The 57,671-nt window shown below is 42.1% G+C and carries 53 protein-coding genes, 4 pseudogenes and 1 riboswitch (2 of these 58 only partly in view); of the genes and pseudogenes, 41 read left to right on the forward strand and 16 right to left on the reverse strand.

Translation table 11 applies throughout. The features are described 5' to 3' along the window. From mmuP to ACYH0O_RS06360, 3 genes are all read left to right on the forward strand, one after another. Positions 1-523, forward strand: partial view of an S-methylmethionine permease gene (gene mmuP / locus ACYH0O_RS06350; RefSeq protein WP_482631656.1) — the 3' end only. Its footprint begins 890 nt before the window's first position; only the last 523 of its 1,413 coding nucleotides appear in the window; the start codon falls outside the window, past its left edge; its stop codon occupies positions 521-523. Continuing rightward, a complete protein-coding gene (gene mmuM / locus ACYH0O_RS06355; protein WP_482631657.1) occupies positions 492-1,442 on the forward strand; it encodes a homocysteine S-methyltransferase in 951 nt (316 codons plus the stop codon). The genes mmuP and mmuM overlap by 32 nt, the downstream gene beginning before the upstream one ends. Positions 1,443-1,812: 370 nt before the next feature. Continuing rightward, the gene (locus ACYH0O_RS06360; protein ID WP_482631658.1) at positions 1,813-3,306 is read left to right on the forward strand and encodes an amidase family protein; all 1,494 of its coding nucleotides are present in this window, start codon (positions 1,813-1,815) and stop codon (positions 3,304-3,306) included. Positions 3,307-3,371: 65 nt separating this feature from the next. On the opposite strand, the gene ACYH0O_RS06365 is transcribed toward ACYH0O_RS06360, so the two are convergent. After that, entirely contained in the window at positions 3,372-4,310 is a 939-nt protein-coding gene (locus ACYH0O_RS06365; RefSeq protein WP_482631659.1) for a Gfo/Idh/MocA family protein, read from the reverse strand. A 153-nt stretch (positions 4,311-4,463) separates the two neighbouring features. Further along, a riboswitch (purine riboswitch) is annotated at positions 4,464-4,567 on the forward strand. A 170-nt stretch (positions 4,568-4,737) separates the two neighbouring features. Between ACYH0O_RS06365 and ACYH0O_RS06370 the strand changes: the two genes are divergently transcribed. From ACYH0O_RS06370 to ACYH0O_RS06395, 6 genes are all read left to right on the forward strand, one after another. After that, positions 4,738-5,607, forward strand: coding sequence for a 5'-methylthioadenosine/S-adenosylhomocysteine nucleosidase (locus ACYH0O_RS06370; RefSeq protein ID WP_482631660.1), 870 nt, complete (start codon positions 4,738-4,740; stop codon positions 5,605-5,607). 61 nt (positions 5,608-5,668) lie between these two features. Beyond that, positions 5,669-6,655, forward strand: coding sequence for a TRM11 family SAM-dependent methyltransferase (locus ACYH0O_RS06375; RefSeq protein WP_482631661.1), 987 nt, complete (start codon positions 5,669-5,671; stop codon positions 6,653-6,655). Between the two features lie 195 nt (positions 6,656-6,850). After that, complete coding sequence (locus ACYH0O_RS06380) at positions 6,851-7,684, forward strand: aldo/keto reductase (protein WP_482631662.1); 834 nt, start codon at positions 6,851-6,853, stop codon at positions 7,682-7,684. A gap of 353 nt (positions 7,685-8,037) precedes the next feature. Further along, entirely contained in the window at positions 8,038-9,069 is a 1,032-nt protein-coding gene (desA, locus tag ACYH0O_RS06385; RefSeq protein ID WP_482631663.1) for a Delta(5) desaturase DesA, read from the forward strand. A 79-nt stretch (positions 9,070-9,148) separates the two neighbouring features. Next, on the forward strand, positions 9,149-9,640 hold the full coding sequence (locus tag ACYH0O_RS06390) for a response regulator (protein WP_482631664.1): 492 nt from the start codon (positions 9,149-9,151) through the stop codon (positions 9,638-9,640). A 300-nt stretch (positions 9,641-9,940) separates the two neighbouring features. Continuing rightward, positions 9,941-10,315, forward strand: a complete 375-nt coding sequence (locus ACYH0O_RS06395) for a DUF2500 domain-containing protein (RefSeq protein ID WP_482631665.1) — start codon at positions 9,941-9,943, stop codon at positions 10,313-10,315. Between the two features lie 46 nt (positions 10,316-10,361). Here ACYH0O_RS06395 and rluF read toward each other — a convergent pair whose 3' ends face one another. Continuing rightward, the gene (gene rluF / locus ACYH0O_RS06400) at positions 10,362-11,069 is read right to left on the reverse strand and encodes a 23S rRNA pseudouridine(2604) synthase RluF (RefSeq protein ID WP_482631666.1); all 708 of its coding nucleotides are present in this window, start codon (positions 11,067-11,069) and stop codon (positions 10,362-10,364) included. Positions 11,070-11,266: 197 nt separating this feature from the next. Here rluF and ACYH0O_RS06405 point away from each other — a divergent pair, with 197 nt between their 5' ends. From ACYH0O_RS06405 to ACYH0O_RS06415, 3 genes are all read left to right on the forward strand, one after another. Then, complete coding sequence (locus ACYH0O_RS06405; protein WP_482631667.1) at positions 11,267-12,040, forward strand: MerR family transcriptional regulator; 774 nt, start codon at positions 11,267-11,269, stop codon at positions 12,038-12,040. Positions 12,041-12,125: 85 nt separating this feature from the next. After that, positions 12,126-12,275 (forward strand): DUF3934 family protein, encoded by a 150-nt coding sequence (locus ACYH0O_RS06410; RefSeq protein ID WP_082051258.1) that lies wholly within the window; start codon positions 12,126-12,128, stop codon positions 12,273-12,275. Positions 12,276-12,524: 249 nt separating this feature from the next. Continuing rightward, a complete protein-coding gene (locus tag ACYH0O_RS06415; RefSeq protein WP_060671790.1) occupies positions 12,525-12,725 on the forward strand; it encodes a cold-shock protein in 201 nt (66 codons plus the stop codon). 95 nt (positions 12,726-12,820) lie between these two features. Here the strand turns inward: ACYH0O_RS06415 and ACYH0O_RS06420 are convergent, their stop codons facing one another. Continuing rightward, complete coding sequence (locus tag ACYH0O_RS06420; protein ID WP_149157396.1) at positions 12,821-13,066, reverse strand: hypothetical protein; 246 nt, start codon at positions 13,064-13,066, stop codon at positions 12,821-12,823. A 285-nt stretch (positions 13,067-13,351) separates the two neighbouring features. On the opposite strand from ACYH0O_RS06420, the gene ACYH0O_RS06425 reads away from it, so the two are divergent. The 9 genes and pseudogenes from ACYH0O_RS06425 to ACYH0O_RS06465 form a co-directional block, all read left to right on the forward strand. Further along, positions 13,352-13,552 carry a cold-shock protein gene (locus tag ACYH0O_RS06425; protein ID WP_064094055.1) on the forward strand — a complete coding sequence of 67 codons (201 nt, stop codon included), beginning with the start codon at positions 13,352-13,354 and terminating at the stop codon, positions 13,550-13,552. Between the two features lie 433 nt (positions 13,553-13,985). Next, a complete protein-coding gene (locus ACYH0O_RS06430; protein ID WP_482631668.1) occupies positions 13,986-15,431 on the forward strand; it encodes a DEAD/DEAH box helicase in 1,446 nt (481 codons plus the stop codon). A gap of 128 nt (positions 15,432-15,559) precedes the next feature. Further along, positions 15,560-16,426, forward strand: a complete 867-nt coding sequence (locus ACYH0O_RS06435) for an AraC family transcriptional regulator (protein WP_482631669.1) — start codon at positions 15,560-15,562, stop codon at positions 16,424-16,426. A gap of 513 nt (positions 16,427-16,939) precedes the next feature. Then, the gene (locus ACYH0O_RS06440; protein WP_482631670.1) at positions 16,940-17,956 is read left to right on the forward strand and encodes a LacI family DNA-binding transcriptional regulator; all 1,017 of its coding nucleotides are present in this window, start codon (positions 16,940-16,942) and stop codon (positions 17,954-17,956) included. A gap of 144 nt (positions 17,957-18,100) precedes the next feature. Beyond that, entirely contained in the window at positions 18,101-20,209 is a 2,109-nt protein-coding gene (locus tag ACYH0O_RS06445) for an amylo-alpha-1,6-glucosidase (protein ID WP_482631671.1), read from the forward strand. 54 nt (positions 20,210-20,263) lie between these two features. Beyond that, the gene (locus ACYH0O_RS06450) at positions 20,264-21,514 is read left to right on the forward strand and encodes an ABC transporter substrate-binding protein (RefSeq protein WP_482631672.1); all 1,251 of its coding nucleotides are present in this window, start codon (positions 20,264-20,266) and stop codon (positions 21,512-21,514) included. A gap of 153 nt (positions 21,515-21,667) precedes the next feature. Continuing rightward, positions 21,668-22,567 carry a carbohydrate ABC transporter permease gene (locus tag ACYH0O_RS06455; RefSeq protein ID WP_482631673.1) on the forward strand — a complete coding sequence of 300 codons (900 nt, stop codon included), beginning with the start codon at positions 21,668-21,670 and terminating at the stop codon, positions 22,565-22,567. Between the two features lie 13 nt (positions 22,568-22,580). After that, the gene (locus ACYH0O_RS06460) at positions 22,581-23,411 is read left to right on the forward strand and encodes a carbohydrate ABC transporter permease (RefSeq protein WP_149157402.1); all 831 of its coding nucleotides are present in this window, start codon (positions 22,581-22,583) and stop codon (positions 23,409-23,411) included. A 260-nt stretch (positions 23,412-23,671) separates the two neighbouring features. Further along, a pseudogene (locus tag ACYH0O_RS06465) lies at positions 23,672-23,915 on the forward strand (hypothetical protein); the annotation flags it as partial. A gap of 26 nt (positions 23,916-23,941) precedes the next feature. Here the strand turns inward: ACYH0O_RS06465 and ACYH0O_RS06470 are convergent. Beyond that, positions 23,942-24,376 carry a hypothetical protein gene (locus ACYH0O_RS06470; RefSeq protein WP_482631674.1) on the reverse strand — a complete coding sequence of 145 codons (435 nt, stop codon included), beginning with the start codon at positions 24,374-24,376 and terminating at the stop codon, positions 23,942-23,944. Positions 24,377-24,671: 295 nt separating this feature from the next. On the opposite strand from ACYH0O_RS06470, the gene ACYH0O_RS06475 reads away from it, so the two are divergent. From ACYH0O_RS06475 to ACYH0O_RS06490, 4 genes are read left to right on the forward strand one after another with little or no spacing between them, the layout of a single operon-like run. After that, on the forward strand, positions 24,672-25,202 hold the full coding sequence (locus ACYH0O_RS06475) for a sigma-70 family RNA polymerase sigma factor (RefSeq protein WP_482632514.1): 531 nt from the start codon (positions 24,672-24,674) through the stop codon (positions 25,200-25,202). Continuing rightward, positions 25,199-25,645: an anti-sigma factor gene (locus tag ACYH0O_RS06480; protein ID WP_482631675.1), complete on the forward strand. Its 447-nt coding sequence runs from the start codon at positions 25,199-25,201 to the stop codon at positions 25,643-25,645. The genes ACYH0O_RS06475 and ACYH0O_RS06480 overlap by 4 nt, the downstream gene beginning before the upstream one ends. A gap of 1 nt (position 25,646) precedes the next feature. After that, positions 25,647-26,741 carry a hypothetical protein gene (locus tag ACYH0O_RS06485; protein ID WP_482631676.1) on the forward strand — a complete coding sequence of 365 codons (1,095 nt, stop codon included), beginning with the start codon at positions 25,647-25,649 and terminating at the stop codon, positions 26,739-26,741. Further along, positions 26,738-27,673, forward strand: a complete 936-nt coding sequence (locus ACYH0O_RS06490) for a hypothetical protein (protein ID WP_482631677.1) — start codon at positions 26,738-26,740, stop codon at positions 27,671-27,673. The genes ACYH0O_RS06485 and ACYH0O_RS06490 overlap by 4 nt, the downstream gene beginning before the upstream one ends. A 112-nt stretch (positions 27,674-27,785) precedes the next feature. Here ACYH0O_RS06490 and ACYH0O_RS06495 read toward each other — a convergent pair whose 3' ends face one another. Beyond that, the gene (locus tag ACYH0O_RS06495; RefSeq protein ID WP_482631678.1) at positions 27,786-28,805 is read right to left on the reverse strand and encodes a DUF3231 family protein; all 1,020 of its coding nucleotides are present in this window, start codon (positions 28,803-28,805) and stop codon (positions 27,786-27,788) included. 153 nt (positions 28,806-28,958) lie between these two features. On the opposite strand from ACYH0O_RS06495, the gene ACYH0O_RS06500 reads away from it, so the two are divergent. The 5 genes from ACYH0O_RS06500 to ACYH0O_RS06520 all read left to right on the forward strand — a co-directional run bounded on the left by ACYH0O_RS06500 (position 28,959) and on the right by ACYH0O_RS06520 (position 34,197). Beyond that, positions 28,959-29,810 (forward strand): CBO0543 family protein, encoded by an 852-nt coding sequence (locus ACYH0O_RS06500; protein ID WP_482631679.1) that lies wholly within the window; start codon positions 28,959-28,961, stop codon positions 29,808-29,810. Positions 29,811-30,284: 474 nt separating this feature from the next. Next, entirely contained in the window at positions 30,285-31,550 is a 1,266-nt protein-coding gene (gene hflX / locus ACYH0O_RS06505) for a GTPase HflX (protein WP_482631680.1), read from the forward strand. Positions 31,551-31,925: 375 nt separating this feature from the next. Then, entirely contained in the window at positions 31,926-32,210 is a 285-nt protein-coding gene (locus ACYH0O_RS06510; protein WP_427598706.1) for a thiamine-binding protein, read from the forward strand. Positions 32,211-32,440: 230 nt separating this feature from the next. After that, complete coding sequence (locus tag ACYH0O_RS06515; RefSeq protein ID WP_482631681.1) at positions 32,441-33,544, forward strand: PLL family lectin; 1,104 nt, start codon at positions 32,441-32,443, stop codon at positions 33,542-33,544. A 125-nt stretch (positions 33,545-33,669) separates the two neighbouring features. Beyond that, positions 33,670-34,197, forward strand: coding sequence for a GNAT family N-acetyltransferase (locus tag ACYH0O_RS06520; protein ID WP_482631682.1), 528 nt, complete (start codon positions 33,670-33,672; stop codon positions 34,195-34,197). 571 nt (positions 34,198-34,768) lie between these two features. Here ACYH0O_RS06520 and ACYH0O_RS06525 read toward each other — a convergent pair. The 3 genes from ACYH0O_RS06525 to ACYH0O_RS06535 all read right to left on the reverse strand — a co-directional run bounded on the left by ACYH0O_RS06525 (position 34,769) and on the right by ACYH0O_RS06535 (position 37,965). Next, on the reverse strand, positions 34,769-36,187 hold the full coding sequence (locus tag ACYH0O_RS06525) for an alanine/glycine:cation symporter family protein (RefSeq protein WP_482631683.1): 1,419 nt from the start codon (positions 36,185-36,187) through the stop codon (positions 34,769-34,771). 287 nt (positions 36,188-36,474) lie between these two features. Beyond that, complete coding sequence (locus tag ACYH0O_RS06530; protein ID WP_482631684.1) at positions 36,475-37,578, reverse strand: DUF1648 domain-containing protein; 1,104 nt, start codon at positions 37,576-37,578, stop codon at positions 36,475-36,477. Positions 37,579-37,581: 3 nt separating this feature from the next. Further along, on the reverse strand, positions 37,582-37,965 hold the full coding sequence (locus ACYH0O_RS06535) for a GntR family transcriptional regulator (RefSeq protein WP_482631685.1): 384 nt from the start codon (positions 37,963-37,965) through the stop codon (positions 37,582-37,584). Positions 37,966-38,218: 253 nt separating this feature from the next. On the opposite strand from ACYH0O_RS06535, the gene ACYH0O_RS06540 reads away from it, so the two are divergent. The 6 genes and pseudogenes from ACYH0O_RS06540 to ACYH0O_RS06565 all read left to right on the forward strand — a co-directional run bounded on the left by ACYH0O_RS06540 (position 38,219) and on the right by ACYH0O_RS06565 (position 44,992). Beyond that, a complete protein-coding gene (locus tag ACYH0O_RS06540; protein WP_482631686.1) occupies positions 38,219-38,728 on the forward strand; it encodes a GNAT family N-acetyltransferase in 510 nt (169 codons plus the stop codon). 166 nt (positions 38,729-38,894) lie between these two features. Next, a complete protein-coding gene (locus tag ACYH0O_RS06545) occupies positions 38,895-40,595 on the forward strand; it encodes a transglutaminase domain-containing protein (protein WP_482631687.1) in 1,701 nt (566 codons plus the stop codon). A gap of 162 nt (positions 40,596-40,757) precedes the next feature. Beyond that, positions 40,758-42,989 carry a sensor domain-containing protein gene (locus ACYH0O_RS06550; protein WP_482631688.1) on the forward strand — a complete coding sequence of 744 codons (2,232 nt, stop codon included), beginning with the start codon at positions 40,758-40,760 and terminating at the stop codon, positions 42,987-42,989. Positions 42,990-43,126: 137 nt separating this feature from the next. Beyond that, positions 43,127-43,468 carry a zinc ribbon domain-containing protein YjdM gene (locus ACYH0O_RS06555; protein ID WP_482631689.1) on the forward strand — a complete coding sequence of 114 codons (342 nt, stop codon included), beginning with the start codon at positions 43,127-43,129 and terminating at the stop codon, positions 43,466-43,468. Between the two features lie 156 nt (positions 43,469-43,624). Beyond that, positions 43,625-44,125: pseudogene (locus ACYH0O_RS06560) on the forward strand (DUF402 domain-containing protein); the annotation flags it as partial. A gap of 150 nt (positions 44,126-44,275) precedes the next feature. Further along, complete coding sequence (locus ACYH0O_RS06565) at positions 44,276-44,992, forward strand: sulfite exporter TauE/SafE family protein (protein WP_482631690.1); 717 nt, start codon at positions 44,276-44,278, stop codon at positions 44,990-44,992. 70 nt (positions 44,993-45,062) lie between these two features. Here ACYH0O_RS06565 and ACYH0O_RS06570 read toward each other — a convergent pair. Further along, a pseudogene (locus ACYH0O_RS06570) lies at positions 45,063-45,416 on the reverse strand (DUF488 domain-containing protein). A gap of 232 nt (positions 45,417-45,648) precedes the next feature. On the opposite strand from ACYH0O_RS06570, the pseudogene ACYH0O_RS06575 reads away from it, so the two are divergent. Both ACYH0O_RS06575 and ACYH0O_RS06580 read left to right on the forward strand, forming a co-directional pair. Beyond that, a pseudogene (locus tag ACYH0O_RS06575) lies at positions 45,649-45,822 on the forward strand (Lrp/AsnC family transcriptional regulator); the annotation flags it as partial. 10 nt (positions 45,823-45,832) lie between these two features. Next, positions 45,833-46,453 (forward strand): LysE family translocator, encoded by a 621-nt coding sequence (locus ACYH0O_RS06580; RefSeq protein WP_482631691.1) that lies wholly within the window; start codon positions 45,833-45,835, stop codon positions 46,451-46,453. Positions 46,454-46,529: 76 nt separating this feature from the next. Here ACYH0O_RS06580 and ACYH0O_RS06585 read toward each other — a convergent pair whose 3' ends face one another. Continuing rightward, the gene (locus ACYH0O_RS06585) at positions 46,530-46,772 is read right to left on the reverse strand and encodes a winged helix-turn-helix transcriptional regulator (protein WP_482631692.1); all 243 of its coding nucleotides are present in this window, start codon (positions 46,770-46,772) and stop codon (positions 46,530-46,532) included. Between the two features lie 115 nt (positions 46,773-46,887). Between ACYH0O_RS06585 and ACYH0O_RS06590 the strand changes: the two genes are divergently transcribed. Further along, entirely contained in the window at positions 46,888-47,352 is a 465-nt protein-coding gene (locus ACYH0O_RS06590) for a GNAT family N-acetyltransferase (RefSeq protein ID WP_482631693.1), read from the forward strand. Positions 47,353-47,408: 56 nt separating this feature from the next. Here ACYH0O_RS06590 and brnQ read toward each other — a convergent pair whose 3' ends face one another. Next, complete coding sequence (brnQ, locus tag ACYH0O_RS06595) at positions 47,409-48,734, reverse strand: branched-chain amino acid transport system II carrier protein (protein ID WP_482631694.1); 1,326 nt, start codon at positions 48,732-48,734, stop codon at positions 47,409-47,411. A gap of 302 nt (positions 48,735-49,036) precedes the next feature. Between brnQ and ACYH0O_RS06600 the strand changes: the two genes are divergently transcribed. Continuing rightward, complete coding sequence (locus ACYH0O_RS06600; RefSeq protein WP_482631695.1) at positions 49,037-49,321, forward strand: DNA-binding protein; 285 nt, start codon at positions 49,037-49,039, stop codon at positions 49,319-49,321. A 57-nt stretch (positions 49,322-49,378) separates the two neighbouring features. Here the strand turns inward: ACYH0O_RS06600 and ACYH0O_RS06605 are convergent, their stop codons facing one another. The 5 genes from ACYH0O_RS06605 to ACYH0O_RS06625 all read right to left on the reverse strand — a co-directional run bounded on the left by ACYH0O_RS06605 (position 49,379) and on the right by ACYH0O_RS06625 (position 56,129). After that, on the reverse strand, positions 49,379-50,797 hold the full coding sequence (locus tag ACYH0O_RS06605; RefSeq protein ID WP_482631696.1) for an NAD-dependent succinate-semialdehyde dehydrogenase: 1,419 nt from the start codon (positions 50,795-50,797) through the stop codon (positions 49,379-49,381). Between the two features lie 21 nt (positions 50,798-50,818). Next, the gene (locus tag ACYH0O_RS06610; protein ID WP_482631697.1) at positions 50,819-52,207 is read right to left on the reverse strand and encodes a hypothetical protein; all 1,389 of its coding nucleotides are present in this window, start codon (positions 52,205-52,207) and stop codon (positions 50,819-50,821) included. Positions 52,208-52,258: 51 nt separating this feature from the next. Further along, the gene (locus tag ACYH0O_RS06615) at positions 52,259-53,407 is read right to left on the reverse strand and encodes an iron-containing alcohol dehydrogenase (protein WP_482631698.1); all 1,149 of its coding nucleotides are present in this window, start codon (positions 53,405-53,407) and stop codon (positions 52,259-52,261) included. A 162-nt stretch (positions 53,408-53,569) separates the two neighbouring features. Beyond that, a complete protein-coding gene (locus ACYH0O_RS06620) occupies positions 53,570-55,162 on the reverse strand; it encodes a sigma 54-interacting transcriptional regulator (RefSeq protein WP_482631699.1) in 1,593 nt (530 codons plus the stop codon). Positions 55,163-55,361: 199 nt separating this feature from the next. Then, positions 55,362-56,129 carry a DeoR/GlpR family DNA-binding transcription regulator gene (locus ACYH0O_RS06625; RefSeq protein ID WP_482632515.1) on the reverse strand — a complete coding sequence of 256 codons (768 nt, stop codon included), beginning with the start codon at positions 56,127-56,129 and terminating at the stop codon, positions 55,362-55,364. Positions 56,130-56,502: 373 nt separating this feature from the next. On the opposite strand from ACYH0O_RS06625, the gene ACYH0O_RS06630 reads away from it, so the two are divergent. Beyond that, positions 56,503-57,671, forward strand: the 5' portion of a protein-coding gene (locus tag ACYH0O_RS06630; protein WP_482631700.1) for a metallophosphoesterase family protein. 37 nt of this gene lie beyond the right edge of the window; only the first 1,169 of its 1,206 coding nucleotides appear in the window; it begins with the start codon at positions 56,503-56,505; the stop codon falls past the right edge of the window.

Below are 57,671 nucleotides of genomic sequence, written 5' to 3' on the forward strand. Positions count from 1 at the left end.
TTTATCAGCGGCAAACTCCGGTCTGTATGCTTCTTCCAGAATGCTATGGTCACTGGCTGATAAGCAAATGATCTCACCGGTTTTTGCCAAATTGACAGATCGGGGAATCCCTCTCAATGCGATAGTTTGCAGCATGCTTGGAGGGGGGCTGGCCTTGCTTTCAAGCATCATTGCACCGGGGACGGTCTACATCGTATTGATTTCTGTCTCAGGTCTTGCTGTAGTGATCGTGTGGATGAGCATTAGTGCAGCCCAATTTCTATTTCGTAGACAGTACATAAGGGAAGGAAACGATGTGAAAGACCTTGCTTATCGAACGCCGCTATATCCACTCGTTCCCATTGCGTCATTCCTGCTTTGTCTCGCTTCCTGTATCGGCATTGCCTTTGAGCCCACTCAGAGGATAGCCCTTTATTGCGGAATCCCGTTTATCGCCATTTGTTATGGAAGCTATTATCTCACACAATACGTTAAGAAAAGAGGAAAAGGTTATGTCGAATCAACTGAAGCTAAATCCCATTGATGCTATTTTACAAAAACATTCCCCATTTATTTTAGATGGAGCATTAGCCACAGAGCTGGAATCCCATGGCTGTGATTTAAACGATCCCCTTTGGTCTGCCCGTGTACTCCTTGAAAATCCGGAATCGATTGAAAAGGTTCATGCCGATTATTTCCGTGCAGGAGCTGATTGTGCGATTACAGCCAGCTACCAGGCAACGGTGGATGGTTTTCGAAAGCGCGGAATAGAGAAACCCGAAGCGCTGGAATTAATCAAGAAAACGGTTACTCTTGCCAAACAGGCTAGGGATAACTTTTGGAAGGAAGAGATGGAAAATTCGAATCGGCCGAAACCAATCGTTGCAGGGTCTGTAGGACCTTACGGGGCATACCTTGCTGACGGCTCTGAATACGATGGTAATTATGGAGTATGTGATCAACATTTAGCAGATTTCCATTTTCCAAGAATCGAGGCATTAGTGGAGGCAGGTGCTGATTTGCTGGCGTTCGAAACCATCCCGTCCTTACAGGAAGCAAGGGTGCTAGCTTCTCTTTTGAAAGCATTTCCGGATACCTGTGCCTGGCTGTCTTTTTCATTAAAGGATGGTGATTCGATAAGTGATGGAACGGGGATTGAGGAGTGCGCGCGCGAGTTCATTGATGATGAACAAATCGCTGCGATTGGTGTGAATTGTACACCGATGCCTGCGGCGAATAAAGCGATTAGCGTACTAAGCAGAAACACTGACAAACCAATCATCCTGTACCCGAACTCAGGTGAGACTTACAATGCAGAGACTAAAACGTGGCATGGGGAGGAAGGGGGGTGCTCGTTTGATGAGCAATCAGAAATTTGGTACGAGGCAGGTGCCCGTATCATTGGTGGTTGCTGCCGAACAAATCCGGGTCATATTGAGGCGTTGGCGAAGAGATGGAGATAGACAATAGCACTTACATAGAAAAGCCCAAGTGATAGAATCACTTGAGCTTTTGTATTATTATCGCCACTATCATTTAATAGAAAACGTCTCTTTTATCAGCAAGTCTTCAGGTGATTTCCCGATTTGATCTTGATGGAAGTAATCTGAGACCATTGTCATACCTTGATCTAAAGCGAGGTTTTTGAGTCTTTTACACCAGTATCCATCGGCAGATAAACTCTAATAAAGACGCCGCCCTCAATCATAGGTGCTACTGTATTGGGTGACTACCGTATTTTTTTGTCAACAGTGTTATTGATTTCTATTAAAAAAAGGATATTTTCCCATTATGTAGAAAGTCATAGATACATAATCAATAGGGGTGAGCAGGATGCAAGGTTTTCATTATAAAAACTACGACGGTTTAGGGCTCGCAGAATTAGTGAAGAAAAAAGAAGTTCATCCTAAAGAATTGGTTGAAGAGGCCATTAAAAAAACAGAAGCCCACAACCCGAAGTTGAACGCAGTGATTCATAAAATGTATGAACAGGCGAGGGAGGTTGCAGACAAAGAACTTACTGGAGCATTCGCGGGTGTACCGATGCTATTGAAAAATATCACTCAGGAAATAGAAGGGGAGCCTATGACAGCAGGTTCAAGATCACTTCGAACCTACCGAGCGAAGAAAGATGCAGAGTACACCAGGAGATTGCGGGAAGCAGGTGTGGTTATTCTCGGGCAAACGAATGTGCCTGAATTTGCTTTAGTGGCTGTTACTGAACCTTCACATCACGGTGCGACAAGAAATCCGTGGAACTTGGATTATACGCCTGGAGGTTCAAGTGGCGGTTCAGCTGCTGCGGTAGCATCCGGTATTGTTCCGATTGCGGGTGCCAACGATGGTGGGGGATCTATCAGAATCCCGGCTGCTTATTGCGGGTTATTTGGTTTGAAGCCAACAAGGGGAAGAACACCTGTTGGTCCAACCTACGGAAGAACATGGCAAGGGGCCTCTGTTGAGCATGTTTTAACCCGATCGGTCAGGGATAGCGCTGCCATGCTGGATGAATTAAGAACATATGAGAAGTCTGCGGCATTCTATGCCCCACCATTTGAAGGGAGATACATGGAAGCGTCGCAAACTCCATTAGGCAAGAAAGTAAGGATTGCCTATTCCATAGCTTCTCCCATAGGTACTGAAGTTCATCCCGAGTGCGAAAAGGCTGTTGTGAAAGCTGCTAAATTACTAGAGTCCATGGGTCATTTTGTGGAGGAAAGAGAGGTGCCGGTGGATGGACATAAGATCGCGAGAAGTTTTTTAACCATGTATTTTGGTGAAACCGCTGCTTTGTTAACTTCGTTAGAAGAAGTGCTGGGACGAAAAGCTACCTACGCTGATGTGGAACCCTCCACCTGGATCCTGGGTTTGATTGGAAAGGCCACTCCCGCTGAAGAATTTATCCTTAGTATTAGGGAGTGGGACAAAGCAACTTATCAAATGGAAACATTTCATGAAACGTATGATTTCTACCTTACTCCTACAGCAGCTTTTCCACCAGCCAAGATAGGAGAACTGGAACCGACCCAATCAGAGAAATTCTTGATCAGTTCAATAGGGAAATTGGGACTTAGAAGACTGTTGAAAAAGATAGGAATCGTTGATCAGATAGCACAGAAAAACCTGATGCGTACCCCTTTTACACAGTTGGCCAATTTAACAGGACAGCCGGCCATGTCACTTCCGATACATCAAACTTCTGAAGGGCTGCCGGTCGGAGTCCAGGTGATGGCAGCAAAAGGCAGAGAGGATTTGCTGTTGCAATTGGCTGGAGAGATTGAGAAGTCTGAGCATTGGTTGCAAATAGAGAAAAACCCTTTGTTTTAGAAAAGGGGAAGGGGGGACAGGGGCATTCCATATCCCAACATCCCCTTTCCCCTCTGTCTGTCCTACTATTCAATCATCCCGACGATCCTCTCACAAATCTCATGGGTAACAAGTGAATCCTCAATCGATGGGTCAGGGGTTGTACCATTTTCCACACACTCTATGAAATGATCCACTAAATCATAAAACCCACGCTTATATAAGGTAGGCTCCCAATCTCCAAATGAAGAAAGGCGGACTTCTTTATTATGATAATGAGTCGTTTCAACGAGACTGTTGACGACATATTTATGATGGCCTGCGGAGTACTCGATGATTTCTTCCGTCACACCGCCGTCCCGGTTCATGATCCCTACTGAGGTGCACTCCTCGCCGATGAGCTGGACGACTAAATGGTGGAGCATATCATCTTTTTTTAGATACTGAACCTTTACATCCTGGACCTCAGTGTCCATTAAGAATCGCAGAGTATCTACAACGTGGATGAAATCTTCTACGACGAACCTGGTGACGTAATCAGGTAAAGCGTATCTGTTTTTTTGCATAAGAAGGAAGCTCGGTTTGCCTTGTTCTTTAAGTTCTCTCACTTTTGGTATGAATCGTCTGTTAAAACCGACCATGGCGATTTTGTCCCTTTCTTTTGCGAGCTGGACGATTCTTTCGGTTTCGTGAAAGTTCAAGGAAATCGGCTTGTCTATGTAAACGCTGATGCCATTCTCGAGTAGTTTTTCCGTTATTTCAAAGTGGGCTTCAGTAGCCGTACTTACAAATGCTGCGTCAATATTGGTAGCAATCAGTTCTTCAACACTCTGAACCTGTTCCTTGATCCGGTATTTAGTTGCAAGAGCATTAAGGGTTTCGGGATTCCTTGTGCAAAGCACGAGTTCGATTCCTTCTTTTTCAGAGAGAACTGGCAGGTAGGCTTTCTTGGCGATATCCCCCAGTCCAATAAGTCCGATTTTCATGTTTTTCACCCCATTGTTTTTTGTGTAACGTTCTTTCATTATATTATTCTCTATTTATATATCAAATCAAAGAGTGATCAAGATGCTGGTTATGTTGGGAGGGGTCGCATAAACACGAACATTAAAATAAAATATTTGAATAAAATTCGTATTTTGGTTGATTATCGAAAGGGAGTTTGTTATATTAATACTGTACTAATTACATATTGTACTCGTATATCCTCGGTAATATGGTCTGAGTGTTTCTACCTGGTTCCCATTATAAGAACTGGACTACGAGTTGAAGTATTCGGTTTTACGGCTTTTTTGCCGTTGCCATTTTGTGATGGACATTCTTTAATATCACGTATACTTTAACTTCGAAGGTCTGGAAAGTAGAAACCACTCTACATGTTCTAGATCTTTTTCTTTTGGGCAAAACAGCGAGATATCACCATCAAGAAAAAACGAAAAAGGAGAGATTGTGATGAAAAAGAAACTGGCTTTATTTGTATCATTATCAGTATTAGCACTATCCTTATTTACTGGATGCAGTTCCACTTCACAGACTGCAGCTAAGGAAGAAGAGGCAGAGAGACCCATTCTGATTCAAGGTCCAATGCCAATTGAAGCTGAAAAGTTTGCAGGAAAATTAGAAAATGTGAAAGAAGAAAAATCGGGATCATTTGTTTTTTACATAGGAACGCTTGATGATTATCCTGTCATCGTTGCCAAAACCGGTAAAGGTATGGAAAACACGGCAGCGGCTACTGCGGTAGCCATTGAGAAATACGATCCGATCGCCATCATCAACCAAGGAACATCAGGTGGTCATGACCCTGAATTGCATGTATTTGATATCGTATTAGGAGAAAGAACCGTTAACCTGGGTTCATTGAAAACAGCTGATAAAGCTGATAAAGAAGGAATTGATCCAACTGTCTGGAAGCCGATGGACTTAATGGCTTCTGAAGGCAGTGCAGGGGAAGATCCAAATGCTGAGAAAATCCGATACTACGATGGTGACGAGGACTTACTTGAAGCTGCCAAAGCAGTAAAGGATACATACACCGATGGAAAGATCGTCGAAGGTACCATCGGTTCTGCCGACGTATGGAATAATGAAGTGGACCGCATTCAATGGTTCCATGAGAAATACGGTACTTCTGTAGAGGAAATGGAAGGGGCTGCAGCAGCACAGATTGCAGGTGCTTATGATGTAGCATTCCTGGGAATCCGTGTACTGTCCAATAACAAGACAAATGGTGGAGCATACAACCCTGAAACCGCATCTGCGAACCAGGAGTATGTCTATGAAGTGGTGAAGGAATATATAACCATGATGGAAACTAAATAAAGTTGCTGGCCTGACCCCGGGTGCATGAATGCATTAGCATGCCGGGGGCAGGTCCTTTTTTATGTTACAATGGTCTAATGCAACACAACATTTTTATCATCACACGGAGTTGATCGTAATAGAAACCAAAAAATATATCTATCATTATTCTTGGGAACCGAACGAAGAATCCCTATGTGCCTTGGAAAGAAGAGTGTTATTTGGAAAGAGCTCTGAATCTAGCATTCTGGAAAGTTCAGTGAAAATAGATCCCAGCAGAAGTCCTTTTATTCGGGAGAGAATCGAGATTATCTGCGAGGGCGATGAGTTTCAAGAATTACTTGAAGAAATAGAAGAATTGGAAGCACTTGATGGGTTCAAAGTAGTTTTTGTTCAAAATCTTGATGTGGATAGAGTAGGCTTCAAAAAGCTTCGCAAGATCGAAAAAGAAGTAGGATTGCATCTAAAGGGTGAAGCCGAGTTAGTCGATCCAGACATTTGGTTCGGGGTGATGAAGACCAAAGATCGCTGGGTGTTTGGCAAGTATGTGCGAAATGAAGCGGTTTGGCTGCACCATGTGAAAAAGCCACATAGCTATTCGACGGCACTCAGTACTCGTGTGGCAAGAGCCGTCGTGAATATCGCAGCACCGAATCCTGAAGGGATCAAAATGATCGATCCGTGTTGCGGGATAGGGACGGTCCTTGTCGAGGCACTATCCATGGGAATCGATATCGTCGGCAGTGACCGCAATCCATTGATCCTCGATGGAGTGAAAGAGAATATCGCTCATTTTGGATACAAAGGGGATGTCTCTTTAAAGGATATTAACGACGTAACGGATCACTATGATGTAGCTGTAATCGACCTTCCCTACAATCTATGTTCGGTGATAACAGATGAAGAGCAGCTTGAAATGCTCCGCAGTGCAAGACGATTTGCAGAGAAGGTCGTGATTGTTACCTTGGAAGATGTGGACGCGAATATTGAAAAAGCTGGCTTCGAGATTGTGGATCGTTGTGAAGTGAGTAAAGGAAGATTTGTCCGGCAGATCCTGGTCTGCATATGATAAAGAATTGAGAGTGTGGAGGATTGTTTCCATGCTCTTTTTTTTTATGGGAACCCAGCTAGTCCCTTTTCAGGTACTTTGAAGTGCCTATCCCACAAAAAAGTACCTACTTTTCAACCTCTCTTCCATCGTTCATACTATATCCATGTTCTCCTCGTGGGGACAATTCATTTTATGAAAAAGGAGAGTATAGGTATGAACGTCAAATCTATCATTTTAAATAATAATATAAAAATGCCGGAACTGGGTTATGGGGTTTTCCGTGTGGATGACGGCCCTAAGCTTGCACGAGCAGTACAGTCAGCGATCAAAATGGGGTATCGCAGTATCGATACAGCAGCGATTTATGGGAATGAAGAGAGTGTCGGGAAGGGCATCAATGAAGCGATTGAAGCTGGACTTGTGACACGGGAGGAACTGTTTGTCACTTCAAAAGTTTGGAATGACGGCCTTTCCTACGATGAAACGATCGCGGCTTACGAAGAAAGCTTAAGGAAAATGGGACTCGACTATCTGGATCTTTATCTGATTCACTGGCCTGGGAAAGATAAGTACATGAAGTCCTGGAAAGCTCTTGAATCCCTTTATAAGGATGGCAGGATCAAAGCAATCGGTGTGAGCAACTTCCAAGTTCATCACTTGGAACATTTACTCGAGGGTGCTGAAATCACTCCGGTTATTAACCAGATTGAATTGCATCCCAAGCTGACTCAAACGGAAGTGAGAGATTTCTGCCGGAAGCATAATATTCAAGTTGAAGCCTGGTCTCCACTTATGAATGCAGAGCTATTAAGCAATGAAACCATTAAAGGGATTGCTCAGTCCCATGGTAAATCACCCGCCCAAGTGATACTGCGCTGGGATCTCCAACATGGAGTCATCACAATTCCAAAGTCTATGACGGAGTCCAGAATTCAAGAAAACATTTCGATATATGATTTTGAATTAACTTCTGAACAAATGGAGCAATTAGATGCATTAAATGAAGACTTCCGCAGTGGCCCAGACCCTGATGAATTTGATTTTTAATGAGTGAATAGTACAAAAGAGGATGACCTAAAGAAAACTTTGGGCCATCCTCTTTATTTTATCTGTAGGTTATACAAGAGACTTTTTGTTATATTGAAGAACTTTTTTATTAAACCTCTCTAAAAAATCCCCCAAACCAGAATATTTTTCTAATCTCAAAAAATAATAAAACCAATTGGAATCGTGAAAAAATATTGTGAATCCAGTAATATCAAGGATTTGAGCAATTGAGGGATCATGACAAATTCTCCCTTATGACATTTGTCATACCCAGCATATGACACCTACTACTAACACGATGATATCGCTTATCCTATAATGAATCCAACGCCTTAAATGAAGGGAATTATGACATGACAAATATAAAAACGTTGAAAAAAGAAGTTGCTCCTTATGAAAAGTCAACAACAAAGGAAAGTGTATGGCAGATCATCAACACGCTGGGGCCATTCTTTCTATTATGGTTTCTTGCGTATCAAAGCCTTTCAGTATCGTACTGGCTGGCACTCATTCCAATCGTGATTGCTGCAGGGTTCCTTACACGAATCTTCATTATCTTTCATGATTGTACCCATTTCTCTTTCTTTAAAAGCCGTCGTGTAAACCGAATCGTCGGAACAGTTATGGGTGTGTTGACGCTATTCCCGTTCGACCAGTGGGGACATGATCATGCCGTCCATCACGCGACAAGCGGGAACTTGGATAAGCGTGGAACAGGTGACATCTGGACGCTGACGATTGATGAATATTTAGCAGCACCTCTTAAGATTCGTTTAGCGTATCGCTTTTACCGCAATCCGTTCGTTATGTTTGTATTAGGACCGATTTATGTATTCCTTCTTAAAAATAGATTTAACCGTAAAAATGCACGTAAGAAAGAACGTAATAACACGTATTTAGTGAACGTGATCATCGTGGCCCTTATCGCACTTCTATGTGTAACACTGGGCTGGCAGGAATTCCTCCTTGTACAGGGATCCATCTTCATGGTTTCAGGATCGATCGGTATTTGGTTGTTCTACGTTCAGCATACGTTTGAAGACTCGTATTTCGAAGAAGACAAAGAATGGCAATATGTGTTGGCAGCTGTTGAAGGAAGCTCCTTCTACAAGCTTCCAAAAATCATGCAGTTCCTTACAGGTAACATCGGTTATCACCATATTCACCATCTAAGTCCAAGAGTACCGAACTACAAACTCGAAGAAGCACATAAAAACTCAGAACCATTACAAAAAGTACCAACCATCTCACTTTTAACAAGCTTAAAATCATTACGTTTCAAGCTTTGGGATGAAGAAAACAAAACGTTTGTAAGTTTCAGAGGTATTAAGTCTCTGGATAAGTCAAAATCAAAAATTTCAACTGAAGCCAAACCTGAATTATAATCCTGACCGACTCTCCTTATGAACGTTTCATATAAGGGGAGTCTTTACATGATAAGGCCTTTAAAAGGAGTGAACCTACATGATTCGAATCGTCATTGCAGAGGATCAGGAATTATTACGTGGAACCCTGACCTCCATCCTCAACCTGGAAGAAGACATGGAAGTAGTCGGCCAGGTAAAGGATGGGCAAGAAGCACTCGCCCTTGTCCACCAATTGAAACCAGACCTCTTTATCATGGATATTGAAATGCTTGAGAGGGACGGACCTCTAGAAGCTATGAAGACAGTGGGGTGTCATCTACTCGTTTTGACGACATTTCCGAAAAAAGGATATTTAGAGCGGGCTCAACAATTCGATGCAGGTGGGTACTTATTAAAGGACAGTCCAAGTGAAGAACTGACTTACTCGATTCGCAGTATAGTGGAGGGGAAGCGGGTTTATTCTCCGAAGTTAACCGAAGAGGATGAGGAGTTTCAGGAGCCTGGTTCATACCACATTCCTCACCCACCAGGCCCGGTGAAGAACTATTTTACAATGATTATAGATAAGATGAAGTCACCAACAGGGTGAGTTTGAGGGGTCTGTCCCCCATGCGGTTTACGCATAGGGGGCAGACCCCTTTTTCAATAATGCCGAGTACATGTTGTGACCTTTACGTGATGGGTTTCATTTTAGGGGTATGGAGATAGGGGGAACGGATCCCCTCCAGTTAATACTCAAAGTTCAAATGGCAACAGCATGACCCTCTTAGCAAAGAGGGTCATGCTATTTTCTGTGTGCGAAAATCCACGAATAAGAAGAAGATTGAATAACATATATAAGAAAGAGTAGATGTTAAAATAGTGAAAAAATCCAAAAGGAGGGTTTTGTATGTCACCAGGTGGCGATATGATGTTTCAAATTGTCCCGGTTTTTATAGGGATCGTTTTTGTCATCGTGATTTCGTTCATTCTGTTCTCTGTTATTAAAGGAGTGGGGGAATGGAGTAAGAATAATCAGTCACCTACTTTAAACGTCCGAGCAAAAGTCCTTGCAAAAAGAAGGACGGCAGTAAGAGGTGGGGGAGAAACAAGAGCCTATAGCCAATACTTTGTCACCTTCGAAGTGGAAAGTGGGGACAGGATGGAGTTAAAAGTAAAAGATAATGAGTTTGGGATGCTTGTGGAAGGAGATCAGGGTGAATTGACCTTCCAGGGCTCCCGTTATCTTGGATTCGTCCGTCACTTTCAGGAAATTCACATGTAAAAAAGGACCCTCCATACGCATTGGTATAGAGGGTCCATCCGGATGATTACCATTCCTTCGGTTCATAATCCAAATCCTGAAACAATCGCGTCTTCTCTTTCTTAGAAAGGTCACGCCATTGTCCTACAGGCAGGTTCCCAAGTTGAATATTCATGATGCGCGTGCGCTGCAGTCGGTAGACCTCATATCCAAGGGTCTCACACATGCGGCGGATCTGTCGATTCAATCCTTGAGTCAACGTGATTTGAAACACGTATTTTGACACCTGCTCAACTTTACAAGGCAGAGTTTTCGTTCCAAGAATCTTAACACCCTCTGACATCTGTTTTAAGAAATCCTCTGAAACCGGGCGGTCAACAGTGACAATATATTCTTTTTCGTGCTGATTTTCCGCACGGAGAATTTCGTTGACGATATCTCCATCGTTCGTCAGAAGAATCAAGCCATCTGAATCTTTGTCCAGTCGTCCAATATTGAAAATTCGTAACGGATGATTGACAAGATCTACAATATTCCCCTTGACGCCCTTTTCAGTTGTACTCGTAATCCCAACAGGTTTATTTAGTGCAATATACACATTATTTCTTGCTACTCTGACAGGAGCTCCGCTAACCTTCACATCATCCCCGGGATTCACTTGATCGCCAATCTTCGCGATCTTCCCGTTGATGGTCACTCTTCCTTCAGTAATCAATTTATCTGCACCGCGCCTGGATGCCTTTCCAGCCTCGCTTATATACTTATTTATACGCATGCTCAACACAACCTTAAACTGATAATTAATAATCTAAGAATATCGGACTGGCACTTTATTTTCAAGGGATTCCCCTAAATAGATCCCGTCCAGGTGGGCTATCCTATGAAAGAAAAAAATGCGAACTTTTTTCAAATACCCCCTTTACATTTACGCAGCGTCAACCTGTAAAGTAAGAATTGTCAGGAGGTGACATCATGGAATATACCGTCAAGAAACTTGGAGAGATTGCTGGGGTGAGCACGAGGACCCTGCGCTATTATGATGAAATTGAGCTTCTGAAGCCGGCCAGGAACAGTTCGTCAGGATACCGGATATACGGGCAGAAGGAAGTCGACCGCCTGCAGCAGATCCTCTTTTACAAAGAACTGGGTGTTGGCCTGGACGATATCAAGGATATTCTTGATGATCCTGCCTTTGACGCAACCCATGCCTTACGGGAACACCGGGACACCTTAATGGACAAACGCGCGCAGCTTGATCAATTGATTGCAAATGTAGATAAAACATTACGTGTAAAGGAAGGGAGAATCACCATGTCGGATAAAGAAAAGTTCGAAGGGTTCAAGGAGAAATTGGTGGGAGAAAATGAGAAAAAGTACGGGAAAGAAGTGCGGGGAAAATACGGTGACAAGGCAGTGGACGAATCCAACGCCAGAGTCATGAACATGTCTCAGGAAGACCATGAAAAGGTCACTGCACTTGAGCAGGAAATTAAACAAACCTTAGGGGATGCCTTTCAAACTGGTAATCCCGCAGGCGACGATGCCCAGAAAGCGGCTGACCTCCATAGGCAGTGGATCTCGTTCTACTGGGGGCATTACAGTAAAGAAGCCCATGCAGGCCTTGCAAAGATGTACGTGGATGATGAACGGTTCAAGGCTTATTATGACACTGAACAAGAGGGAATGGCCGAGTTCTTGAGGGATGCGATTCACATCTATACAGGTCAGAAAAAAGAAGTGGAATAAACAAGAAGTACTCTCCACCACTGATAAGTGTTATGATATGGAGACAAACGTGTAAGAACGAACCTTATCATAACGGAGTGAAAAAATGAGTAAACCAAAGAAAAAGAGCGGAACGGGCCAAGGCACAGGAAAGAAAGGCTGGAATCGCTGGCAGGCCGGAGCGAATAAGAAGAAGAGCAACAAGCCTTATACAAGTAAAGGCGTGAAGCATGGGAGTAAGCAGGAAGATAAGTAGTCATATGTAAGTCCATTTCCTTTCGGGGAAGTGGACTTTTTATATAGGAAGTTAAAGGAGTTCAGGAGTGAGTATTAAACAAACTTATAAAAACATTTGCTATTTTTACGATTTCCTGTTATTCTAAAAAAGAATTATTTTTGTTCGGTCTGTAAGGAATGAAAGTATTTAAACTTTTCGCCTTTGATATCTAATTGAGCAATAATAGTAATAAATCGTGGATTCGATTCCACACAGGAGGAAACACACATGCAAGAAGGTACAGTAAAATGGTTTAACGCAGAAAAAGGTTTCGGTTTCATCGAAATCGAAGGTGGAGAAGATGTATTCGTACATTTCTCAGCTATCCAAGGCGAAGGATTTAAATCTTTAGACGAAGGTCAAAAAGTTACATTTGACACTGAGCAAGGTCAACGTGGACTTCAAGCGACTAACGTAAACAAAGCGTAATAGCTTTATGATGAAGGACTCTCCCGTAGAGTCCTTTTTTATTTGTCAAAAAAAAGGAGGTGCCTGTCGTATAAGTAGCAGGCAACCCTTCGCAATTATGTTAACGCATACTTGATGATTCCTTGAATGTAAACAGATGTTTCATTCTGAGCACATTCCCTGATTTTGATTTTTCCTTCTTTTTCTAACTCATTGGCCAGATTTTCAATGGTTTGCGCTTCTTCATTTGACGTCATAGGAATTTCAATTGAAAAGAAGTTTCCGCGGCTGGCTTGATTTAAACTTTTTAATAATCCAATTTTATTCATTGGGTCATCCCCTTTATCTCTTACTTTCGACACGAGGATGGTTTTCTCCTCTACTGATGGAGAGTTTAAGGGTAACTATTCAAAGGTTATTTTAAAATGAGCCGTTTGAGTTAATGGATGAAAAAGTGGGAAGATCATTGTTTTGTGAAGAATATAGGAATAGATTTGCTTTTTCTCAGATTATCTGTTATTCTAAGTAAGAATTATTTTTGTTCGGTCTGTAAGGAAAGAAAGTATTTAAACTTTTCGCCTTTGATATCTAATTGAGCAACGATAGTAATAAATCGTGGATTCAAGTCCACACAGGAGGAAACAATTATGCAACAAGGTACAGTAAAATGGTTTAACGCAGAAAAAGGTTTCGGTTTCATCGAAATCGAAGGTGGAGAAGATGTATTCGTACATTTCTCAGCTATCCAAGGCGAAGGATTTAAATCTTTAGACGAAGGTCAAAAAGTTACATTTGACACTGAGCAAGGTCAACGTGGACTTCAAGCGACTAACGTAAACAAAGCGTAATAGCTTTTGATGAAGGGACTCTCTCGGAGGGTCCTTTTTTTATTGTTGGGGAATAGATATTAGTGGGATTATTAGGGAGGCTGAACGATCCGCCTCCGCTTTTGGTGACATCCAGCTCCAGCGGCTAGCCCCTCGAGGTCATAAGCTAAATTGGCCAAGAAGGCAAAGTGCGCCTTCCCGGCCAATTCATCTTATGCTTGTCGGGGCTGAACAAGCCGCCTCCGCTTTTGAATATAAAAAGGGACCGACAGCGTTCGTCGGTCCCGGAGACAACATGTTACAAGTTAAAAATGGTTAGGTAAAGCATAACACACTATTGGTGGAATACCTAAAGATATTTGAAAAGAATTTGCAGGGGGTATTTTTCCATTGAATAGAATCGACACTTTCCTATGAGAATAAGACTAAATGAAGGAATAAATGAGGTATTGAAATGAGTATAAAGCAATTTAAGGATTATAAGCTTAGTGATGATATTGTAAGGGCTCTATCCGATTTAGGCTATCAGGCTCCAACTGAGGTTCAGTCCAAGGTACTTCCATTGGCTCTGGAGAAGAAGGATCTTGTTGTGCGTTCACAAACAGGAAGCGGTAAGACAGCCTCTTTCGGGATTCCGATTTGTGAGATGGTAGAATGGGAAGAAAATAAGCCTCAGGCACTAGTCCTGACACCAACCCGTGAACTCGCGGTTCAAGTGAAAGAAGACATCACAAACATCGGACGCTATAAGCGAATCAAAGCGGCTGCAGTGTACGGGAAATCTCCTTTTCATCGACAAAAGCTTGAGCTTAAGCAGAAAAATCATGTCGTAGTCGGCACTCCCGGTCGTGTTCTCGATCATATTGAAAAAGGAACATTTCCACTGGATAAGCTTAAGTACCTTGTAATCGACGAAGCCGATGAGATGCTGAACATGGGATTTATCGAACAGGTGGAAGCGATTATTCAGGAGTTGCCAACAGACCGGGTAACGTTGACATTCTCTGCTACATTACCGGAGGATGTCGAAGCACTCTGCCATAAATATATGAAGAAACCTGTTCATATTGAAATTAAGGCAACGGGCATTACAACAGATAAGATTGATCATTCCATGATCGAAGTGAAAGAGGATGACAAGCTGACTCTTCTGAAAAACGTGACAACCGTTGAGAATCCCGATAGCTGCATCATTTTTTGCCGAACAAAAGAAAATGTGGATACATTATGTAATGAGTTGGACCGATCAGGGTATCCTGTTGATAAAATTCATGGCGGTATGATTCAGGAAGCGCGCTTTGAAGTGATGGACGATTTTAAAAGAGGGGAATTCAGGTATCTTATTGCAACCGATGTGGCGGCGCGTGGGATTGATATCGAAAATATTACCCACGTCATCAATTATGATATTCCCATGGAGAAAGAAAGTTATGTTCACCGCACAGGAAGAACGGGCCGCGCAGGTTCTGCAGGAAAGGCGATCACCTTCTGCACTCCGTATGAAGATAAATTCCTTGCCGAGATTGAAGACTATATCGGATTTACGATTCCAAAGCTGCAGTCGCCGTCACAAGATACAGTGGCAAAATCAAAGGCGGATTTTGAACGGAAATTAAACACGGAACCAGATTTTAAATCAGACAAGAGTGAGCAATTGAACAGAGACATCATGAAGCTCTACTTCAATGGCGGAAAGAAAAAGAAAATCAGAGCAGTCGATTTCGTCGGAACAATTGCGAAAATCGAAGGAGTGAGCGCTGATGACATCGGCATCATCACCATTCAGGAAAACCTTTCCTATGTGGAGATTTTGAATGGTAAAGGGCCACTGGTATTGCAATCGATGAAGAAAACCACAGTTAAGGGTAAGATGCTGAAGGTTCATGAAGCGAGAAAATAATGAAGTTGGTGGGCCTTCTCTAAAGAGGAGGCCACTTTTATAAAGATCAAATCCTGCAAATTGGTGCACGATAAGTCGGGTTGCTTTAATTCTATCTTGCTATTCTATTGATGAAGGGGGTAGTGGAAATGGATTCATTGAAGAATATGAATGACGCTTTACGGTACATCGAAGAGAACTTGACTGAAGAAATCAATTTTGAAAAAGTGGCTCAGCGTGCGTATTGTTCAGAGTATCACTTTAAACGGATGTTTTCGTTCCTTGCGGGGATTCCCTTATCGGAATACATCAGGCGCCGCCGTTTGACCCTTGCAGCTCTTGAACTGCAAAACAGCGACGTAAAGGTAATCGATATTGCCATGAAATATGGATATTCTTCACCCGATTCCTTTACGAGAGTGTTCCAAAAAATGCATGGCGTCACTCCGTCACAAGTGAGCGGCCATTCACTCAAAGCATTTCCACCTATGACCTTCCAGTTATCCATCAGAGGAGGCAATGAAATGAATTATCGAATCGTAAAGAAAGAACCGTTTTCCATTGTAGGTATCATGAAACGGGTGCCAATCATCTTTAATGGGGTGAATCCTGAAATTGCAGACATGTGGCAAAGCTTGGACGAGGACATGATCAAGAGATTTAAGAGCATGTCAAATGTAGAACCACAAGGATTGATTAGTGCATCCGTCAATTTTTCTGAAGGCAGGATGGAGGAAAAGGGGGAGCTCGATCATTATATAGGGGCTGCAACAACAGAGGAGTGTCCAGATGGTTTATCGAAACTTGAAGTTCCCGATCTGACATGGGCTGTATTCGAAGCGGTCGGACCATTTCCGGACACTTTGCAACAAGTGTGGGGGCGGATCTACTCTGAATGGTTCCCGTCTTCAAGCTATGAACAAGCAGAGGGGCCAGAGATGTTGTGGAATGAGAATAAGGACGTTGGATCGGATAAGTTTAGGAGTGAAATATGGATACCGGTTAGGAAAAAGTAAGGGATAAAGCAGCGAATTCATTAGGATTCGCTGTTTTTTTAGGATGTAGGATTCATATAGGGGGATTTTGAGAAATTGGTTGAGTAGATAGTTTAAAAGGATAGGATTCTTAAAGGAATGAGTGGTTTATCAGCGAAATATTGATTTTATCAGCGATATTTTCAATATATCAGCGAAATTCGGATTATATCAGCGAAATCTTAAATTTATCAGCGAACCCAGACATTTAAAGATAGGCATAACCAGGGTTCTGTTTTCAGTAACCACGTTCTGATTTGATCTGAGGTCTATTTATCGGAGAAATTTTCAATATAACGGCGAAATCCAGGATTTAGCGGCGAATGAAGCATTAAACAGAGGCGAGTACCAAGGACCAACCAGCTATAAGTGGGACACGGTGGCTGTACCCATGTCCCATCTAAATAACGTTATTGAAAAATAATGTTGTAATCGTTTTCAATATGTTGTATTATTCAGTTAAAGGAAATCCGAAACGTTTTGGGAGATGTGCAAGTGACTACAATAAAAGATATAGCAAGAGTAGCTGGGGTATCCGTTACGACGGTGTCAAGAGCGTTAAATGGATATTCTGATGTCAACGAAGACACGAGAAGGAAGATTGCAGAAGTTGCCAAGGAGTTAAATTATAGTCCGAATTCGATTGCCCGAAGTCTGGTCATGAAGAAGTCGAAAACGATTGGATTACTAGTTTCCGGATTTACGAAGGAAAGTGTGAAGGATAATTTCATCGTGGAAGTGCTGGCAGGGATTAATGAGTTTGTTTCAGGTGCTGACTACGATCTTGTTTTATTCAACACCAATTCTTCAAAGCAACGTGAAAAGACGTATACTCAACTTTGCAGAGAAAGAAGAGTGGACGGGGTCATTATCCAGGGAATTCGAACCGATGATCCTTATTTACATGAAGTCGTCGAAAGTGATATTCCTTGTGTTTTAATTGATATTCCCCTTGAGTCCGGGAATGTGAGTCATGTGACGACGGATAATGTATTAGGAGCTGGAACAGCCGTTCAACATTTACTCGACAATGGACACAAGAACATTGGGATGATTAATGGACATGAGTTCGCGTTTGTTAGTCAGCAGAGATTGGAAGGGTATAAAAACGCTTTGCAAGGAGCACAGGTCGACCTCAATACCAACTACATCGTAAATGGAGAGTTCACAGAAGAAAGTGGAAAGAAAGCGGCTAACTCATTGTTAACCTCATATCCTGAAATCACAGCAATATTTTGCGCGAGCGATTTAATGGCCATCGGAGCGATGAGTGCAGCGAAAGACTTGAAGTTACAGGTGCCAGAAAAACTTTCGATTGTCGGGTATGATGATATACTGCTTGCTTCCTATGTTAGTCCCAAGCTGACAACCATCCAACAAAATAAGTTTCAGCTCGGGTATGAAGGGGCAAGATTATTGCTGGAATTGTTATCAAATCAGTCCAAGACCCATCGAATGGTGTTGGAGACAAAGTTAATCAAAAGAGAAAGTACGAATCATAGAAATGAATAAATGTTGGTGAAAATCTAAATGCCAACTTTTATTTAGGGGATAATCCGAAACGTTTTGGGATATTTTTTTACCTTATTTCCAAAACGTTTCGGGACACAGCAGAATAGTAAAAACAATAGTGTTTTGAAAGTAGGAGGAACCAATATGAACTACAGAGTGATTAAAGAAAACAACTTATTTCTTCTTACAGATGAGCAAGGAGATATCATTTCAGATCATAGTTATGGACTTGGTTTATACAAGAATGACACGCGATACCTTAGCAAGTTGAATGTGAAAATCAATAATGAAAAACCGATTCTATTACATTCGGATGGATCCGAAAACTATATGTCTACGATTCTTTCGACAAATCCCCACCAAGAAGAGGATGGCAATCTTATTCTGTGGAGAGAATCCGTTGAGATTGAACGTAAGCGCTTTATTTATGATGATGTGTTATATGAAACGATTAAAACAAAAAACTATTACCCAAAGCCGGTCTCGTTTGGGTTGAATATAGAAGTCGATGTGGACTTCAACGATATGTTTATCGTACGCGGGTTCCAAACTGGAAACGTAGGAAAGAGAACAGGTCAGAAAGTTGAAGATCAATCCCTCACCTTCCGATATGAAGGAGCAGACGATATCAATCGTTCGACAAAGATTCAGTGGGATGCCAAAGCGAAAAACGTTAAGGAAAATGGGGAGATTACCTTCCAGGTTGAGCTTCAGCACGAGGAAGAACAGTCCATTACATTTATGATCGTGCCACTGGAAAATATAGAAACCAGAGATGACATTTTACCTGTCGAAGAGGCTCTTCAAAAATTAAAAGTTTCTTATGATGAATGGTCAGCTCAGTTAACGAAAGTAGAAACGGATTGTCAGCCACTACAACGCCTGGTGGACAGAGGATTATCAGATCTTAGAGTGTTATTGACTGACACTGGATACGGAAAGTTTCCTGTAGCTGGTCTGCCTTGGTTCGGGGTTCCATTCGGTAGAGACAGTCTGATTGCGGCCCTGCAAATGATTGCTTTCCAACCCCGGGTTGCAAAAGGTACCCTGTTCACCATGGCTAGTGAGCAAGGGACGAAGGTAGATCCTTGGAGAGACGAACAGCCGGGCAAAATCATGCATGAAATTCGATACGGAGAGCTTGCGAATACGAATCAGATTCCGTTCACGCCTTATTACGGAACGATTGATGCAACCCCGTTATTCCTTGTACTTTTAACAGAGTATGTGAAATGGACGGGTGACTTCGATACATTCCGAAAGCTTTCAGATAACGTGAAGAGAGCGCTTGAGTGGATTGACAAATATGGAGATCGTGATGGTGATCTATTCGTTGAGTACCATCAGGAATCATCCAAGGGAATCGCCAACCAAGGCTGGAAGGATTCCGGGGACTCCATCGTTCATCGAAATGGGGATTACGCTGATACACCGATTGCCTTAGTAGAGGTCCAAGGCTATGTGTACCAGGCGAAACATGGACTGGCTGCTGTTTATGAAGCAATTGGGAATAATGAAATGGCTTCTAGATTAAAAGCAGAAGCGAAAAATCTACAAGAACGATTTGAACAGGATTTTTGGATGGACGACCAGGGATTTTACGCCATTGCCCTTGATCAAAACAAAGAAAAGGTTGGTACGATAACATCTAATCCAGGACATGTTTTATATTCAGAAATGATGACAGGGAACCGTGCTGAAAAAGTAAGTCAAACGTTAACGAATGACAAAATGTTTTCAGGATATGGGATTCGTACGATGGGGAAAGGCGAAGCTGGTTATAACCCGATGAGCTATCACGATGGAAGCATCTGGCCCCATGATAACAGCATGACTCTACTGGGATTAAGTAAATTAGGATTTACTGAAGAATCGAAGAAGGTGATGAATGGACTGATTGATGCATCCCGCCACTTCGAGTACGACCGCTTGCCTGAATTGTTCTGCGGGTATGATTCTGCAATTGGGAAGGCTGTAAAGTATCCGGTCGCTTGTTCTCCACAGGCATGGGCAGCGGGGACACCACTCGTATTTATTCAATCACTATTAGGATTGTTTCCAAACAGCCTAACAAAAGAAATACATCTCAATCCAATCTTACTTGATGAAATGAACATATTGACCGTTCACGATATTACGATTGGTGATGGAGTGCTGTCTCTATCCTTAACGCGAAAAGGAGACAAGGTAGAAACCACCATTTTAGAAAACTCAACAGGCTACGATCTTGTGAAAGAAAAGCAGACAGTGTAATCACATCCAGGAATAACAATCCTATTTTAAAAAATCAAAAAAGGGGTTATGAAAATGGCGAAGAAGAAATGGATCGCGAGTCTAGGTATTACGACGATGTTAGTGGGGACGGTTCTGGCAGGGTGCAGTGGATCAGACGAGAAGACGAGTTCAAATGGAGCAGATGGTGAGAAAGTCGAGATCACTCTTGCCGGCTGGGGAGGAAATCCTTCTGAACAGAAGCTTTTGACTCAAACGATCGCTGATTTTGAAGAAAAACATCCTAATATTGACGTAAAGCACGAAGTCATTTCTGAGCAGTATATGGACGTATTGAAAACACGTTTGATTGGTGGAGAAGGTCCTGACGTTTTCTATTTGGATGCACTGGAAGCTCCGGCCCTGATTGAAACGGGGGTTGTTGAGCCATTGGATGATTACGTAACGGAAGATTTCGATGTGAAAGATTTCGAGAAACCGATGCTTGAAGCGTTCCAAGTTGATGGGAAGACATATGGTTTTCCGAAAGACTATTCTACTCTAGCCTTATTCTATAATAAGAAGATGTTTGAAGAAGCAGGAGTGGAAGTTCCGAAAACATGGGATGAACTCCGTGAAGTATCAAAAGCTCTGACGAAAGATGGCGTTTATGGATTTGGTGTAGCTCCGGAACTCGCCCGCCTTTATCACATTGCTCAGGCAACAGGTGGGGAAGTCGTGAAGGATGATCAAGCGAACTTTGCTTCAGATAAAGTGGTCAATGCTCTTCAGCCGATCATCGACCAGCATATCGAAGACAAAACCTCTGCACAGGCTTCAGAAGTTGGAGCGAACTGGGGAGGAGAAATGTTTGGTCAAGGGAAAGCAGCCATGGTCATCGAAGGAAACTGGGCGATTCCATTCTTAGCGGATACGTTCCCGGATGTTGAATACGGAACGGCTGAATTACCGACTATCAATGGAGAAAAAGGGACAATGGCCTACACGGTTGGTTATGTAATGAATTCGGCATCGGAAAAGAAGGAAGCTTCATGGGAGCTGATTTCGTATCTGACGGGTAAAGAAGGAATGGAAACATGGACGTCTAAAGGATTTGCGCTTCCGACACGTAAGTCAGTAGCTGGAAAATTAGGGTATGACAAAGATGAATTACGCGGAGCACTGGTAGCCGGAGCACCATATGCAACGGTCTGGGCGGAAGGAAAGAACCTGCCGATCATCATGAATAACTTTAACAACCAATTTATTGCTGCCTTCCTGGGTGACCGACCATTGGATGAAGCACTGAAAGAAGCAGAAGAACAAGCGAATAGCGAAATTCAATAATCTTTTTAAAGGTACCTGACACTCATGATTGTGTCAGGTACAGCTTTACCATTGACTGTATTCTTTCTTTTGAGGTCTTGGATGCGGACCTGGGCGGAAAGAATACAGGTAATAGCTCTGAAGATTTTAGACAGATAGAGGGTAGGGATGAGAATGAACAAACAATCTTCTAAGAAGAGATTACAGGATGCAGGACAAGGATACTTATTTATGTCTCCCACGCTATTTGTATTAGCGGTGTTTATTATTGGACCGATTCTTTATGCCATCTTTTTATCCTTTCATAAGGTTCAACTCCTTGGAGACATGAGTTTTGAATTTGTTGCTTTTGAAAACTTTGCGAGGATCTTGGAAGACAACCGAGCCATTATCGCATTGAAAAACACGGCAAAGTACGTACTGATTGTGGTACCTACACAGACCTTTCTGGCATTGGTTCTGGCTGCAACGTTAAACGCAGGATTAAAGGGTGAGAAGCTTTTCAGGATTGTCTATTTCCTACCGACCTTAACATCTTCAGCCGTATTAACGCTGATCTTTATGTGGATGTATAACAAAGAAGGGCTGATCAACAACCTATTAGAAAAAGTGGGCTTGCCGACTTATAACTTCTTAGGTGATCCTGACATTGCCCTGAATGCGATTATGTTGATGAACATTTGGGCAACGGCACCGTTTTTCATGGTCATCTATCTTGCAGCCCTTCAAGATATTCCGGACTCGTTATACGAAGCGGCTGAACTTGACGGAGCAAACGCGATCCAGAAGTTCTTCTATGTGACCGTTCCGTTTTTGCGACCGGTTACGTCCTTTGTCGTGATCATGGGGGTTATAGGAACGTTCCAGCTATTTGATCAATCATATATTTTCTCAGGTGGATCAGGTGGGCCGAATAACTCGACGTTAACAGTTGTCCTCCTAATCTATCAATATGCCTTTAAATCATTGGGGACCATGGGATATGCAGCCGCACTTGCCTTCGCGCTTGCTATAATCATCCTGGTGGCGACCTTGATTCAACGTAAATTCTCTAAAGAAGAATCACTCTATTAAGGAGGATGGAAGTATGAATTCGAAGAAAAAGACGTTCAGTAAACGTCTTCTATACATTGTCCTGATAGGCTATGCGATCACAACTCTGATTCCATTCTTATGGGCACTCTCCTCTTCTTTTAAAACATTAGAAGAAATCATTAGCGGAACTATGAATTTCATACCGAAGAATTTCACTTTGGATAATTATAAACAGATATTCATTGAACAGGAGCTATTTCCAAGATGGTTATTCAATAGTTTATTCATCGCAGTAATCGGGACAGCATTGAATATCATCTTTAACTCCATGTCTGGATACGCCTTGGCGCGCTTAAGCTTTCCTGGGAAAAAGGCATTATTCATCATGATCCTGGCTGTCCTGATGATTCCCGCTCAAGTTACGATGATCCCGAACTATTTAATTTTAAAAGAAATCGGCTGGCTTAACTCGTATCAAGGGATGATCGTACCGGCCATGATCAATGCAACCTTCATCTTCATGATGAGACAGTTCTTCATCAATTTCCCGAAAGAACTGGAAGAGGCTGCTCAGATCGATGGCCTAAGCCGTTTCGGAATCTTCTTCAAGGTGGTATTACCATTAGCAAAACCAGCATTGGCCGCACAAGCAATCTTTGTCTTCATGGGATTCTGGAACAACTTCATGACCCCATTGATTGTCATGACCGATACAGAAATGTATACACTGCCATTAGGATTGAACACCTTTAAAGGCCAATACGTCAGCTACTGGAACTACATCATGGCGGCATCCATGGTCTTTACACTGCCGGTACTCCTTCTGTATGCATTCTTTAATCGCTACTTTATTAAAGGAATATCTTTCACTGGCGGGAAATAGTAATTGGAGGGCTTCTCTTTTAGGGAGCTCTCTTTTTTTAAATCAAAAGAGTGAAGGGTATGAAAAAAATAGGGGTGAAGCAGGAATCTTTAGGGGTTTGCTGCTTTGGTTTTAGGTTATGGTGTTGGGAGTCAAATTGGTGGTGTGTGGGGGTTCATTTTGTCGTTAGAGATGGATTTATCAGCGAAATAATGATTTTATCAGGGATATTTTCAATATATCAGCGAAATCTCAAATTTATCAGCGAACGAGGGATGTCAATAGAGTATCGACTGCTGCCGATGAATCACAGTATCATTTCTGAATTGTTTACAAGGGAACAAGCAGAAGCCCACGACAAATTGGTGAAGGAGCATCTCTATTGTCCAGACGGAGTCCGATTGATGAACCGCCCTGCAAACTACGAAGGTGGAGTAAGCACACATTTCAAACGAGCATAACAAGCAGCCAATTTGGGGCAGAGAAATCGGTCTTCAATATGTTCACGCTCATATTCGCTTTGTTTGTATGACTCTGGTAAAAGCAAGACCCTAATCGTTTCCCAGGGTCTCTTCTTTGTTCCGGAAAAGCTTTTGATAGAAATACTTAATCAGTAGAATGATAGCTGCGAATCCAATGTAGATGAAGAAAAAAACAATGTATCCCCACAAACCAACGATGGCATCAATGAATTCCATCTGTCCCCGATTAGTGATTGCCTGCTGTATTTCGATTGCAAAGACCAACACAACCATGAAGGTCAATGTATAGAAGAAAGCCAGTGCGGTGATCCCGAACTTAAGCTTCGATAAAATCTTAGACACAAAATATACAAAAAAGAACACGGTAATTCCGATAATGCCCATAATCCAAAAATGCAGATCTTTATCCGTAAGGGTGAAACCGAGATCACTCGCCAACACAATAAACATGTCGTGGAGGTTATTGATGATCTCCACTATTAACGTAATGCCTTCTTTCATCATATCCACTCACTTTTTTATGAAGATAAGTACTTTACGAGTATATCAGGAATGTGGATTTCGTGTTAGGTGGTAAATAAGGGTGATTTTCTGGATTGACGAGATTGATATAAATTAAGATTCTTTTCAATATTAAACGTGATATTGGATAAAGTGTGGCGAGCCATGATCAGCCCACGAATTCAATCAAATGTACCAGGCATCACCTTCAAGAAAAAAATTTTCAAAAAAACTGTAGGGATTCATCATTTTCTTTCGTCTATTATAATGAGACCACAAGAAAGGGGGAGAGAGGTTGGTGGATCCGCTAATTGAAAAGGCGAAAAATGGTAGTGAGCATGCGTTTCGGATGTTGGTCGAAATGTATAAGCAGTATGTTTTTAAATGCATTTACGGCGTTCTGAGGAACCAAAAAGATACAGAAGATGCATCACAGGAAGCGTGGATGAAGATTTATACCTCTCTCCCTCAGTACGAGCATCAAGGGTTCAAGACATGGATGACGAGAATTGCAGTGAACCATGCCATTGATTGTAAGCGAAGACAGGCAAGACAGAGGGAAGATCTGGTCGATGAGCTCCCCCTGAAAGAGTCCCGGGATGCTGTAGAAAGACGATTACTAAAAAAAGAACAAAAGCAGCTCGTGTTGAGGCATTTAGAAGAAGTTCCCGAATCTTACAGAGAAGTGATTGAAGGATTCTACATAAAAGAAAAGTCCTATCAGCAGCTTGCAAATGAACAGCATGTGCAGGTGAAGACGATTGAAACAAAGCTATACCGGGCAAGACTTTGGATGCGGAAGCACTGGAAGGAGGAGGATTTCATATGAGTCATATTGCATTGGAAGAGTGGAAGAATTACGCCAGAGATGAAATGGATGATAATAAGCGAAGCGAATACGAGGAGCATCTATACAGTTGCGATCAATGCATGAGTCTTTATATGGAAGCAATCGAAATGGTTCAAGACGAGCTTCCTTCCATTGAAGGTCCGTCCCTCTATACAGATGAGGTGATGGAGCGAATTCCGGTTGAGATGAGTCCAGTGGTGAAGAAAGTGAAGAAACATTGGTATGAGGAAAAGGTGTTTCATTATGTGCTGGCTACGGCGATGACGCTGATTTTGATGGCATCTGGTATTTTTGGTGAACTTGTAAAGATCACGACTGAATTTGAAAGAAACCAGCAACCTTCATTTACAGAAAATATTTTAAATAAAACAACGGCTTTATTGGATAGTGTTGAAAAAATTGAAGAACAGGAGGCAGAGTAAGATGGATAAAAAGAAGAATCCAATCATTGCGTTTTTGTTGGCTTTTATACCCGGTGTGGGATTGATGTATTTAGGGAAGGTTTTTAGAGGGGTATTGTTTTTACTCGTATTGATGGCGTCCTTTCCCGTTGCATTTGTGGGCGCGCAAGTGTTGAACTGGGATGGTTTTGCTTTTATCACCATTGGGTTTGCGTTCTTATTATATCTCATCAGTATCGTTAATACGGCACTTGTGGCATCAAGAATGTTGAAAGCGGGCGAAGCATCACGAGAACCGGTGTTAGAAAGTGAATCAGGACAGCTGAGCACCGAACGCTTCTATACCATCATCCTTTCCATGATACCAGGGCTCGGTCATTTCCAACTGGGATTGATGAACCGTGGTGTCACATTTCTGGCAACGTTCCTCGGAGTAGCTGCGATGATTCTGTTTGTAACAGCGATGACGGGGAGAGGGGAGTTTATGGTGTTCTTGATCGTTCTACCTGTCGTATGGGTATACAACTTCTTCGATACGATGCAACTGTTGAATAAAAAGCAGGCAGGTGAAGTGCTGACGGATCGGTCTGTATTGGAAGACCTGGAAGCCCAGCATGAAGGTGGGAGAAAGAGTAAGGCATTCGCCACATTTTTATCGATGTTTCCTGGAGCGGGGCATCTGTACCTCGGCTATCAAAAAAGGGGGATACAGCTCATGGCTGCATTCTTGTTCTCGATCTATATATTAGATGTTCTTCGATTGGGAATCTTTCTTTTCCTGGTGCCTATCATATGGTTCTATAGCTTCTTTGATGGTCTGCAACGGGCGACAAAGCACGGAAAAGAACCCTTTGAGGACACACCGATTGTATCCTACCTGATCAATCAGCAAAAATGGGTGGGTATCGGGTTGATGCTTCTTGGTGTGTATTACCTGGCAACGAACATAATGATGCCGTTATCTCTACCAATTTTAGAGACGTATGGCATCGATCCGTATCATATGATGAATAGCTATATCCAGCCGGGAATTGTGTGCCTTCTTCTAATAGGGGGAGGAATTAAATTGGTTGCCGGAAGTAAAAAGGTCCATTCGAAAGAGGGGGTATCAGAATGAGAACATGGCGAGTCGGATCTATATCAATGGGGGCATCCCTGCTTTTTTTAGGCATCTTTTTACTGCTATCGCAAATTATAAAATGGGATTCAGCGTATGTGTTAGCAGGTTGGTGGCCGGTACTCCTGATTGTGTTAGGGGCGGAAATCTTAGTGTACTTATTTTTATCAAAGCAGGAGAAGCCAATATTAAAATATGATTTTCTAAGTATAATATTTGTGGCTGTCATAGGAACGGTGGGAATCGGATTTACAGTGCTGCAGGCGACAGGATTGACAGAGGAGTTGCAAACGTTCTTTGATTCTGAAGTGAGAACAGCGGACCTACCTTCGTTTAACTATCAGGTAGGTGAGGAGGTGAAGCGGATCGTCGTTGATTCAAGTCATCATCCGTTAACGGTTGAAACAGTTACGGATAAAGAAGTGAGTGTGTTTGGTACGTATCGTTCTTCCTTTGCAGAAGGGAAACCATTACTTGGGAATCCGGAAGATTATCTGATGACGACACAAAAAGGTGATACGCTGTATATCACATTGAAAAGTCTTCCTGACTACAATGGCTGGATGCAATCAGGGCAGGAGATGGATGCGACACTCGCCATCCCGGCATCCAAGTCTCTCGAAATCTCGAGTGACTACAGTGAAGTCACATTAAAACCGAGAACCCTTTCGAGCTCCTGGGAAGTATCAAGCTCAGCGAGGGTCAACCTGGTTCTTGCCTCAAATGAAGACCTGACCATCAATGCCGATAACGTTGGGGACATCCAAGGGGAGGACGTAAAATGGCGATATACAGAACCAACGAGTGCATCCGATAAAGATGTAATCGAAGAAGGAATCCCAAACAAATCCGCTACCCTTAAACTAGGAAGCGGACAACACCCCATCACCATCTCCCATTCCGATCAAGTAAATGTATCGATTAAGAACTGAGGGACGGACCTCCAAATCTTCCATCATTCCGCTTGTAAATCAATTGGAATAGAGTTGATTTGGAGTTTTTTTCTTTAGTAGGGTAACGTGGTGAGGGACGGACCTCACCTCATCACTTATCTTTCGCCAACTTCTTTCGATCAGCAGATTGAGGTGGTTCTTCCAGCCAGCCGTTATTGATCAAGATGTCCGCACCACTTTTGCCTAATTCCGCCACCTCGAGTATAAGTCTAAAATAATTCGATACCAAGTCAGCTCTCATACTTGCCGCTGCAGCCGTACCATAGTTCCCCATCCCGGCATTGCTTATCAGAGTGGTGTGGAACATCATCAGTTTATCTGAGAAAGCAGGGGTGGTTGAAGCTTTTACATTGGTATCCCAAGACATGGGAGCCTGCATATCATTATTGATGAGAGCATCACTGAATATATTGAGGTGCTTTTGTGCAATTTCCTGCGTCCTGGTCATGAATTTTCTTACTTCTTTTGATTGCGCCATTTGTGCGAAGCTTGTGGCAATCATGCTCCCGAGTAAATTGGTTTCCGTGTTAAGGAATAGATGTGATATTTCAATGGCATTCAGAGGCCGTCTATTGACAAATGGATTCAGGCTGGAACTCATATATGATTTTTCCTTAATAAACTCAACTTTTTCAGGATAATCAATATATGGGGGCCTTATTAAAATGCCTTTTTCTTTTCCAGTCTCCGTTGCTTTTTTGTAGAGGTCACTAGAAAATTGAAGGGCTTGTTGGAAGAACTCAAGAATGTCTTCTCGTACAGTAAGGGAAACTGCCCCGCTATAGGTAATCATCCCAACCTTCGCCATCTGCCGGAGATACATTAAGAAAAAGGTATCGCCATAAATGGCAGGGGCATCTGGGAACACGTCCTTTTCCTTTGAGAATCCAAAAGGGATAGGGATTTGTTCCTCTTTGAATATGGATGAGATGAAGTCAATATGATGTTCAGATTTTTCTTGAGCTAAACGTAGAATGGATGCCGTATCAGGGTCCTGATTTTTTGCAAGGAAATATTCAAATACACACAGAGCTAAAGTGTCACTTTGATATGTGGACCAAAGAATGGCCAGTTCAGCTGAGGTTAAATCTGTTTTGGGATGATGTGACATGGATAAGCCTCCTTCTGTTCAGTGAATGTATTTATTAGTATGGATTTGTCTTAAAATAATTATTTATGGTTACGTGTATTCATGGTTTTTAGAATACAATCCCATGATTTATGTAAATAATGAAGACATCTAAGAATAGCTAGGATGATGTATATGCTATTGATGTGGATAACAATCTTTGTCCTGAATGGTTTCGTCTATATGGTAAGAAAAAGGCTTCGGATCATCGAGATGTACGTTACTTCTTTGTTTTCTATATATTTAGCTTTATTTGCAGATTCCATTTTGGGTGGAATGTTCAAGTTATATTCCTATTTCGAAGCAGGGGTGGACTGGATTGATTTTGTAGGTGCGATTGGCATTTACCCAGCGATTAATATCCTGTTTTTAGCTTTTTTTCCTGCAAAGAAGAATTTAATCATCAAGGGGATGTACATACTGGGGTGGACACTATTTGCATTATGTTATGAGTTTGTGGCCGCTCACTATTCTACCTTCTTTCAATACAGTGGCTGGAGATTGATATACTCCGTTCCTATTTATCCAATCTTGTATATGATCTTGTTATATAACTTTCGATTCGTTGATAAATTGCTTGGTGTAAAGAAGACGTTCTTTCATTTGACGCCTCTGGAATGGTATGGAAGCCTATTCTTTATCTTATATATGAATTTGTTTATAGACGCGGTATTGAAGGGGAGATATGAGCTTTATTACTATGTTGTGAAAGACGTACATCCGTTTGATTTCTTTTATCGGTTGATATTATTATGTGTTCCACTTTTGATTTTTCTGAGCAGGCAAGCGAATTACCCCACTCTATGGAGATACCTTATTTGGATTGCGGTCTTGAGTGTGATTCAACAATGCACAGCAGCACTCAATCTCTTTCACACCAACAACTGGAACATTTCACTCTCCATTGCCCAATTTGCGATCATCCTCCTTCTAATTTGGCTGAACCTGTTGCTTCTCCGGCATATGAAGCGAGGGACGGACCACTAAATACGCAATTCCGATATGGATTTGGCTAATTGGAGGTCCGTCCCTCAAACCATATCTTCCCATCCTCGGCTGTTTGTGGTAAGATGATAATAATTTATGAGAAATGGAGGTTTTCCTTTTGATTTTAATCAGACTACGCATCCGCAATTTGAACGCTTAATTGAATAAGTTCAAAGGCTCTGCCTGTGTGCAGGGTAAATGGGATCGGTCTGACTATTTTTAAAGGAATTCTTCATTTGACGTTGAATGGAGGGAAGGGAGACTAAATAGCTCCTCTTTCTTGTCTTCTTAAAAAATAGAATTGAATACTTGCCGAGTGGTGCCATATGGTGTGTTTTCTTGGGAAAACGCAAGGGGAAAATGCGGTCTTCTTCATGTGCCACCGGTTTATTCAAATCCATTTACGAAAAACACAGGCAGAAGCCTGTGTTTTTTTTCTGTACTACACACTAAAAGATAGGAAGTGACGAAGGAATGGAAGAACGTTTAAAAGCAATCGCCATAGGCGTTAATACAAAGGATAAGAATAATGACTTCGAATATTCGATGCTTGAGTTAAATGGATTGGCAGAAGCGAGGCATATTGATGTTGTCGGTGAACTGACTCAAAACCTGCCCCGGCCGAATCATGTTCATTATATAGGTAAGGGGAAGATTGAAGAGCTACTGCCACTCATTGAAGAGTGGAAAGCAGAGGTGCTCATTTCGAATGATGAGCTCTCTCCTTCGCAAATTCGTGTACTGGAAGAGAAGCTCGATATTCGGGTAATGGACCGGACCATGTTGATTCTCGATATTTTCGCTGAACGAGCGAAGACCCGTGAAGCCCAATTGCAGGTAGAGGTAGCTCAGCTGCAATACATGCTGCCGCGTCTTATAGGACGCCGTGAGTCACTGGGGCGCCAAGGTGGCGGCTCAGGACTTGCGAACCGTGGTGCGGGTGAAACGAAGCTCGAGCTTGATCGACGTAAGATTGAAGAGAAAATCACTGCGTTGAATAAAGAGCTGGATTCCCTCGTCGACCTGCGAACCACACAACGTAAGCAGCGTCGAAAGAGTGAAATCCCGGTCGTATCCCTTGTCGGATATACAAATGCCGGGAAGTCAACGACAATGAACGCATTCGTTGAAAAATTCCATCCAAACGAGAACAAACAAGTATTTGAAAAGGATATGCTGTTCGCGACTCTTGAAACATCGGTGAGAAACATCACCTTACCGGACAAAAAGGCATTTCTCCTGACAGATACGGTTGGATTCGTTAACAAACTGCCCCATCAGCTGGTTAAGGCGTTCCGTTCTACTCTTGAAGAAGTCGTCGAAGCGGATCTCATCGTTCATGTGGTGGACTATTCGGATCCCCATTATGAGAAATTGATGAAGGTGACTGACAAAACGCTTGAAGACATTGGAGTAGGCGACATCCCGGTTATCTATGCCTTTAATAAGGCAGAGTTGGTAGAAGGAGAGGTTCCTAGAATCGAAAAGGATCGAATTTATTTATCGGCTAAAAATAGAATAGGAATGGACGAATTACTGGATGTAGTGAAGAGCTATATTTTTAAAGATTACAAAAAGTGTAAGATGCTTATTCCATACGATAAAGGCCATTTGATTTCTTATTTCAATGAACAAGCGAATGTAGTGGGAACAGAGTATGAAGAATCCGGGACGAAAATGATCCTTGAGTGTAAGGTAAGTGACTTTGAAAAATATCAACAGTTTGTCATTCATGAATAAATAGGAAAAACAGGACCTTTTCTAATCAAAAGGTCCTGTTATTATTTTAAATACTATAGTAAGTACCTTCCGATAAGTCTTTCGGAACTAGGGGGAAGGTGAGTATTTCGATGCATCTCCTGAACCTTTTAGACCTATTTAAGAAAAGTTTATCCCCATAAAGGAAAGGGTAGAATGGCAAATAATTTACAAAGGAGGGTCCTGTAACTATGAAAACCAACTATACAAAGACGTCTTTAACAAGGAATCTATGCTCCGGTTTCTTATTCGGGATGGGGATTGTGAGAGGTTCAAGTACGTCCGATAAAACTCTACATGTTTATCTGCTTCTGGAGGAGGTAAATATATAGAATAAGTCGAGAAAGGAGCATGTAGATGCCAACATTAACAGTAGGATTTCAAACCATGCCAAACGGAAAAGACGTGGATACACATGGAGTTATCCCAAAAATGATCGAAGTGGTAAAAGAATCAGGATTAACATACGAAGTGGGGCCAATGGAAACGGTGGTCGAAGGTGATTATGATAAAATTATGAGCGTCATTAAAGAGACACAGGAAGTAGGGATACAACACGGAGCTACCGAGGTTTTCACAAATATAAAAATGCATTATAAATCGGACGGAGTATCAATCGCAGACAAAAAGAAGGATGTTTGAAAACCACTTCCAATTATAAAGAGTGTGATTATTAGCACCTATGTTAGAGGTGCTAATTTTTTTATAGTAAAGAATGGATATTCCTTTCATTAGCATTTCTTCCAGTAACCGAGTTTTAAAGGTTTTATATTTTATAAAAATGTATAAGAAAAGGTTATTCATTGACAAGAATTGTACTTGCTCCTCTATCTGGGCCCCTGCATAAAGTAAATGCAGAGGAGGGATGCAGTATGTTTTTTCCACGACGATATCCTGTGATACCGTGTGATATTCAACAAGAATGCTATCCACATTGGCCAGAAGTCAGAAACCAATATGTAGATGGTCTTTTACCACATACTTATCAACAGTATTATCCAGGCTACGAACAACAACGTGAGTTCACGTATTATCCACAACAGCTGAACTATTATGATTCTTATCAAGGATTCTATGAACAACCTGTCTACGAAGATCCATTTGATTGGCGGGCGAGCTGGCGGGAATGGGAAGACCTTGGTGCACCACCGCGGGGGATGAAGGGGTCACCAGCCGCTGCTTCCTGGCAGGCGAACCGTTTGGATACGTTTGTTCGAGGTGAGAACGATAGAATGTATCACAAATGGTGGAATGGTTCCCGCTGGAGTAATTGGGAGGATCTCGGTGCGCCAAGGAGAGGTTTAAGGAGTTCCCCGGCTGCCGTGTCATGGGGACCGAACCGTATTGATACGTTTGTCAGAGGGAATCGGGATACACTTTGGCATAAGTGGTGGGATGGCTCGGGATGGAATGAATGGGAAGACCTTGGGGGACCACCACGTGGATTCAAGGGCGACCCTGCCGTTGCATCGTGGCAAGCCAACCGACTTGATGTATTCGTTCAAGGAGATGACAACAATCTTTGGCATAAATGGTGGGACGGAAGACGATGGAGTCAATGGGAGAATCTTGGAGCACCAAGAGGCGGCCTTAGAGATTCACCAGGTGCTGTATCCTGGGGGCCGAATCGAATCGATTGCTTCGTAAGAGGAAACAATGACCGGATGTGGCATAAGTGGTGGAATGGATCCCGTTGGAGTAACTGGGAGGACTTGGGCTCACCGCCTAGAGGATTCGAAGGCGCTCCCGCAGCATCATCATGGGCTCCGAACCGGATCGATACCTTTGTTCGTGGAGACAACAACAATATGTGGCACAAATGGTGGAATGGTTCCCGCTGGAGTAACTGGGAAGACCTTGGAGCACCAAGAGGAGGCGTTCGTTCTTCTCCGGGAGCTGTGTCTTGGGGCCGTAACCGGGTAGATGCCTTTGTAAGAGGCAGAAATGATCATATGTGGCATAAGTGGTATGCGTGATAGTTGGAACCATCCCTGTGCGTAAATAGGGATGGTTTTTTATCTTAAATGAAGGAATTGGCAAAGCTTATGTCCAAATGATGGGTAAGTGGGTACTATACCAAATGGGGAAAGGAGAAAAGACCATGCGTTTTATACTCGATGAAGAAGTTTATGAAATCACGCAGGCGAAAAATGAGGATCTAAGAAAGGTTTTGAATCTGTTAGTGAATGCAGCCACCTGGTTAAAGACAAAAAGGACGAAGCAATGGAGTTACTATCTGACTGATTTAGATGGAAACGAAGAAGAGGTCCTCCATTCAATCGAAAACGGGGCGACCTATCTGGTTAAAAAAGAAGGTCAACCCATTTCCACTCTAACCCTTGAAAAAAACCCAAGTGGATGGGATTTGGACCTTTGGGGAGAAAATGCGCGAGATGATGTTGTGTATTTACATCGATTGGTCGTACATAGAAACCATGCAGGAAAAGGCATAGGTGCTGCTTTGCTGGATTGGGTCGAAAAAGAGGCACAAGAAGCAGGTAAAAAAATCATCCGCTTTGATTGCATCGCGAGTAATGAAGGATTGAACCACTATTACCAAAAACGATATCCATTAAAAGAAGTTGTCGATATCCACGGACGACACAGTAAATATGAAATCATACTATAAATAACGCTCTTTTCGTAAACTTTGTTGCTTTTGACAAAGAGAGTAGTGGTTGATTTCCGCTCCAGGTGCTCGCTTTCCGCGGGGCGTGAGTTGAGCCTCCTCGGGCTATGCCCTGCGGGGTCTCAACTTTCCCGCTATTCCCGCAGGAGTCGAGCACCTTCCGCTCCAATCAACTTTCAAAGTGTGACTTTCTTACTATAAACTAATATAAATATCATACACGTTTAAGATACAACATTTTTAAAAGTTTACAGTCGATTTTAGCTTGTATAGTGAAATACTGTTTCTTTCAATTGTTATTTGGCATAAATAAGCTCTGTCAAGAAAGCTCTTAAAGATGGTGAGAGGAACCACGGAGACTCCTGCGAAAGTACGGTCGTGCCGAGACCCTGTTCGGTAAACTGAGAAGATTCCATCGAACGCTAACTGCAAGTGAAGCAGTTCCCATGACTATCCCGCACAAACTGGTTGACAGGGCCCTGGCAGATTCTATGTTAGAAAACAACAATCTTTGGGAAAAGAGCTTTAAATATAAAACCCGGCATGATCATAAATCACGCCGGGTTTCTTTTTAACTGGCTTTCTTCCTTGGTCGGGCTTGCATCATGGGCATGTACTCATTGAAGTAATGATTTGTTTCACGAACGATGACCTTATAAAGTAAAATAAGGGCGATCAAGTTTGGAATCATCATCAGGGCGTTAGACATATCAGCAAATGCCCATACGAGCTCCAGGTTTGCAACGGCACCAAGTCCGGTTGCTAAAATGTAAATGAGTCGGTAGGAGTTAGCAAATCGATAATTCGTCAAATACTCGAAGCATTTCTCTCCGTACATATACCAGCCGACGATCGTAGAGAATCCGAAGAAGATGACGGAGAACGATACGATATATTCTCCGACTACCCCGAGGGCGTGTCCAAATGCCGCACTAGTCAGTGCTCCGCCGTCAAGGCTTGGTGCATGCTCTACACCCGATATCGCTCCGCCTGTCGGATCCCAGAAACCTGTGATCAGCAGGACAAGACCCGTCATCGTACAGACTATGATTGTCACAATGAACGTACCCGTCATAGCGACAAGTGCCTGTTTAACCGGATGATCGGTTTTCGCATTACCTGCAATCAATGCAGCCGTACCAAGTCCGGCCTCATTGGAGAAAATTCCACGTGATACACCGCTTCGAATCGCTTCACTGATAATGATTCCAGTGAAACCTCCAGCGGCAGCTACAGGATTGAATGCATAATAGAAAATCATTTCAAATGCCGGAATGATCATATCATAATTCAGTACGATGATGATCATTGAGCCACCAATGTACAGGAATGCCATGATCGGTACAAAGAAGGAAGCGACGGTACTGATACGTTGAATCCCTCCAAAGATGATCAAACCTGTCAAGACAGCCAAAACGATACCTGTTACGACATTGTTAATTTGAAAGCTTGATGTCATAACGTCTGCAATCGTATTGGACTGTACACTATTTCCGATTCCAAGGGCAGCAAATGCGCCGAATATAGCGAAGGCAACAGCAAGCCATTTCCACTTGCTTCCGAGACCTTTTTCTACGTAATACATCGGCCCGCCGGAGTACTCACCATTTTTATTTTTTACACGGTACTTCATGGCAAGAAGCGCTTCTGCGTATTTCGTCGCCATTCCGAGAAGGCCGACAACCCACATCCAGAAGATGGCCCCGGGTCCACCAATCGTCAATGCCGTTGCAACCCCGGCAATGTTTCCGTTACCGATTGTCGCTGACAAAGCAGTCATCAACGTTTTGAAGTTACTGATATCCCCTTCCGATTTGTCAGCAGAAGAAGATGGTTCTTCTTTTGTAAAAGCAAGTTTAAATGCATACAATAGCTTTCGGAACTGCAGCCCTTTAAGCATAAACGTTAAGAAAAGGCCTGTCCCAAATAACAGTACTAAGCTTGGTGTCCCCCATAAAAATGAATTAATCTTGTCTAGCACATCTAACATAGAATCCTCCTTGTCATCTCATGTTGTAAACGTTTTCTTTGTGAGTTTCCATCTACTATTTATATAGTATTCCAAACAATCTGTCCATAATAAAAGTCGAATTTCCAGAGATTGAGCCTTTTTTAGTAGTAGGAGTAGTTGGAGGGACGGACCTCGGATAAGGTCAAAGGGAAAGGTGTCCCAAGTGTTACTGAAGGGTGGAAATCGCGTAAAAAAAGGGACGGGCCCACTTCAGCTGAACGTTGATGTTTCTTTATCACTCAGTTTGAGAGGTCCGTCCCTCACGGTTATATCAGTGTAATGATTACTATCAAGAGCAGCGGTCCGACCAGGATGAGGTATCCCATGGGTCTGGCGAAGTTCAGGGTCCAGCCTACTCCGAAGCGTTTTTCGACGAAGATGGAGGGGTCTTCAGGGTTGAAGTAGAAGAGCCCCCCTTTCCAGTATTGATCGTCATCTGCATTGATCACTTCTCCAGTGCCTTCTTCAATGGTTTCTAAGTCCAAGTCTGAATCCTTTTTACCCACCTTGATGGCCATAAGGACCGTCCCTATCAAGACGAGTGCAGAGAAGGCCAGTGGTATGGAGATGATCAGCAGGTCGCTGACGCTATTTTCATACAGGGTGGTGAACTGCAGAAATGTAAATAGCATGCTAATCAGAATGGAGATGAAGAATAAGAGCCAGCTTGTGTACTTGCGCAGACGGAGCTGTCGGATACGTGATGCCTTTATATTTCCTGCACTCAGTTTAATCCCGGAATTCCTTGTGAGCTCATTGATCCCGAGGAACATTGCATTCATCACCAGTAATACAAGTGGCAGGGTCAAAGCAGACAGGTAGGTTTTGGTCGTAAATGAATCCGGTTTGCCATCGGGTCCCCAGTGAGTAGGGATCTGATCCGGCAGGCTATTGTAATTCACCAATGTAAACACCATTAAACCGGCAGTGATCACCATGGGTACTACATATACTATCCAGGGTAGCATTTCATCTCTCGTTCTTAGGTTCAACTCTGATATCTTCACCTGTTTGCGATCCCTGAACCATTGCTTTTCCCGTTTCAGTGTTGTCACTTTCATATGAAAATAGAAGTAAAGGGACATCGAAATAAATAGGATGACAAAAGGCAGTATTAAGCCTGCTAAGATGAGGTGATTTTCTATTGGTGTAATGATTGTTGACCAAATAATATAGATAGTTAAAACGAAAATTGAAATGAAGGACGTGAGGATTGCGTAGAGTTTTTTATATTGTCGCAGCTTTTCGTTCCTTATCTCATCAACGGGTACAGTCACACCAAACACCACCGTCCGTTTGACAATGAAAGGTATGGCGATTTGAAGCGCCACTAGAAACCCAACCGTGACGAAAATGAGCGTCATTTCCATTTGTTACTCCCCCTTAACCTTTAACATAATAGATGCAACTAATTCTTGAACTTCTTTTTCACTCATGCCTATCACCATTGATTCCACTACAATCGGCCGCAATTCTTCTGATATCTGATCAAATCGGGATCGCGGAATTTCTCCCTCGAATGGTGTACAAATAACAGCCCCCGACTTTGGAACAATGCGGATCACACCCTTGTTTTCCAATTCATGATAGCTTTTATTAACCGTGTGCATGTTCACGCCCAGGTCACCGGCAAGGCTGCGAACGGACGGGAGGATATCACCTGGCACTAATTCCCCGCGGACAATCCCCTCCATGATCCCATTCTTGACCTGAGTATAAATTGGTATATCTGATTGAGGTTCTATTTGGATAAACAAAGAATCACCTCCTAGTTTGTTATATGTTTAATATAACAGAATTGTTCTAGTTTATATAGAACAAAAACTGTTTTTCCATAAAAAGTTAGATTATTGAAGAGTCGCTCGTTATAATTTGATTATATAAAAAGAAAATTTAGTGAACTGAAGCAATCAACATCCATACCTTGTCATCACTTCTGACAAATAGATTGCAAAACTAAATTGGACACTGTAATAAAGAAGGGAAGATATACTAAGGAGTGAGATATTCATGGAGAATCAAGGACTGAAAATTGTAGAACTGACAACTATAGATCAGCACATTGAGGAACTGTCAGATTTATTAATGAAAGTAGTGGATGATGGTGCTTCCATTGGTTTTTTATCCCCAATGGCTCGCACTGCAGCGATGGACTTCTGGCAACATACACTGAATTCACATGTGATCCTATATGCGGCTTGGGTAGATGATACTATTGCAGGAACCGTGCAACTTCACCTATGCACCAAACAAAACGGTACAAACAGAGCCGAAATTGCAAAAATGATGGTCCATCCCAAATTCCGCCAAAAAGGCATTGCCCGGTCACTTATGCAAACGGCGGAGAAAAGAGCGAAAGAAGAGGGACGGACTTTGCTCATCCTGGATACGGTAGAAGGGGCACCTTCCAATCATTTGTATACGTCACTTGGATTCATTCAGGTAGGGCGGATTCCCGAATACGCAGCTTCACCTTTTGGGGAATTAGAGGCAACCATTATCTACTACAAACAGATTTAGAAGTCTGTGAGAATTAAATAATAAGAGGGACGGACCTAGAATCCTCAAATCACTCCATATTCAAGTGATATTTAACGTTTAGAGGTCCGTCCCTCCAAATAGAATCAGGAACCAAAATCTGTATAGGTCATATGAGTAGTAAGCACATTTATTTTAGGAGGAAAAAATGCAGAAGAAATATCCCTTTTTGATTCTATTCTTGAGTTTGGTAACAAGTTTCTTGTTCTTGACGGCATGCAGTGACTCGAATACCAACAGCGAGGAAACGAATGCGGATAAAAAAGAAGAAGATCCTTATGAAAAAGAAGTAAAGAATAAGAACGATGAACTTGGGGAATGGGAGCCTCTCGAGCTCACATCCTACAGCGAGGAAATCGGGGTCAAAATGAATGAACCTTCATACAAGGAATTTGCGGCAAATGGGCAAGTGACCGTCGATGGGGAAATTGAACAGCATTCTGAGCTGAAGTCGGACTACGCCTGGATCAAGGTTAGGGCAAGTGAAGAAGGCCCCGCAGGAAAGCAGCTCGAATACTACACTCCCATCAAAAACGGTAAGTTCAAACAGAATATCCACTTTTTCAATGGAGAAGGTGAGTATAGTGTCTCTGTGCAGCTGCCAAGCAAGGATCGTGAGAATTATTACTATGATACTGCTTCCTTCACGGTTCATAATGTGAATCCTGATGTTATGAGGGATGTGACGCTCACACCTGTTGGTCATGATGCGGCATTGTCCTTGAGTTCTGAATCAAGCTATATCAAAGGCAATGAAATCTTTCCATTAAAAGGAGAAGCTGGTAACCTCACGGATGAAGACACCATCATGCTCAGGTTAAAGAAGGATTCTCAAAACTGGACACATGTCATTCCCGTTAAAAACGGAGAATTCAGTTATGAAGTTCCTTTATTTTTCGGAAAAGGAATACACGAGCTTGAGGTACTGGTACCAGATGAAGATCGTGAAAACTACTACCAGACGGCCACGACTCTAATCATTGATAATGAATCTGTTCGGGTGATGAGTCCGATTGAGTATGCTGATAAATATCTCGAGCGTGGCGTAACTCTGGAATCTCCTCAATTTGGCGGGGAGAAGTCGGATGGTGTTTACTCTATCAAAGGAAGCATCAATTCTAAAGCTGAATTCGGTCCGGAAACGACGCATATTTATATCACCACTAAAAAAGGGGAAGACGAAGCTCTGGATGTGATTCCTGTAGATGATTTTACCTTTGATGATTCCTTTTATCTCCGGTTTGGACCCGGTACTTATGAGGTGACCCTCAGCGTACCTGAAATCAAGGAGGAGAATAGCGACTACTTCAGATTTTTCGGTTTTGCGAAGTTTGAAGTGGAATCGACAGGTGAAGACAAGCGGGACCTGCTGCCTTCCCGTGGAGTACAGTCAGATGCCCAGGAAATCAAGGAGCAGGCGAAAACCGTCACAGCTGGAAAAACAAGCGACAGGGACAAGGCAAAAGCCATCTACGATTATGTTGCAAAAAATGTTTCCTATGACGTTGAAAAATATGAAAATGATGACTTTAACTGGGATGACAGTGCATTGAAGACACTGGAAACGAAAACGGGTGTATGTCAGGATTACGCGTACCTTGCGATTGCCATGCTCCGTGCGAGTGACATTGAAGCGAGATTCGTCGAAGGCCGGGCAGGCGGAATATTCCCTGGAAGACATGCTTGGGTGGAAGCGAATCTTGATGGGGAATGGGTCACCTTGGATCCAACATGGGGATCAGGCTATTTAAAGGAAGGTACGTTTGTCCCAGCCTTTAATGAGGATTATTTTGATCCCGATATGAATGCATTTAAGAAGACACATACACGGACAAGTGTGTCGTATTAGAAACGAATAAATCGTATGATTTATCAATAGGACCGGCTCCAGTCGATGGAGTTGGTCTTTTTTTATAAAACAATAGAGGTAATAATTAGCTATATTGTGAATGAAAGCCATAAATAGTACACTTGATTAATGAAAGAATACTAATATTCAGGAGAGTAGTGAATGGATTTTACACAATATAAGAAAACAGTATTCATGCTTTTTATCATAATGATCTTTTTAGAGATTGCAGATTTTTCTTGGAAAACAATTGATCACTCCGATGGGGGAGTGTCGCTTTTTCTCCATATAGGTTTAGTGTTCTGTATGCTTGCTTTATTATTCCTTCTATTTAAAGGGAATTGGAGTGCTTCAAAGGAATTATCCAAGAGTAATAAGAATTTAAACAACATTTTTGAGACGCTGGATGTTGCCATTTGGTCTCATGATTTGAAATCAGATGTTCTCTTGATCACACCAGGAATTGAGAATTTGTATGGATATCCTTTGAAAGAATTTTATCAGGATACGCTCCTATGGAAAAAAGTGATACACCCCGAGGATATGCCGGTATTAAAAGAAAGGGCTGAAAAGCTTGGTTCCGGTCAGGTCTGTGTAAGTGTTTACCGTATCATTAAGCCGGATGGTCAGGTTCGCTGGATACAGGATAGAGGCATCCCCACCTTGGATGATAACGGGGAAATGCTTTCTTTTACCAGTGTGTTATTTGATATCACTAATCGGAAAGAAAGTGAAGATCAATACCGAAGTTTAGTAGAAATGTCTCCAGATATCATTGCGGTTATCAGTAACCAATCATTTGATTATATCAATGAGGCAGGCAGCAGATTGATTGGTGCCAAAAGCCCCGAGGACATCATGAACAAAGATGTTTCCCATTTTACCAGTCTTGAGAATATCAAGAAAATAAGAGAGCAGACAAAAGAATCGACTGCAGGGGAACGATTTGAACTGACGGTTTATCGCCTTAACGGTGATGCAATAGAGTTGGAGATTTCCGCGATGCCCATTTTATATGGAGGAAGGATGGCCATACAGTTGGTTGGACGAGATATTACGAATCGTAAAGAGACTGAGAAAATCATTCGTACCATGGCCTATTATGATTCATTAACAGGGCTTCCAAATCGAAATAAATTTAAGCAATACTTAAATGAGTCTATTCGTGAAGGTCCTGATCAATTGATTGCCATCTTATTTCTGGATTTAGATCGATTTAAAGTCATCAATGATACGAAAGGGCATTCTACTGGAGATATCATACTGGAGAAAGTTGCCTTTCAATTGAAGAATGTAGTGAATGACAGAGGGATTGTGTTTAGACAAGGGGGAGATGAATTTATTATCTTGCTCTCCAATTTGAATGAGCAAGAGGTCGAAGAAACGACGGGTGAAGTATTACAAAGTTTCAACCGTCCCATCGTCATTCATGAACAGGAGTTCTTTGTGACACCGAGTATCGGTATCAGTATGTACCCAAAGGATGGAGAGGACCAGGAAAGTTTAATCAAACATGCCGATACAGCCATGTATTTAGCGAAGGAACGCGGTAAGAACAACTATCAATTCTATTTTCCTGAACTTGAAAAAGCTTCTTCAAGGAATATGGAGCTTGAAAACGGATTAAGAAAGGTATTGGAGCTTGATCAATTAACTCTCTATTATCAGCCCAAGGTGGACTTAGAAACGCTGGACATCATAGGTGTAGAAGCATTGATCCGCTGGGAGCATCCGGAACTTGGAATGATCCCTCCAAGTGAATTCATTCCTCTGGCAGAGGAGACGGGATTGATTATTCCGATTGGGGAGTGGGTTCTTCGAGAGGCTTGTAAACAAAGTCAGGAGTGGGAAAAGAACGGGTTAGGCATCATTCCTGTTGCTGTAAATATATCTGTCAGACAGATAAAGGATGATGGATTTGTTGACATGGTAAAAGAAACCTTATCAGAACTCCAGTATGAGCCAGAGCGACTTGAGCTTGAAATAACGGAGAGTATTATGCAGGACTTCGAAAAATCAACGAACGTTCTCAATAAGCTGAAAAAGGTGGGGGTCATCATTTCCATGGATGACTTTGGAACAGGTTACTCTTCATTGAATAACTTAAGGCATTTACCGATTGATAGTATTAAAATAGATAAATCATTCGTAGATGATATTATGGAAGATTCAAATCAGGTTTCAATTGTAAAGGCAATTATTGATATGAGTCAAAATATGAACTTTACTACTATTGCTGAGGGCATTGAAACAGAGAATCAAGTATTGTTCTTGAAACGGAAAGCCTGTCAGGTAGGTCAAGGATACCACTTTAGTCGGCCGTTGCCTGGACCGTTATTAGAAAAATTTCTGGTGGAATGGGAAATGGAACATTCTGAACGTTTTTTAAAGTAGTAATCGGATGTGACGAATGCGCTCCGACTAAATGGATGAACGAAAATGATATATAACTCACATTGAGTCAGGTATAATGGAATGCGATGTCTATTAAATTTTTCATGAATAAACAATCATTGGAGGAAATGAACACGATGTCAGAATGGCCAAATTGCCCAAAGTGCAACTCAGAATACACGTATGAAGATGGAAGTCTGTTCGTCTGCCCCGAGTGCGCTCATGAATGGACAGCAGAAGCAGCAACAGAAACATCAGAAGAAGAAAAGGTGGTTAGAGACTCAAACGGGAATCTCTTAACCGATGGTGACTCGGTTTCGGTCATTAAAGATCTGAAAGTGAAAGGAAGCTCATCCATCCTCAAGATGGGAACCAAAGTCAAAAACATCCGGCTCGTCGAAGGAGACCACGACATCGACTGCAAAATCGACGGCTTCGGAGCCATGAAACTTAAATCCGAATTTGTGAAAAAGATATAATGCGTGAGTAATTTGGGGACGGACCTTTGATGAGCGATTAACCTAATGGTTCTTGCTTCTCAGAGGTCCGTCCCTCTTTCAGATTTACCGAAATGATCATCTCATATATAGCAAGTAATTAGAGTTTAGGAGGGATGATTAGTGAATGAGAATGCGATGGGCAGTCCCCTTCAGGATGGTGCCCCGATTATCGAGAGAAAGATAGGTTATGACGGAAAATCGGTGGAACATCACTGCCGGCTTTTGAAGGCGGGAGTTGAGGATGTGGTCCTTTTTCATAAAATAGAAGATACCTTTACCATGACAACAAACCAATCAAGCTTAACCATCTCTGAGGGAAGCTACACCCTGGCGTACTATTGGAAGGACCGCGCTTATAATGTGTATATTTGGAGAGATCATAGGGGGGAGTATTTAGGGTCCTATTTTAATATTGTCAGAAATACTAACATAAACAATGAAGTAGTATCTTTCGAAGATCTCATCATAGATGTCCTCGTATTTCCCGATGGAATAGCTTCCGTTCTGGATGAAGAGGAGCTACCCGTTTCCATGGAGGAGTTTGAGAACGGGTATGTGCTGGAGGAATTGCAAATGTTAGTGGATAGCATAGAGAGTTTTCTTCCAAAGCTTATCTCTGAGGCAAGGGATCATTTTCCACATGATGATCTTCTTAGATGGCTTCGCGATTCGACAGGCAGAAGGAAGGTCTCTGAGCATAAGAATGAAAGCCTAATGAAAACAAAAAAATAATCAATCCCGCTTCAGGTGCCATCATTTCGAAAGAATCACCAGGGGGAATGTTTCTTGAGTACGTTTATCTTGTTTATGGCAATCATTTTATGTGCATCGATATTGCAAACTAGTACCGGTTTTGGATTTTCCATAATGGCAACACCATTTTTATTGCTCTTGTTTCCACCTAAAGAAGCGATACAGATTAATTTGATCTTATCCCTTGTAATCTCGCTGGCACTACTAGTGAAAATTAGACGGGACATTGATATTCCCCTTGTGAAAAGGTTTATTATTGGGAGCATTCCTGGTTTACCCCTGGGTATATTGGTTTTCATTCTTATTGATATGAGTTTCTTAAAAATCTCAATCAGCTTGATCATCATACTGCTGACGGCATTACTTATCATGAAATTCCGCATCATGCAATCAAAAATGCGGGACTTTCTGGCAGGGGGATTGTCTGGAGTACTGACCACAAGTATTGGAATGCCTGGACCGCCCCTGCTTCTATATTTTTCAGGCACTGAGACAAGAAAAGAGAAACTTCGGGGAACTACTCTTGCCTTTTATTTGTTCATCTATCTCATCAGTTTAGGGATACAGGTGAAAGTGGCGGGTACTACTCAAACAGTTTGGAAATCAAGCTTGCAAGCATTACCGGTGGTAGCTATAGGTCTAGTGTTAGGACAAGCTTTATTCAGCAAAATCAACCAAAAAATCTTTCAGATCTTTACCTATGTCCTCCTGCTATTTACGGGTATCTATCTGCTAATAGAAAGCCTTTAATTTTAGAGGGACGGACCTCCAATAAGCGATTTATCTAATGGTTTTCTGCTGATTCAGAGGTCCGTCCCTCTTACATTGCGTCTAATACTTCTTTTAACACAACGGCATGGTTGTACTGTTTATCTTTTGCACCGTAGAGAAGGACTAAGCGTTAGTTAACAGACATTTCCTTCAGTTCCTGTAGCTTCTTTTGTTTAGCATATTGGTTAAGTTCTTCTTTGTAGGCTTTTTTAAATCCCTCGAACTTTTCTTGCTCATGATTAAACCATTTTCTTAATTGTGGGCTTGGGGTAATTTCCTTTATCCACTCATCCAAGTTGGCATCCTCTTTTGAAATTCCACGTGGCCAAACTCGGTCAATCAAAATGCGATGGCCGCCTAATTGGAGAGGTTCATCATAAATTCTCTTTAGAACGATAGACATAGATCTTCCTCCAATCCTTGTTCACTTACTATAAGGATAAATTGAATCAGAGGATGAAGCAAAGATCTTTTATCTTTAGTTTCTAAGAAAAAAGTACATAAAGGCTTAGAAACTCCGCATATATTAAATGACTTACTTTATAGCCTGACCAAAGTTTTCAAGGGGAAACCGATTTGAAGGTCCGTCCCTTTTTTACGAAAAATAACAAGCATGGTCACATTTCGCCGGGGAGGATGATTATCTTTTGAAATTACGGAGTAGAAATATAAAAGATCTGGATCGTCTCATCAATCATGAAATCAAGAGCCTGCCGGCAAAAGCCAGAAACCAAACAGCGAGGGTCACGGGTTTTTTCAAAGTGAATTCGGGACTGCAACTACCACAACACAAGTTGTCTTTAGAATAGCGGCAGGACCATGATTGATTCTATATTATTTATAAAGAGTCTCATAATAGGAGTCACCATTGCTGCTCCTGTTGGTCCGGTCGGTATCCTTTGTATTCAGCGGACATTGACATTTGGGAGAAGGATAGGTTTTGTATCGGGTTTGGGGGCTGCCACTGCAGATGCACTATACGGATTGGTAGCTGTCATGGGGCTTACGATTGTTTCCGACTTCCTACTTGATCACCAATTTTGGATTCAATTATGGGGAGGGGTGTTTCTCTTCTTATTAGGCTGGAAGACGTTCACTTCACAGATGGCACCATTTAAGACTGGTGAATCGCAAACCACTTCTTCTTTGAAGGGGTTCTTCTCAATATTTCTTTTGACGTTTACGAATCCAATGACCATCCTTGCATTTATCGCCATCTTTGGTGTCTTTCGCGTAACAGGTTCTGAAGGAGACGTAGTATCCGCATTGCTCGTCGTTTTAGGGGTTTTTTGTGGATCGGCATTATGGTGGGGAACGGTTGCCGTAATAGGCGGATGGTTAAGCAGTCGGATTGAATCAGACTCGTTAACAATGATTAATAGGATGGCGGGAATCATCATTACGATATTCAGCTCGTATATTCTCATTGACTTGATATAATTTTGGAGGGACGGACCTCCAATGAACATTGAATTCTAATTATATAATGAATATGAGGTCCGTCCCTCTCCTGAAATTAACCATGCTCCTTGCCCCAGGCATGCATTTGCTTGAGGATTGGCATTAGGGTCATACCTAATTCTGTCATGGAGTATTCTCCTTTTGGCGGGATGGTATCGTACTGGGTTCGATTGATGAAGCCGTCTTCTTCGAGTTCTTTTAGCTGCTGACTTAGTACTTTATGGGCAACTCCGGGTAGTAACCTGCGCAATTCGTTGTACTTTAAAGTCCCGTCCGTCCCTAAATGCCAAATGATCAATTATTAAGGGCACGTTCAATGCAGAGCGTGACTTTTTTTATGAAATAGAGGTTTTCCTTACCTAATGAAGAATCCTATAAAGATACTTCTATTCAGTAAAGAGAGGGAAGCAACAATGAAAATATTGGAGTTACAAAAGAATTCAAGTATTTTTGAGGAAGCAGTGAAAGCTTTCTGGGAACAGTGGGGAAGTGAGGAGAATTACAGGTTCTATCACGATTGTATTTTCCATTCCTGCCGAACCGAAGAAGACTTACCGCGATTTTATATCGCATTACAGGAAGAACAAATCATCGGGACGTACGCACTTCTTAGAAACGACCTGAATAGTAGGCAAGACCTGTTTCCATGGTTTGCCTGCCTCTACATTGACCCGGATCACAGAGGGAAAGGGCTTGGTTCGAATCTCCTCGAGCATGCTTTAAGGGAAGCCAATGAAAAAGGCTATAGACATTTATATCTAACAACGGATTTGGAAGGTTATTATGAAAAATACGGATGGACTCACACGACAGAAGCCATTGGACTGAGTGGTGGTTCCATGAATGTCTACCAAAAAGCAACAGTTCAAACTTCCTGAAAATCAAAAAAGCAGCAAGACATGCGTGGAAATTTCACTCATGCCTTGTTGCTTTTTTAGAGGTCCGTCCCTCTCTTGAAAGGAAAGGTGATCTTTTTTTGGGAGAGGTCTAGAGCATATCCAATTACGACGGCCACGAGGGTAGGAATGGTCCAGGCCAGGCCATTTTCGCTGAGGGGAAGGAATCCTAAGATAGCGTGAATTCCTTCCATTTGAATTTTTAGCGTCATCAGCATTTCGTAAAAAGCAAATAATGATGCGACCCCAACCCCATACACATACATTCTCTTACTCTCCCCAAAGAAATGCTGGAAGAGAGAGAGGACTACAAGCACTATAGCTACAGGATAAATCAGAACGAGTAACGGTGTAGCGACTTTCAATATCAAATTCAGTCCGAGATTGGTCACCGCCAACCCGATGAGGATGAAAATCATTACATAAGTCTTATATGAAAACCTCGGAAAATTTTCATTAAAAAAACGTCCGCATGCATTGATGAGGCCGATACAAGTCGTTAAACAAGCAATCATCACTATGGCTCCAAATAACACATTCCCGCTGTATCCAAATAATTGATGAGAAGCAAGAACCAATATTTCTGCCCCATTTTGAAGTGGCTCATCATGGGGAACAACACGCCCGATCCATCCTAGTGAAAGATACACCATGATTAAGCCGACTGCTGCAATCATACCTGAACTGATTGTTCCTCGTATGAGATCCCTATTATCCGTCGCTCCTTTATCCTTCAATCCATTGATGATGACAATTCCAAAAGCAAGGGCTGCCACAGCATCCATGGTGAAGTAACCTTCCAGAAACCCTTTGAGAAACGGATCGGATTGGAAGTTTTCAGTTGCTTGAGCGTCCGTATAATCAAAGATAAAAAAGGCACGTACACATAATATCGCTAATACTATGAGCAAGGCAGGCGTTAAAAACTGCCCGACAAGATCAATCACCTTTTTGGGATTGATACTGAGTAAGTAGGTCAATCCGAAAAAGACAAGAGAGAATAAGAATAAGGGTAACCGTCCATCCACACTAATCACTTGTATAAATCCCAATTCATAGGCAACATTCGAAGCCCTAGGAATACCGTATAGGGCTCCAATGGACATATAAATCACGATGGCGAATACAAGTCCAAAGACAGGATGGACCCGTTGGCCAATTGACAATAATCCGTTAGTAGATAACGATACTGAAATGATCGTTAAAAAAGGCAGGAACACTGCTGTTAAAATAAACCCGGTAATTGCGGCGGCAAAGTAGTCTCCAGATTCCATTCCGAGATAAGGCGGGAATATTAAATTCCCTGCTCCGAAAAATAGAGAAAATAGCATAAAACCTGAAACCAGCACATCTTTTTTTCTCAAAAAAACCCCTCCAAATCCTTACCAAACCATGATAGCTTCTATTGATTATTCTGATTATTTCACATAAAAAAACCCGCCCCTGACCAGGGACGAGTTATATTTTCTCGTCGTGGAATTTAATTAATAAACACAATCTAGCATAGGAAGAAAGCGCAGTCAATAAGTTTTCCTAATATAATATCAATTTCTATTTTTCTAGATTTGTGTGATTATTTCAATCGATAAATATTGTATTAAATGGAACTATTATCAAGTAGAGCCGTATGTAAGGTACTGATTCAGTAGAAAAGGGGAGTTATAAAATGGATATTAGTTTTTTCTGGGTGGCAGCAGGGCTGGCGGTATTAGGAAATTTTATTGGGGATGGGTTAAAGAACTTTGGTAATCCGAAACGAAGCTTTTCAGATTATCCGACTTTAGTAAAAGAAAAAGATTTGCATTTGCATGTTGGCCTAAGTAAAGAAGAAGTAGGAGAAGTGTTACACAAATTTCCGGATGCTCCAAAAATCGAGTTGAAGGGAACGACTGATTATCCCTATCAGAGATTTATGGAATGGATGTCGTCTGGTGAGATTTATAAGAAGTGATATTATAGGACGGGTTTACTGAAAAAAGGCACACAACTACATGTGTGCCTTCAAGGTTTACAATCCTAATGAAATATATTTTACTTCCAGATACTCTTCAATGCCATGATGTCCGCCTTCACGGCCAAGACCACTTTGCTTGAATCCGCCAAATGGGGCCTGAGGGGTGGAAGGTAATCCATCGTTCAATCCTACAATTCCATATTCCAGTTGCTCACTGATTCGTATGCCCTTTGTGATATTTTCGGTGAATACATAAGCAGCAAGACCGTAGATGGAATCATTTGCCCGGTCGATGGCTTCTTCTTCTGTTTTAAACGTAGTGATTGGAGCGACCGGACCGAATGTTTCGTCTTTCATGCAAAGCATGTCATCATGTACTTTGGTGATGACGGTTGGCTCAAAGTATAATCCGTTTTTACCTTTGCCTCCGTAGACAACGGTTGCTCCTTTGCTTACAGCGTCCTCCACATGCTTCTGGACTTTTTCTACTGCATTCTTATCGATTAATGGACCAATGTCCACACCTTCTTCAAGGCCGTTACCAACTTTGAGATCCTTCACTTTTTCGACTAGTTTTTCGGTAAATGAATCAACAATGGATTCATGAACATAGATGCGGTTCGAGCAGACACAGGTTTGACCTGCATTTCTGAATTTGGAGGCAATGACGCCATCGACTGCTTTTTCCAGATCAGAGTCAGCCATCACGATCACTGGTGCATGACCTCCGAGCTCCAACGATATTTTCTTGACGGTGTCAGCAGAACCTTTCATCAGGACTTTCCCGACTTCCGTTGATCCCGTGAATGTCAGTTTCCGTACGCGTGTGTCTTCCATCCACGTTTCCCCGATGGATTTCGAATCACCCGTCACCACGTTGATGACACCTTTAGGAATGCCGGCTTTTTCTGCCAGTAGCGCCATTTTTATAGAGGTCAAAGGGGTTTGGTTTGCCGGTTTAATCACGACCGTACAGCCGGTGGCGAGTGCCGGTGCAACCTTACGGGTGATCATGGCGGCAGGGAAGTTCCATGGTGTGATGACAGCTACAACCCCGACAGGCTGCTTATGGACGAATAATCGCTTGTTGCGCTGAGTTGCCGGAATTTGTTCACCGTATACGCGCTTTCCTTCTTCGGCGTACCAGGAGATGAAGCCGTTGGCATATTGGATTTCACCAAGCGCTTCTTTTAACGGCTTTCCTTGCTCGATCGTCATGGTACGGGCAAGATCCTCTTTGTTCTCGTTAATCAAGTCATACCATTTAAGGATGAGTTCACTTCGTTCGTATGCAGAGTATTGGGACCAGTCCTTGAATGCACCATAAGCTGCGTCAACAGCACTGGCAGCTTCTTTTTTGCCTCCGTTCGGGATAGTGGCAATGACCTCTGAGGTGGCTGGGTTGGTCACATCCCTTTTCGAAAGATCCGATCCTAATTGTTCTCCGTTAATGATCATATTGTAGTGTTGCATAGTGATCCTCCTTTTATTGTTTTATGATATTTTCTTGGCATCTTTATTTTCCAGATCTTTTGTGAAAATTTCGTCGTTCTCACCGATGAAGAATTTTTTCCCGTAAATCAATAAGCATAACAAAATTCCAACTGCAAATGCCCAAGTAGCACCTTTGGTGGCGAGTACTGCCCCTATAACTCCGGCAATGCCAAGGTCACGGTGACTTCGGGATTCCAATATCCCTACGCGAACGCTTACATAACCTTGGATCAGCAAAGTTAAGGCGAGTGCGATACCTAGAATTGGTTGTACTAAACTTACAATAGGGAGAAGTAAGAGTCCAGTATTTGTACCCCATCTGAAGGACCCAGAACCACCAAATATAGAATGCATAGCTTTTTTACCTTCTTTAAACCGTTCAATTACGACAACCTGCATGGCTGCCCATAGTGGACCTGCCATTGTGACATCAGGACCAAGTATACTCATAATGGTGTTGCGTCCACCGAAGACCATATGGGCACGATTCGGATTGTAATCGATCTTTTCATCACGGCGCACATCGTCTGCTTCATCGATGAGCGCCTTACTTTGTAAAACGTCCCCGAATAGGACGATATATGCGGCTAATACAGTAGGCAAGGCTGTTACAAATAACATTGCCGGAGGGAAACCGAGCCCAAAGATGGTGTATTCACTCCAAAGTGTACCGAAGTCAGGATTAATGAGCCCCCACTCAATCGTTGGCCACGGTGCTTCTCCAAAGAGAGGTGCGATGATAACAGCGAGAATAATTATCGGAAAGATTCCCAGTTTACCAATAAGCCCCCATAGTGCACTTTTGGCTTTCAGTTGATTGAAATGTTGAGAGAATATAATATAAAAGGCAATCCCTACTGCGATGGAAATGGTCCATGGAAAGCTTTCGAAACGTCCACCAACCTGGAAGACAGAAATGATTGCTGCAAATCCTGCTCCTAAGATCACCCCGGATTTAATCGCCGGGGGGACGAATGTAACGACTTTTTTCGCTAATCCTGTCACCCCTAACAGGATGGAAAGTAGGCCGAGTGTAAGCTGGAAGGCGACTAGTGCATGTACACGTTCCGGTCCTTCTGGAAATGCTGATACATAAGCCATGATTAATGGAATTGCTGGTGTGATCCATCCGGGAACGACTGGATCGCCGAGTAAGTGATGAGTTAAATAGAGAATTCCATTCAACAGTACAACGGCTAATGCGACTTCAAAAGGCATGCCCAGAAGTTCAATCATTAATGGAATCGCAGCTAAATCTACTGCACACATTAGCAAACCTTGGACATAATCCGGCCATTCAAATTTGTAGTGAATAAACGGGAGTCTTAATTTAAAAGGTCCCATTGGAATATATGGTGATTCCTCACCATCTTTTCGATTTCTCAACATCCTATATACCCCTTTTCTTAATTTGATAACAATGAACTGAAATCCTTTATATTAATAAGCAGATTGATAGATTTGTTCAATTTCACTTTTGTTTAACTGACGTGGGTTATTGTTTAATAGTCTCTCAATCTTGCTAGCATCTTCAGCCATATCAGAAAGTGCCGTTTCCGGAATGTCAAAGGAGCGTAATCCATTCGGGATATTGACCGCGGTGCATAATCGCTTCATGGAAGTCACGGCTTTATCCGCTGCTTCTGCGTCAGATAAGGAGCGAACGTTTTCGCCCAATGCTGCCGCAATGTCCCTGAAGCGCTCCATACAGGCAATCTTATTCCATTCCATGACATATGGAAGGAGGAGAGCATTGCTGACTCCATGAGGAATATGATAGCGGCCGCCTAAAGGATAGGCGAGTGCGTGAACGGCACCGACTCCAGCATTACCAAAAGCCATCCCCGCCATTAAGCTTGCAGTCGCCATTTTTTCACGGGCTTCCAAATGGTTAGGATTAGCGTATGCCTTTGGCAGGTTCTCTGAAATCATTCGAATCGCAGAGATGGCCAAGGCATCTGTTATGGGTGAAGCATGAACCGAGATATATGCTTCAATGGCATGAACCAATGCGTCCACCCCGCTTGCTGCTGTGACTGAAGGCGGCATGGTCAGCGTCATTTCCGGTGCGACAATCGCCACATCAGGAAGCAGGTAGTCACTCACGATGCCTTTTTTGAGATGAGCTTCTGTATCAGAAAGGATCGATATATTCGTTACTTCTGAACCTGTGCCTGCAGTTGTCGGGAGGGTGATGATAGGTGCACCTTTTTGTGGAACAAGGTCTGTGCCGATCAGTTCTGACAGGCTGCCATCAAAACCTGCGTACACAGATACACTTTTTGCGATATCGATCGCACTTCCACCGCCAATAGCAATCAAGCCATCATGATTGCCTTCAATGAAAACTTTCGTGCAATCTTCCACAATAGAGAGCTCAGGATCAGGTTTAACACCTGTGAATATTTCGTAAGTAAGCCCTTTCATAAACGGGGTGATTTGATTTACCACCCCGACTTTTTGCAGGGTTATATCTGTGACGATAAGAGGATTTTGAATTCGGAGTCGTTTGAGTTCGTCTGGTAAAACCGAAGTTGCCCCTTTTCCTGTCACCAATTTGTTTGCAATTTTAAAAGTTGAGATTGTCATAAAGAGTATCTCCTTTCGATTCGTATATAAAAAAGAATGCAAGTTCTGTGCCAACTTTCTGAAAAGTGGGAATAGACGTAGGGAAACGTGAGAGGGTGTCGAAAAATAGTCAAATCCGATTAGAAAAATAATCAAAAATGGGAGCTTTGATTCAAGAAGTAATCAAAGCTCCCATTTCTTCATTTTTTGGACAATCGTGGATTGGCTGACTTCGAGAATTTCGGCTGCTTTTCTCGTTGTTTTATATTGTCGTATTGCATTGGTGATCAATTGTTTTTCTACTCGATCCACGGCCTCTTTTAAAGGAAGAATTTCTCCTTCATAAAGTGAGCATGGTTTCTTGGTGGCTTCACTTAATTCAGGTGGTAGATCTTCACGTCCGATTGTTTCTGAAGGAGTGATAACGACTAAGCGCTCTATCAAATTTTTTAATTCTCTAATATTCCCAGGCCAATCATATTCATGTAAACAATCCAATGCCTCAATGCTCATCACTTTGCTTGATCCATATTCATCATTGAAGCTTTGTAAAAAGTGTTGAGAAAGCGGAATGATTTCTTCGCGACGCTGACGGAGGGAAGGGATTTGAACTGGAACGACGTTTAAACGGTAATATAAGTCTTCGCGAAATTCCCCTATGTCCACTAAGTTCTTAATGTTTTTATGGGAAGCAGCGATAATGCGAACATTAATTTGTTTGAGTTTTGATGAACCAATGGGGATGAACGCTTGATCTTCAATGACCTTTAGTAGTTTTACTTGAAGCTCCAAGGGAAGGTCCCCGATTTCATCAAGGAATAACGTGCCATTATCCGCCACTTCCAGCAATCCTTTTTTCCCTTTAGATAAAGCACCGGTGAAAGAACCTGATTCATAGCCGAATAATTCTGACTCTATTAAACTTGGAGGGAAGGCTCCGCAGTTAAGCTCTAGAAAACTACCGGTCGAACGTTTCGAATGCTCGTGTATGTATTTTGCAATCATCGTTTTCCCAACACCGGTTTCTCCCTGTAAGAGAACTTTTACATCGGTTTTGGCTACTCGATCAATGGTGGTGAAAACCTTATTCATCCTTTCACTGGAATAGATGGAGGACTTCTCTGCTTCATTAGAAAACGTGGCATTCGAACTTTGGCGGAGGTTCTTTAGTTCTTGCAACTCATCAATTTGCAGCTTTAATTTTAATAGTTCGGTGATATCACGAACACTGTTTACAACATATAAAATTTCATCTTCCTCGTTGAAAATCGGTGTGCCGGACACGATGATTTTTCTTCCGTTATGAATGGACTGCATCAATGTTATTGGTCTTTTTTCTTTCAAGACCTGTATGGAGGCAGACTTGGATATATATCCAGCCTTAATGAGCTCTTCCATATGATAGCCGATTAGTTGCTCGGATTTCAGGTCCGCTATTCTTTCATAGGAATTGTTTACCTTGACTGTAATACCATATCCATCTGTAATGAAGACCCCATCATAAAGGGAATTAATTATATCGTTAAAAACATGACTCTCTAGTAAATCACTATATTGGTTTTTCTTCCGTTTTTGTTCTTGAAGAGGAGATGGATGTGACATGCTTTTTTGGAGGATTTCACCGACCATACCACCTAAATGGCCATCATGAAAAATCGCACCCAAATCTTCTAGTGTAAGAATTCCTACAATCTCATCCACATGGTTCACTACCTCAAGTGCATCCACCTCTGATTGAGAGAATAACTCAATCGCACGTTCCACTTTATCTGTCATATAAAGCCGCATCCTAAACAACCTCCAAGCAAACAAAAATCAATTACTCTAAATTAATTCTATCATACACTAACGCGTTAAGGGACGGACCTATGGCTCTTGATAAGGTATACGAATAATAAAAGATACCAATATTTCACATGAAATGGTTGTTCTAAAAGGGGTTCTTCAACAAGTTAGGTATGTAAGTCCTGTAGGCTCAAACTTTTATCCATTCAACCTTATTAATCATTGAATCTTTCATCCATTCTTTAGGTATAGAAACATCCGATATCACACAATCAATCGATGAGAATGGTCCGATGTGAAACAGAGCATTTTGATTCAACTTGGATGAATCCGAAACAACAAACACTTTCCTCGTTTTCTTGATCATGATGGAAGATGCAGCAGCTTCATCAATATTAAAATCACATATTCCCTCTTTATTAATTCCACCACAAGATATGAAGGCTTTATCGAAATAAAAATTCTCTAATAATATATTCGTTAACGAGCCGCTTACTGAACGTTGCAATGGATTCGTTGCTCCACCCAGTACAATGACATTTCCATCAAATAGATGGTTTTCCAAGCGTGTGTTCAGAATGTCTGCCGCAGCTAAAGAGTTGGTCACAATCGTTATATTTTGAACATCCTTTATCGAGCTGGCGATATGCAAGGTGGTTGAACCAACATCCAGAGCGATCGTTTCTCCATCAGTAATAAATGTAGAAGCAACTTCCCCGATTCGCTTTTTTTGATCATGAGAGATTCCAATTTTTTTATTGAAATGAGGTTCTTTTATTAAACCATAGTAAGGAATCGCTCCCCCGTGGATTCTCCGTAATTTCTTCTTTTGTTCCAGGAGGATTAAATCCTTTCGAATCGTTTCTGGGGTTACCTTTAACTTTCTTGATAAATTTGCCACGCTGACCTTATTTTTTATCTCTAACTCTCGTACGATTGATTTTTGTCTTTCTGTCATCACGGGATATTTCTCCCCTTTCCCCCAATTTCTTCATTGCTTACATTTTAGCCAATTATAAAAAGTGATTATGAAATGTATGCTACGAAATTATTAACTTTTGTAAATTAATCAAAAGTAACAAGGAAAACAAATCAATTTCTTATGCGTTTTTGTCTATTTCATTTACTAGAGTACGAAGGGGAGTCGAGTAAATAGGGGTTTTTGTCGTTTGAACGGGAATTTTGTTTTCATTTGTTTTCTGTGTTTTGTTTACTTTTTCTCCTAACGTCTTTAATAGTCTTTCAATAATTATGTCTTAGGATGAAGAAGTAGAGCAGGAGGAATGAAAGACTCCCGACTAAACAAACAAAGATCATGGAGGTAGGGTGTTATGAGGCATAAGGATCAGAACAAAGAGTTAGACAGAAGAAGCTTCTTGAAAATCGGTGGAATGAGCACAATTGCTTTATCGCTTGCTACAGCAGGTTTACCGGGGGATTTGCTAACCAACACTGCGGAGGCGAAAAAACATAAGCCAACAAAACTCCAATTTAACTCCGATGGAAAGTTTAAGGTTGTCCAATTTAATGATACTCAGGACGACGAGCGTATCGATCGCAGAACGATTGAGCTCATGGGAAAAGTGCTGGATTCAGAGAAACCAGATTTCGTTGTGATTAATGGTGATTGTATTACTGGAGGCTGTGATACGGAATTAGAAATGAAACAAGCGTTGAATAATGTAGCATCCCCGATGGAAGAAAGAAAAATTAAGTGGGCCGTCACATTCGGAAACCACGATGAAGATTCTTCAGGGAAAAGCGGGATGTATGAAGAGGATATGCTCAAGTTCTATATGAACTATCCATGCAATATGAATGAACCGGGAGAAAAAGGTCTGACGGGAACCGGAAATATGAATCTTCTTATTAAACGTTCCAAGGGAAATAAAGCAGCATTTAATCTTTGGTTACTGGATAGCGGCAGATATGCTCCTTCACAAATCGCCGGACAGAATTTTGATGGATATCCCCATTGGGACTGGCTTCGTTTTAATCAAGTCAATTGGTATTATGAAGAATCAAAAAGTATTGAAAAGAAATACGGGTATAAAGTACCATCCCTTGTTTTCATTCATATCCCTTTATGGGAACACCGTTTCATGTGGCATGGAAGTGTTGATAGCAGAACATCCTCAAGCCACGAACTTGCAGTGAAAAGACATGGCATTGTAGGAGAACGAAATGAAGCGGAGTGTCCGGGACCAATCAATAGCGGCTTGTTTACTGCGATGCTGGATAGAGGAGATGTAAAAGGTGTCTTCTGTGGCCATGATCATATCAACACCTATTGCGGAAACTACTATGGCATCATGCTTGGGTATGCCGGGAATACAGGGTTTGGCACTTATGGATTACCAGGGGCAGATCGAAACAGATTGCGTGGAGCAAGAGTATTTCATTTAGATGAAAACAAAGAGGGAGTTCTTGTTGATACTCATATGGTATTCGCGAAAGATTACGGAATTGATTTGACTGCCAATGATCAGAGCATTGATCC

Source organism: Rossellomorea sp. H136, assembly GCF_056838065.1.

Coding starts and splice junctions, on each gene's coding strand:
- ACYH0O_RS06455 (WP_482631673.1), top strand. CDS start 21,668: ATGAACAAACAATCTTCTAAGAAGAGATTACAGGATGCAGGACAAGGA.
- ACYH0O_RS06430 (WP_482631668.1), top strand. CDS start 13,986: ATGAGTATAAAGCAATTTAAGGATTATAAGCTTAGTGATGATATTGTA.
- ACYH0O_RS06370 (WP_482631660.1), top strand. CDS start 4,738: ATGAAAAAGAAACTGGCTTTATTTGTATCATTATCAGTATTAGCACTA.
- hflX (WP_482631680.1), top strand. CDS start 30,285: ATGGAAGAACGTTTAAAAGCAATCGCCATAGGCGTTAATACAAAGGAT.
- ACYH0O_RS06445 (WP_482631671.1), top strand. CDS start 18,101: ATGAACTACAGAGTGATTAAAGAAAACAACTTATTTCTTCTTACAGAT.
- ACYH0O_RS06470 (WP_482631674.1), bottom strand. CDS start 24,376: ATGATGAAAGAAGGCATTACGTTAATAGTGGAGATCATCAATAACCTC.
- ACYH0O_RS06395 (WP_482631665.1), top strand. CDS start 9,941: ATGTCACCAGGTGGCGATATGATGTTTCAAATTGTCCCGGTTTTTATA.
- ACYH0O_RS06485 (WP_482631676.1), top strand. CDS start 25,647: ATGGATAAAAAGAAGAATCCAATCATTGCGTTTTTGTTGGCTTTTATA.
- ACYH0O_RS06530 (WP_482631684.1), bottom strand. CDS start 37,578: ATGGAAATGACGCTCATTTTCGTCACGGTTGGGTTTCTAGTGGCGCTT.
- ACYH0O_RS06545 (WP_482631687.1), top strand. CDS start 38,895: ATGCAGAAGAAATATCCCTTTTTGATTCTATTCTTGAGTTTGGTAACA.
- rluF (WP_482631666.1), bottom strand. CDS start 11,069: ATGCGTATAAATAAGTATATAAGCGAGGCTGGAAAGGCATCCAGGCGC.
- ACYH0O_RS06375 (WP_482631661.1), top strand. CDS start 5,669: ATGTTACAATGGTCTAATGCAACACAACATTTTTATCATCACACGGAG.
- ACYH0O_RS06550 (WP_482631688.1), top strand. CDS start 40,758: ATGGATTTTACACAATATAAGAAAACAGTATTCATGCTTTTTATCATA.
- ACYH0O_RS06415 (WP_060671790.1), top strand. CDS start 12,525: ATGCAAGAAGGTACAGTAAAATGGTTTAACGCAGAAAAAGGTTTCGGT.
- ACYH0O_RS06605 (WP_482631696.1), bottom strand. CDS start 50,797: ATGCAACACTACAATATGATCATTAACGGAGAACAATTAGGATCGGAT.
- ACYH0O_RS06520 (WP_482631682.1), top strand. CDS start 33,670: ATGCGTTTTATACTCGATGAAGAAGTTTATGAAATCACGCAGGCGAAA.
- ACYH0O_RS06555 (WP_482631689.1), top strand. CDS start 43,127: ATGTCAGAATGGCCAAATTGCCCAAAGTGCAACTCAGAATACACGTAT.
- ACYH0O_RS06580 (WP_482631691.1), top strand. CDS start 45,833: ATGATTGATTCTATATTATTTATAAAGAGTCTCATAATAGGAGTCACC.
- ACYH0O_RS06625 (WP_482632515.1), bottom strand. CDS start 56,129: ATGACAGAAAGACAAAAATCAATCGTACGAGAGTTAGAGATAAAAAAT.
- ACYH0O_RS06360 (WP_482631658.1), top strand. CDS start 1,813: ATGCAAGGTTTTCATTATAAAAACTACGACGGTTTAGGGCTCGCAGAA.
- ACYH0O_RS06460 (WP_149157402.1), top strand. CDS start 22,581: ATGAATTCGAAGAAAAAGACGTTCAGTAAACGTCTTCTATACATTGTC.
- ACYH0O_RS06405 (WP_482631667.1), top strand. CDS start 11,267: ATGGAATATACCGTCAAGAAACTTGGAGAGATTGCTGGGGTGAGCACG.
- ACYH0O_RS06515 (WP_482631681.1), top strand. CDS start 32,441: ATGTTTTTTCCACGACGATATCCTGTGATACCGTGTGATATTCAACAA.
- ACYH0O_RS06540 (WP_482631686.1), top strand. CDS start 38,219: ATGGAGAATCAAGGACTGAAAATTGTAGAACTGACAACTATAGATCAG.
- ACYH0O_RS06500 (WP_482631679.1), top strand. CDS start 28,959: ATGCTATTGATGTGGATAACAATCTTTGTCCTGAATGGTTTCGTCTAT.
- ACYH0O_RS06480 (WP_482631675.1), top strand. CDS start 25,199: ATGAGTCATATTGCATTGGAAGAGTGGAAGAATTACGCCAGAGATGAA.
- ACYH0O_RS06525 (WP_482631683.1), bottom strand. CDS start 36,187: ATGTTAGATGTGCTAGACAAGATTAATTCATTTTTATGGGGGACACCA.
- mmuM (WP_482631657.1), top strand. CDS start 492: ATGTCGAATCAACTGAAGCTAAATCCCATTGATGCTATTTTACAAAAA.
- ACYH0O_RS06410 (WP_082051258.1), top strand. CDS start 12,126: ATGAGTAAACCAAAGAAAAAGAGCGGAACGGGCCAAGGCACAGGAAAG.
- desA (WP_482631663.1), top strand. CDS start 8,038: ATGACAAATATAAAAACGTTGAAAAAAGAAGTTGCTCCTTATGAAAAG.
- ACYH0O_RS06590 (WP_482631693.1), top strand. CDS start 46,888: ATGAAAATATTGGAGTTACAAAAGAATTCAAGTATTTTTGAGGAAGCA.
- ACYH0O_RS06600 (WP_482631695.1), top strand. CDS start 49,037: ATGGATATTAGTTTTTTCTGGGTGGCAGCAGGGCTGGCGGTATTAGGA.
- ACYH0O_RS06620 (WP_482631699.1), bottom strand. CDS start 55,162: ATGACAGATAAAGTGGAACGTGCGATTGAGTTATTCTCTCAATCAGAG.
- ACYH0O_RS06510 (WP_427598706.1), top strand. CDS start 31,926: ATGCCAACATTAACAGTAGGATTTCAAACCATGCCAAACGGAAAAGAC.
- ACYH0O_RS06365 (WP_482631659.1), bottom strand. CDS start 4,310: ATGAAAGAACGTTACACAAAAAACAATGGGGTGAAAAACATGAAAATC.
- ACYH0O_RS06435 (WP_482631669.1), top strand. CDS start 15,560: ATGGATTCATTGAAGAATATGAATGACGCTTTACGGTACATCGAAGAG.
- ACYH0O_RS06610 (WP_482631697.1), bottom strand. CDS start 52,207: ATGTTGAGAAATCGAAAAGATGGTGAGGAATCACCATATATTCCAATG.
- ACYH0O_RS06425 (WP_064094055.1), top strand. CDS start 13,352: ATGCAACAAGGTACAGTAAAATGGTTTAACGCAGAAAAAGGTTTCGGT.
- ACYH0O_RS06380 (WP_482631662.1), top strand. CDS start 6,851: ATGAACGTCAAATCTATCATTTTAAATAATAATATAAAAATGCCGGAA.
- ACYH0O_RS06495 (WP_482631678.1), bottom strand. CDS start 28,805: ATGTCACATCATCCCAAAACAGATTTAACCTCAGCTGAACTGGCCATT.
- ACYH0O_RS06490 (WP_482631677.1), top strand. CDS start 26,738: ATGAGAACATGGCGAGTCGGATCTATATCAATGGGGGCATCCCTGCTT.
- ACYH0O_RS06390 (WP_482631664.1), top strand. CDS start 9,149: ATGATTCGAATCGTCATTGCAGAGGATCAGGAATTATTACGTGGAACC.
- ACYH0O_RS06450 (WP_482631672.1), top strand. CDS start 20,264: ATGGCGAAGAAGAAATGGATCGCGAGTCTAGGTATTACGACGATGTTA.
- ACYH0O_RS06615 (WP_482631698.1), bottom strand. CDS start 53,407: ATGACAATCTCAACTTTTAAAATTGCAAACAAATTGGTGACAGGAAAA.